The sequence below is a fragment of the Amycolatopsis rubida genome (genome assembly GCF_900115345.1).
In the GTDB taxonomy this organism is placed as follows: Bacteria; Actinomycetota; Actinomycetes; order Mycobacteriales; family Pseudonocardiaceae; genus Amycolatopsis; species Amycolatopsis rubida.
Genome location: NZ_FOWC01000001.1, coordinates 1,695,694 through 1,751,543, shown reverse-complemented (window position 1 = coordinate 1,751,543; position 55,850 = coordinate 1,695,694). Strand labels below are relative to the sequence as shown.

The 55,850-nt window shown below is 69.7% G+C and carries 58 protein-coding genes, 1 pseudogene and 1 riboswitch (2 of these 60 only partly in view); of the genes and pseudogenes, 32 read left to right on the top strand and 27 right to left on the bottom strand.

Annotated features, from left to right (window positions below):
• Positions 1-339: the final stretch of an ABC transporter substrate-binding protein gene (locus BM362_RS08630; protein WP_093572650.1), read on the top strand. Its footprint begins 681 nt before the window's first position; the window shows 339 of its 1,020 coding nt (coding positions 682-1,020); its start codon lies beyond the left edge, outside the window; it ends in the stop codon at positions 337-339.
• A 42-nt stretch (positions 340-381) separates the two neighbouring features.
• Here the strand turns inward: BM362_RS08630 and BM362_RS08625 are convergent, their stop codons facing one another.
• Positions 382-999, bottom strand: a complete 618-nt coding sequence (locus BM362_RS08625) for an LppU/SCO3897 family protein (protein ID WP_093572649.1) — start codon at positions 997-999, stop codon at positions 382-384.
• Between the two features lie 78 nt (positions 1,000-1,077).
• Here BM362_RS08625 and BM362_RS08620 point away from each other — a divergent pair, with 78 nt between their 5' ends.
• Positions 1,078-2,724: a DNA repair helicase XPB gene (locus BM362_RS08620; protein ID WP_093572648.1), complete on the top strand. Its 1,647-nt coding sequence runs from the start codon at positions 1,078-1,080 to the stop codon at positions 2,722-2,724.
• 1 nt (position 2,725) lies between these two features.
• Here BM362_RS08620 and BM362_RS50230 read toward each other — a convergent pair.
• Both BM362_RS50230 and BM362_RS48755 read right to left on the bottom strand, forming a co-directional pair.
• A pseudogene (locus BM362_RS50230) lies at positions 2,726-3,196 on the bottom strand (response regulator transcription factor).
• Positions 3,197-3,291: 95 nt separating this feature from the next.
• A complete protein-coding gene (locus BM362_RS48755; protein WP_244287067.1) occupies positions 3,292-3,489 on the bottom strand; it encodes a sensor histidine kinase in 198 nt (65 codons plus the stop codon).
• A 1,311-nt stretch (positions 3,490-4,800) separates the two neighbouring features.
• Between BM362_RS48755 and BM362_RS50225 the strand changes: the two genes are divergently transcribed.
• From BM362_RS50225 to BM362_RS08590, 3 genes are all read left to right on the top strand, one after another.
• Positions 4,801-5,109, top strand: coding sequence for a DedA family protein (locus tag BM362_RS50225; RefSeq protein WP_342029788.1), 309 nt, complete (start codon positions 4,801-4,803; stop codon positions 5,107-5,109).
• Positions 5,110-5,191: 82 nt separating this feature from the next.
• A complete protein-coding gene (locus tag BM362_RS08600) occupies positions 5,192-5,953 on the top strand; it encodes a DUF4253 domain-containing protein (RefSeq protein ID WP_037807874.1) in 762 nt (253 codons plus the stop codon).
• 1,146 nt (positions 5,954-7,099) lie between these two features.
• A complete protein-coding gene (locus BM362_RS08590) occupies positions 7,100-7,951 on the top strand; it encodes a DUF72 domain-containing protein (RefSeq protein ID WP_093572647.1) in 852 nt (283 codons plus the stop codon).
• Positions 7,952-8,408: 457 nt separating this feature from the next.
• Here the strand turns inward: BM362_RS08590 and BM362_RS08585 are convergent, their stop codons facing one another.
• Positions 8,409-11,195, bottom strand: coding sequence for an AfsR/SARP family transcriptional regulator (locus tag BM362_RS08585; protein ID WP_167545230.1), 2,787 nt, complete (start codon positions 11,193-11,195; stop codon positions 8,409-8,411).
• Positions 11,196-11,263: 68 nt separating this feature from the next.
• Here BM362_RS08585 and BM362_RS08580 point away from each other — a divergent pair, with 68 nt between their 5' ends.
• Both BM362_RS08580 and BM362_RS08575 read left to right on the top strand, forming a co-directional pair.
• Complete coding sequence (locus BM362_RS08580) at positions 11,264-12,202, top strand: o-succinylbenzoate synthase (RefSeq protein WP_093572645.1); 939 nt, start codon at positions 11,264-11,266, stop codon at positions 12,200-12,202.
• Between the two features lie 85 nt (positions 12,203-12,287).
• Positions 12,288-12,497 carry a PspC domain-containing protein gene (locus BM362_RS08575; protein WP_037807882.1) on the top strand — a complete coding sequence of 70 codons (210 nt, stop codon included), beginning with the start codon at positions 12,288-12,290 and terminating at the stop codon, positions 12,495-12,497.
• Positions 12,498-12,564: 67 nt separating this feature from the next.
• Here BM362_RS08575 and groL read toward each other — a convergent pair whose 3' ends face one another.
• From groL to BM362_RS08555, 4 genes are all read right to left on the bottom strand, one after another.
• Positions 12,565-14,193, bottom strand: a complete 1,629-nt coding sequence (gene groL, locus BM362_RS08570) for a chaperonin GroEL (protein WP_009083991.1) — start codon at positions 14,191-14,193, stop codon at positions 12,565-12,567.
• A gap of 266 nt (positions 14,194-14,459) precedes the next feature.
• A complete protein-coding gene (locus BM362_RS08565; RefSeq protein WP_093572643.1) occupies positions 14,460-16,244 on the bottom strand; it encodes a serine/threonine-protein kinase in 1,785 nt (594 codons plus the stop codon).
• A gap of 71 nt (positions 16,245-16,315) precedes the next feature.
• Positions 16,316-16,519, bottom strand: a complete 204-nt coding sequence (locus BM362_RS08560; protein WP_009083993.1) for a cold-shock protein — start codon at positions 16,517-16,519, stop codon at positions 16,316-16,318.
• 105 nt (positions 16,520-16,624) lie between these two features.
• Positions 16,625-17,236 (bottom strand): AIM24 family protein, encoded by a 612-nt coding sequence (locus BM362_RS08555; protein ID WP_067579708.1) that lies wholly within the window; start codon positions 17,234-17,236, stop codon positions 16,625-16,627.
• Positions 17,237-17,370: 134 nt separating this feature from the next.
• Here BM362_RS08555 and moeA point away from each other — a divergent pair, with 134 nt between their 5' ends.
• Entirely contained in the window at positions 17,371-18,564 is a 1,194-nt protein-coding gene (moeA, locus tag BM362_RS08550) for a molybdopterin molybdotransferase MoeA (RefSeq protein WP_093572791.1), read from the top strand.
• Here the strand turns inward: moeA and BM362_RS08545 are convergent.
• Entirely contained in the window at positions 18,561-19,799 is a 1,239-nt protein-coding gene (locus BM362_RS08545) for an MFS transporter (RefSeq protein WP_093572642.1), read from the bottom strand. The genes moeA and BM362_RS08545 overlap by 4 nt on opposite strands.
• Positions 19,796-20,413, bottom strand: a complete 618-nt coding sequence (locus BM362_RS08540) for an ArsR/SmtB family transcription factor (RefSeq protein ID WP_425285687.1) — start codon at positions 20,411-20,413, stop codon at positions 19,796-19,798. Before BM362_RS08540 ends, BM362_RS08545 begins: the two co-directional genes overlap by 4 nt.
• On the opposite strand from BM362_RS08540, the gene BM362_RS08535 reads away from it, so the two are divergent.
• The 3 genes from BM362_RS08535 (at position 20,403) to pssA (ending at position 22,819) form a co-directional block, all read left to right on the top strand.
• Complete coding sequence (locus tag BM362_RS08535) at positions 20,403-20,693, top strand: GlsB/YeaQ/YmgE family stress response membrane protein (RefSeq protein WP_037807900.1); 291 nt, start codon at positions 20,403-20,405, stop codon at positions 20,691-20,693. The genes BM362_RS08540 and BM362_RS08535 overlap by 11 nt on opposite strands.
• Positions 20,694-21,134: 441 nt before the next feature.
• Positions 21,135-21,848, top strand: coding sequence for a phosphatidylserine decarboxylase (locus BM362_RS08525; protein ID WP_093572640.1), 714 nt, complete (start codon positions 21,135-21,137; stop codon positions 21,846-21,848).
• A gap of 2 nt (positions 21,849-21,850) precedes the next feature.
• On the top strand, positions 21,851-22,819 hold the full coding sequence (pssA, locus tag BM362_RS08520) for a CDP-diacylglycerol--serine O-phosphatidyltransferase (RefSeq protein ID WP_067579721.1): 969 nt from the start codon (positions 21,851-21,853) through the stop codon (positions 22,817-22,819).
• Positions 22,820-22,821: 2 nt separating this feature from the next.
• Here the strand turns inward: pssA and BM362_RS08515 are convergent, their stop codons facing one another.
• Positions 22,822-23,463: a TetR/AcrR family transcriptional regulator gene (locus BM362_RS08515; protein WP_093572639.1), complete on the bottom strand. Its 642-nt coding sequence runs from the start codon at positions 23,461-23,463 to the stop codon at positions 22,822-22,824.
• Positions 23,464-23,549: 86 nt separating this feature from the next.
• Between BM362_RS08515 and BM362_RS08510 the strand changes: the two genes are divergently transcribed.
• Positions 23,550-24,161, top strand: coding sequence for a nitroreductase family protein (locus BM362_RS08510; protein ID WP_093572638.1), 612 nt, complete (start codon positions 23,550-23,552; stop codon positions 24,159-24,161).
• 1 nt (position 24,162) lies between these two features.
• On the opposite strand, the gene BM362_RS08505 is transcribed toward BM362_RS08510, so the two are convergent.
• A complete protein-coding gene (locus BM362_RS08505) occupies positions 24,163-24,789 on the bottom strand; it encodes a winged helix-turn-helix transcriptional regulator (protein ID WP_093572637.1) in 627 nt (208 codons plus the stop codon).
• A gap of 66 nt (positions 24,790-24,855) precedes the next feature.
• Here BM362_RS08505 and BM362_RS08500 point away from each other — a divergent pair, with 66 nt between their 5' ends.
• Genes BM362_RS08500 through BM362_RS08495 form a run of 3 tightly spaced genes read left to right on the top strand, consistent with a single transcriptional unit; the run spans position 24,856 to position 28,064 of the window.
• Positions 24,856-25,551 (top strand): alpha/beta fold hydrolase, encoded by a 696-nt coding sequence (locus tag BM362_RS08500; protein WP_244287066.1) that lies wholly within the window; start codon positions 24,856-24,858, stop codon positions 25,549-25,551.
• Positions 25,509-25,721, top strand: a complete 213-nt coding sequence (locus tag BM362_RS48750; RefSeq protein ID WP_244287065.1) for an alpha/beta fold hydrolase — start codon at positions 25,509-25,511, stop codon at positions 25,719-25,721. The genes BM362_RS08500 and BM362_RS48750 overlap by 43 nt, the downstream gene beginning before the upstream one ends.
• A 54-nt stretch (positions 25,722-25,775) precedes the next feature.
• Entirely contained in the window at positions 25,776-28,064 is a 2,289-nt protein-coding gene (locus BM362_RS08495; RefSeq protein ID WP_093572636.1) for an AAA family ATPase, read from the top strand.
• 144 nt (positions 28,065-28,208) lie between these two features.
• On the opposite strand, the gene BM362_RS08490 is transcribed toward BM362_RS08495, so the two are convergent.
• Positions 28,209-28,868 (bottom strand): LytR C-terminal domain-containing protein, encoded by a 660-nt coding sequence (locus BM362_RS08490; RefSeq protein WP_093572635.1) that lies wholly within the window; start codon positions 28,866-28,868, stop codon positions 28,209-28,211.
• A complete protein-coding gene (locus BM362_RS08485; protein WP_067579729.1) occupies positions 28,865-29,173 on the bottom strand; it encodes a DUF3263 domain-containing protein in 309 nt (102 codons plus the stop codon). Before BM362_RS08485 ends, BM362_RS08490 begins: the two co-directional genes overlap by 4 nt.
• 139 nt (positions 29,174-29,312) lie before the next feature.
• Here BM362_RS08485 and BM362_RS08480 point away from each other — a divergent pair, with 139 nt between their 5' ends.
• The 4 genes from BM362_RS08480 (at position 29,313) to BM362_RS08465 (ending at position 32,877) form a co-directional block, all read left to right on the top strand.
• Positions 29,313-29,879: a peptide deformylase gene (locus BM362_RS08480; protein WP_067579731.1), complete on the top strand. Its 567-nt coding sequence runs from the start codon at positions 29,313-29,315 to the stop codon at positions 29,877-29,879.
• Positions 29,880-30,192: 313 nt separating this feature from the next.
• Positions 30,193-31,836, top strand: a complete 1,644-nt coding sequence (thiC, locus tag BM362_RS08475; RefSeq protein WP_167545228.1) for a phosphomethylpyrimidine synthase ThiC — start codon at positions 30,193-30,195, stop codon at positions 31,834-31,836.
• Positions 31,833-32,657 carry a bifunctional hydroxymethylpyrimidine kinase/phosphomethylpyrimidine kinase gene (gene thiD, locus BM362_RS08470; RefSeq protein WP_093572634.1) on the top strand — a complete coding sequence of 275 codons (825 nt, stop codon included), beginning with the start codon at positions 31,833-31,835 and terminating at the stop codon, positions 32,655-32,657. Before thiC ends, thiD (BM362_RS08470) begins: the two co-directional genes overlap by 4 nt.
• 16 nt (positions 32,658-32,673) lie before the next feature.
• On the top strand, positions 32,674-32,877 hold the full coding sequence (locus BM362_RS08465) for a hypothetical protein (RefSeq protein ID WP_067579737.1): 204 nt from the start codon (positions 32,674-32,676) through the stop codon (positions 32,875-32,877).
• Here the strand turns inward: BM362_RS08465 and BM362_RS08460 are convergent.
• The gene (locus tag BM362_RS08460) at positions 32,874-33,881 is read right to left on the bottom strand and encodes a phosphatidylinositol-specific phospholipase C domain-containing protein (protein ID WP_093572633.1); all 1,008 of its coding nucleotides are present in this window, start codon (positions 33,879-33,881) and stop codon (positions 32,874-32,876) included. The genes BM362_RS08465 and BM362_RS08460 overlap by 4 nt on opposite strands.
• A 112-nt stretch (positions 33,882-33,993) precedes the next feature.
• Between BM362_RS08460 and thiD (BM362_RS08455) the strand changes: the two genes are divergently transcribed.
• Positions 33,994-34,827: a bifunctional hydroxymethylpyrimidine kinase/phosphomethylpyrimidine kinase gene (gene thiD / locus BM362_RS08455; protein WP_067579742.1), complete on the top strand. Its 834-nt coding sequence runs from the start codon at positions 33,994-33,996 to the stop codon at positions 34,825-34,827.
• On the opposite strand, the gene BM362_RS08450 is transcribed toward thiD (BM362_RS08455), so the two are convergent.
• A complete protein-coding gene (locus tag BM362_RS08450) occupies positions 34,824-35,255 on the bottom strand; it encodes a MarR family winged helix-turn-helix transcriptional regulator (RefSeq protein ID WP_093572789.1) in 432 nt (143 codons plus the stop codon). The genes thiD (BM362_RS08455) and BM362_RS08450 overlap by 4 nt on opposite strands.
• A 143-nt stretch (positions 35,256-35,398) precedes the next feature.
• Positions 35,399-36,022 carry a TetR/AcrR family transcriptional regulator gene (locus tag BM362_RS08445; protein WP_067579745.1) on the bottom strand — a complete coding sequence of 208 codons (624 nt, stop codon included), beginning with the start codon at positions 36,020-36,022 and terminating at the stop codon, positions 35,399-35,401.
• 57 nt (positions 36,023-36,079) lie between these two features.
• Between BM362_RS08445 and BM362_RS08440 the strand changes: the two genes are divergently transcribed.
• On the top strand, positions 36,080-37,060 hold the full coding sequence (locus tag BM362_RS08440; RefSeq protein ID WP_208865115.1) for an NAD(P)-dependent alcohol dehydrogenase: 981 nt from the start codon (positions 36,080-36,082) through the stop codon (positions 37,058-37,060).
• On the opposite strand, the gene thiG is transcribed toward BM362_RS08440, so the two are convergent.
• From thiG to thiO, 3 genes are all read right to left on the bottom strand, one after another.
• Positions 37,057-37,809: a thiazole synthase gene (gene thiG, locus BM362_RS08435; RefSeq protein ID WP_067579749.1), complete on the bottom strand. Its 753-nt coding sequence runs from the start codon at positions 37,807-37,809 to the stop codon at positions 37,057-37,059. The two genes, BM362_RS08440 and thiG, sit on opposite strands and share 4 nt — an antisense overlap.
• Positions 37,810-37,811: 2 nt before the next feature.
• Positions 37,812-38,012, bottom strand: a complete 201-nt coding sequence (thiS, locus tag BM362_RS08430) for a sulfur carrier protein ThiS (protein WP_037361904.1) — start codon at positions 38,010-38,012, stop codon at positions 37,812-37,814.
• Positions 38,012-39,097: a glycine oxidase ThiO gene (gene thiO, locus BM362_RS08425; protein WP_093572630.1), complete on the bottom strand. Its 1,086-nt coding sequence runs from the start codon at positions 39,095-39,097 to the stop codon at positions 38,012-38,014. The genes thiS and thiO overlap by 1 nt, the downstream gene beginning before the upstream one ends.
• A riboswitch (TPP riboswitch) is annotated at positions 39,094-39,200 on the bottom strand. Its footprint overlaps the gene before it by 4 nt.
• Positions 39,201-39,230: 30 nt before the next feature.
• On the opposite strand from thiO, the gene thiE reads away from it, so the two are divergent.
• The gene (gene thiE, locus BM362_RS08420; protein ID WP_093572629.1) at positions 39,231-39,896 is read left to right on the top strand and encodes a thiamine phosphate synthase; all 666 of its coding nucleotides are present in this window, start codon (positions 39,231-39,233) and stop codon (positions 39,894-39,896) included.
• Between the two features lie 64 nt (positions 39,897-39,960).
• Here the strand turns inward: thiE and BM362_RS08415 are convergent, their stop codons facing one another.
• Complete coding sequence (locus tag BM362_RS08415; RefSeq protein ID WP_093572628.1) at positions 39,961-40,743, bottom strand: hypothetical protein; 783 nt, start codon at positions 40,741-40,743, stop codon at positions 39,961-39,963.
• Positions 40,744-40,897: 154 nt separating this feature from the next.
• On the opposite strand from BM362_RS08415, the gene BM362_RS08410 reads away from it, so the two are divergent.
• On the top strand, positions 40,898-41,842 hold the full coding sequence (locus tag BM362_RS08410; protein WP_093572627.1) for a threonine ammonia-lyase: 945 nt from the start codon (positions 40,898-40,900) through the stop codon (positions 41,840-41,842).
• Positions 41,843-42,239: 397 nt separating this feature from the next.
• Here the strand turns inward: BM362_RS08410 and BM362_RS08405 are convergent, their stop codons facing one another.
• Positions 42,240-42,926 carry an SDR family NAD(P)-dependent oxidoreductase gene (locus BM362_RS08405; protein ID WP_093572626.1) on the bottom strand — a complete coding sequence of 229 codons (687 nt, stop codon included), beginning with the start codon at positions 42,924-42,926 and terminating at the stop codon, positions 42,240-42,242.
• Positions 42,927-43,014: 88 nt separating this feature from the next.
• Between BM362_RS08405 and BM362_RS08400 the strand changes: the two genes are divergently transcribed.
• Entirely contained in the window at positions 43,015-43,446 is a 432-nt protein-coding gene (locus tag BM362_RS08400) for a MarR family winged helix-turn-helix transcriptional regulator (RefSeq protein ID WP_067580196.1), read from the top strand.
• On the opposite strand, the gene BM362_RS08395 is transcribed toward BM362_RS08400, so the two are convergent.
• The 3 genes from BM362_RS08395 to BM362_RS08385 are packed head-to-tail and all read right to left on the bottom strand — an operon-like array spanning position 43,414 to position 46,453.
• Positions 43,414-44,181: an NAD(P)-binding domain-containing protein gene (locus BM362_RS08395; protein ID WP_093572625.1), complete on the bottom strand. Its 768-nt coding sequence runs from the start codon at positions 44,179-44,181 to the stop codon at positions 43,414-43,416. The genes BM362_RS08400 and BM362_RS08395 overlap by 33 nt on opposite strands.
• An 18-nt stretch (positions 44,182-44,199) precedes the next feature.
• Entirely contained in the window at positions 44,200-45,699 is a 1,500-nt protein-coding gene (locus tag BM362_RS08390) for an MFS transporter (protein WP_093572624.1), read from the bottom strand.
• 4 nt (positions 45,700-45,703) lie between these two features.
• Entirely contained in the window at positions 45,704-46,453 is a 750-nt protein-coding gene (locus BM362_RS08385) for a GntR family transcriptional regulator (protein ID WP_009084055.1), read from the bottom strand.
• A 155-nt stretch (positions 46,454-46,608) separates the two neighbouring features.
• Between BM362_RS08385 and BM362_RS08380 the strand changes: the two genes are divergently transcribed.
• Both BM362_RS08380 and BM362_RS08375 read left to right on the top strand, forming a co-directional pair.
• Positions 46,609-47,652, top strand: a complete 1,044-nt coding sequence (locus BM362_RS08380; protein ID WP_167545227.1) for an SIS domain-containing protein — start codon at positions 46,609-46,611, stop codon at positions 47,650-47,652.
• Positions 47,649-48,611 carry an N-acetylglucosamine kinase gene (locus BM362_RS08375; RefSeq protein WP_067579767.1) on the top strand — a complete coding sequence of 321 codons (963 nt, stop codon included), beginning with the start codon at positions 47,649-47,651 and terminating at the stop codon, positions 48,609-48,611. Before BM362_RS08380 ends, BM362_RS08375 begins: the two co-directional genes overlap by 4 nt.
• 90 nt (positions 48,612-48,701) lie before the next feature.
• Here the strand turns inward: BM362_RS08375 and BM362_RS08370 are convergent, their stop codons facing one another.
• Positions 48,702-49,385 (bottom strand): DUF3159 domain-containing protein, encoded by a 684-nt coding sequence (locus tag BM362_RS08370; protein ID WP_067579769.1) that lies wholly within the window; start codon positions 49,383-49,385, stop codon positions 48,702-48,704.
• Between the two features lie 276 nt (positions 49,386-49,661).
• Between BM362_RS08370 and BM362_RS08365 the strand changes: the two genes are divergently transcribed.
• The 6 genes from BM362_RS08365 to BM362_RS08340 all read left to right on the top strand — a co-directional run bounded on the left by BM362_RS08365 (position 49,662) and on the right by BM362_RS08340 (position 54,133).
• Entirely contained in the window at positions 49,662-50,486 is an 825-nt protein-coding gene (locus tag BM362_RS08365; protein ID WP_093572622.1) for an SGNH/GDSL hydrolase family protein, read from the top strand.
• A gap of 149 nt (positions 50,487-50,635) precedes the next feature.
• A complete protein-coding gene (locus BM362_RS08360; protein ID WP_244287082.1) occupies positions 50,636-51,337 on the top strand; it encodes an OmpA family protein in 702 nt (233 codons plus the stop codon).
• Between the two features lie 6 nt (positions 51,338-51,343).
• Positions 51,344-51,796 carry a LapA family protein gene (locus BM362_RS08355; protein WP_093572620.1) on the top strand — a complete coding sequence of 151 codons (453 nt, stop codon included), beginning with the start codon at positions 51,344-51,346 and terminating at the stop codon, positions 51,794-51,796.
• A 71-nt stretch (positions 51,797-51,867) separates the two neighbouring features.
• Positions 51,868-52,344, top strand: a complete 477-nt coding sequence (locus tag BM362_RS08350; protein WP_037807980.1) for a DUF6932 family protein — start codon at positions 51,868-51,870, stop codon at positions 52,342-52,344.
• Positions 52,341-53,225, top strand: coding sequence for a hypothetical protein (locus BM362_RS08345; protein WP_067580198.1), 885 nt, complete (start codon positions 52,341-52,343; stop codon positions 53,223-53,225). The genes BM362_RS08350 and BM362_RS08345 overlap by 4 nt, the downstream gene beginning before the upstream one ends.
• A gap of 236 nt (positions 53,226-53,461) precedes the next feature.
• Entirely contained in the window at positions 53,462-54,133 is a 672-nt protein-coding gene (locus tag BM362_RS08340) for a hypothetical protein (RefSeq protein ID WP_093572619.1), read from the top strand.
• 417 nt (positions 54,134-54,550) lie between these two features.
• Here BM362_RS08340 and BM362_RS08335 read toward each other — a convergent pair whose 3' ends face one another.
• Positions 54,551-55,850, bottom strand: the 3' portion of a protein-coding gene (locus BM362_RS08335) for an AfsR/SARP family transcriptional regulator (protein ID WP_093572788.1). 1,454 nt of this gene lie beyond the right edge of the window; the window shows 1,300 of its 2,754 coding nt (coding positions 1,455-2,754); the start codon falls outside the window, past its right edge; it ends in the stop codon at positions 54,551-54,553.

Below are 55,850 nucleotides of genomic sequence, written 5' to 3'. Positions count from 1 at the left end.
CAGGTCCTCGCCGACGGATCGACCGGCGCGACCCTCGACTTCCCGGCCTCGGGCTACGCCGCGACCGGCCAGTTCGCCGCCGCCAACCCGCGCACGCTGGCGGCGTTCCGGGGCGTCCTCACCCAGGCCCAGCTAGCCGCGTCCGACTCGGCGAAGGTGCGCGACGCGCTGCCGTCCTTCTCGGATATCGACCAGACCACGGCCGCGCTGATCTCGCTCGGCAGTTACCCGACCACGTTGTCGGCGACCCGGCTGCAGCGCGTGGCCGATCTGATGCACAGTTCTGGGCAGCTGGCCAACCGGCTGGACGTGGCGGCGATGCTTCCGAATGCCTGGTGAGTGGCAATCACGGTGAGAACCGCGATTGCCATTCACGAGCCCCTAAATGCTCGCCCCCGTCGGCTGCAAGCAAACCGTCCGCACCGGCGGCCCCACGTAAACCAGCGACAAATCCTTCTCCCCGCAGCTAGCCGCCGACCGCTCCCCGTCGTGCACGACCGCCCGCGCCTCCGCCTTGGGGTCGTCGCAGGCGACCTTGCCGACCTTCGACTCGTCCGAAACGTCGCGCACGCACTCGCCGGACGCGACGTTCAACGCGAGGCACAGCGTCTGGGTCGGCCTGGTGGTGCTGCGCGCCGACAAGTACAGCTCGAACGGCACATAGTCCTCGCCGCGGCAGGATGACCGGCCCTTGGCGACGGTGTCGACGCGGTAGGTGGCGGCCTGGTCGGAGCAGTCCGCTCCGGTGTAGGTCTGCGTCTTCGAGCCCAGCGACGTGAGGTAGAGGCAACTGCCCGCGACCGGCGGTCCCGCCGAGCGCACGACCGCGGCGAACCCGAACGCGCCGAACGCGCCGAGCCCGAGCGCCACGACGACGAGAGCGGCGAAGAGCCCCTTCTGCTTGCCCGACACCCGCTTCGGACCGCCCTGGACCGGCTGCCGCGGGAGCGGCTGGTACGGGTTCGCGGCCGCCGGCACGCCGAACGGTGGTGTGGTCACTGGGTCCCCTCCCGAGGCTTCGTCCCGCCATCTTGGCATCCCCGGGCCGCGGGCCGGGAGGGAACGTATAAAGGAGAGGTGACTGATGGCCCCCTGATCGTCCAGTCCGACAAAACCGTGCTGCTCGAGGTCGACAATCCGCGTGCCGACGACGCGCGGATCGCGATCGCGCCGTTCGCCGAACTGGAACGAGCGCCCGAACACGTGCACACCTACCGGATCACGCCGCTCGCGTTGTGGAACGCGCGCGCCGCCGGGCACGACGCGGAACAGGTGGTGGACGCGCTCACCACGTATTCGCGGTTCCCGGTGCCGCAGCCGCTGCTGATCGACGTAGTCGACGTGATGGGCCGGTTCGGGCGGCTGCAGATCGCCAACCACCCGGCGCACGGCCTGGTCATGGCCACGACCGACCGCGCGGTGCTGGAAGAGGTCTCGCGCAACAAGAAGATCAGCCCGATGCTGGGCTCGCGGATCGACGAGGACACGGTGATCGTGCACCCGTCCGAGCGCGGGCGGCTCAAACAGGCGCTGCTGAAGGTCGGCTGGCCCGCCGAGGACCTCGCCGGGTACGTGGACGGCGAGGCGCATCCGATCGATCTCGCCGAGGACGACTGGCGCCTGCGCGACTACCAGCGGAAGGCGGCGGAAGCGTTCTGGGCGGGCGGTTCCGGCGTCGTCGTGCTGCCGTGCGGCGCGGGCAAGACGCTGGTCGGCGCGGCCGCGATGGCGCGCGCCAAGGCGACCACGCTGATCCTGGTCACCAACACCGTCGCCGGGCGGCAGTGGAAGCGCGAACTGGTCGCGCGCACGTCGCTCACCGAGGACGAGATCGGCGAGTACTCCGGGGAGAAGAAGGAGATCCGGCCGGTCACCATCGCGACGTACCAGGTGGTCACGCGCAAGACCAAGGGCGAGTACCGGCACCTGGAGCTGTTCGATTCGCGCGACTGGGGCCTGGTCGTCTACGACGAGGTGCACCTGCTGCCCGCGCCGGTGTTCCGGATGACCGCGGACCTGCAGTCGCGGCGACGGCTCGGCCTGACCGCCACGCTGGTGCGCGAGGACGGCCGAGAGGGCGACGTCTTCTCGCTGATCGGCCCGAAGCGGTACGACGTGCCGTGGCGCGACATCGAGGCGCAAGGCTGGATCGCGCCCGCGGAATGCACCGAGGTGCGGGTGACGCTGACCGAGTCCGAACGCCTCCAGTACGCCACCGCGGACTCCGACGAGCGGTACAAGCTCGCGGCGACGGCGATGACGAAGATCCCGGTGATCCGGTCCATTGTGGACAAGCATGCCGGCGAGCCGACCCTGGTGATCGGCGCGTACCTCGACCAGCTGGAAATGCTGGGCGCGGAACTGGAGGCCCCGGTCATCCAGGGTGCGACGAAGAACAAGGAGCGGGAGGAGCTGTTCGACAAGTTCCGTCGCGGCGAACTGCGCACGCTCGTGGTGTCGAAGGTCGCGAACTTCTCGATCGACCTGCCGGAAGCGTCGGTGGCGATCCAGGTTTCGGGCACGTTCGGTTCGCGGCAGGAGGAAGCACAACGCCTCGGCCGGCTACTGCGTCCGAAGGGCGACGGACGACAGGCGCACTTCTACTCGATCGTCTCGCGGGACACAGTGGATACGGAGTATGCCGCGCACCGGCAGCGTTTCCTGGCCGAACAGGGCTACGCGTACCACATTGTCGACGCGGAGGACCTGCGTCGGCCGCTGTGAATCACGAACCGAGGCAACGGAGAACGGCCAGCACGCGGCGGCTGTAGCCCTTCGCTTGCCTTGTCGAAGATCGCGTGCTTCTCTATGGCGCTCTGCGAGACAAATAGCAGCGTGGCGATGCTCGCGTTCGTGCGCCCTTTTCTTCAGCACGTCGCGCTCGCGCGGGTTCGGCCGGTCCAGCGCGTCGAGAAAGTCGCCGACCCGAGCCGCCGTCACCGCCGATCAGCTTGGCCGCGTAGCGTTTCCCGACGTACTGGGACAGCACGAGCACCCCGGTGTCCGGCCAGCTTGACGCGCAACCCTCCGCTGGTGCGGGTCGGCGGCATCAGAACGTCGGTGACGACCACGTCGGGCTGGTGTTCTGCGGTCGCTTCTTTCCATCGCCGACCGCGGCGACCACGTCGTGGCCTTCCTCCGCCCGCAGCCGCACGAGACCTTCCCTGAGCAATGTCTCGTCCTCGGCCAGGATCACTCGCCCGGCAACGTCACCCGCACTGTGGTCGGTCCGTTTTCGAGGCTCTGTACGGAGAATTCGCCGTCCATCGCCGCTGCTCGCCCCGACGTAGGTCAAGTCGTGACTTTGTTGGCGTTGGCATGCTTGGCCGCATTGGTGACCGACTCGGACGCCACGAAGTAGACCGCCGTAGCCAACTCCGGCGAGGGCTCGTCGATTGCGCAACTGAGGTCGACCGGGATCGCGGCGCGCTCGGATAGAGACTCCAGCGCGGCCTCAAGACCGCTTTTCGGGTAAACGCGCCAGCTCACCCCTCGCAACTCGCGCAACGCTTCCTGCGATTCTTCGTGCGCGGACCAGCTCGGCCAAGCAACGCTCCCGGCGCGAGAAGCCTTTGCCGCACCCCGTCATGCAAATCCCGCTCGATCCGACGATCGAGCGCGGCTACGCCGATCAGGCCCCGTCCACAAAGGAATACCGCGATCGCGCCGAGAACAAGCACCGGGAGCCCGCCCCGGTGACTAGTTGGACGAAGCAAAGCACCCCGCCGCAACACCCGCGCCGATGCACACCCACACTCCCGGCACGAAAAGCCCGGCCAGGCAGCGCGGGACGAGGTATTGCAGGGCGCGGCCGTCGCAATCGTCGCCGTTGCAGGCGTCGAAGAATCGCTGCAGCCGGGCGCATTCCACTTCGGCGAGCCTTCGCGCGCTGCGGAATACCCGTTGCCGCTTGGATGGCGAGGAGAGGTGCGGCGAGTAGCAGGTACGGCACTTCGATGAGCGCCGTCAGCGCGCCTAGGCCGACGCCCGCTGTTCGGCACAGCACTCGCGGTCTGTTCACCTCGACCAGCCCACCAGGCACGACTCCCTGCGGCTTTCCGCATTCCGCCGGTCCTCAGCTTCCAGCTCCCGCTTATCCGGCCACATCCGCCACCTCGACCAGCCCACCAGGCACGACTCCCTGCGGCTTTCCGCATTCCGCCGGTCCTCAGCTTCCGGCTCCTGCTTATCCGGCCACATTCGCCACGTCGACCAGCCCACCGGGCACGACGCGCTGCGGTCTCCCGCATTTCACCGAGCGAGCACACCTCGGCTTTCACCCCCGTGACGCGACACCGCCGATCCGGCCGGGCGCGACGCGCTGCGGTCTCCTCCACGCCAACCCCGCTGCGGCTTCCCGCATTTCTCCGGCTGACCGACCGCAATGTGTTGCTTCCTAGCTTCGACGACGTTGCCTTCGTCGCGAAAGGACCCCTCGCGAACCTCTTGCTCGCCGCCCGTCGAACCTCTCCCCAGACCGGCCGCGCGGACCGTCGGACTGATGGACTCGCTAGGCGGCATCGGCACTGCGCTCGTCGTCGCTGTTCCCGCCGATCCCGAGCGAACCCGCCCTCCCGCTAGCCGGTTTCTCCGCGAGCCGCGGCACCTTCAGCCTGGCTGGCACCTGCTTCTGGACGACCCTCGGCTCACTCCCCAGCACCGTGATCGTCTACTGGCTAGGCGCCCTGCTCGGCCGCGACCGATGCCGCGCACTGCTCAGCCGTCTGCCGCCGATGGACGCCGTCGACCTCGACCGCACCGAGGCGTGGTTCACCCGGTACGGCGGCGCTTCTCGGCTGGATGGTGCCGGTCTCCCGGAGCCTGATCTCGCTGCCCGCAGGCGTCGAACGGATGCCGTTCGGCCGGTTCCTCCTGCTGACGACGGCGGGCAGCTTGCTGTGGAACACCGCGTTCGTCATGGCCAGTTACCTGCTCGGCGAGAGCTGGTCGCTGGTGGACCGGTACGCGTCGGCGTTCCAGTACCTCGCACTCGCCGCGATGGCGATCACCATCGGCCTGTTCGTCGCGGCCCGGGTGCGCCGCGTCCCCCGCCGCTGCCTCTTTTTGCCACTTGACCTGGGATTTCCCGATGTTCACTCGAACGGATGAGCGAGCGGTGCCCTGGAAATTGTCGGTGGTTCGAACTACTGTTCGATATGCAGGCACCGAACACCAGTTCGAGGGGAAGCTCATGACGATCGCACCGTTCCGCCCCGGCGTCGGGGCACCGCCGGTCCAGACCTTGCCGCCAGGGCGCTGGCACGGGCGGATCTGGGTGTCGGAGGAACCGCTCACGCGGCCGCAGCGGTACCTGAGCTGTGTCGCGGAGTTCGAGCGGTCAGGACTGTGGCCAGTGCTGATCCCGCCCGACCAGCGCTTCACCGCCCGCGGCGAAGACTGGCTGGACGACCGCGGCCGCCTCGCTCCGGCAGGCCACCGCGTCGCCAACGCCGACCCCGCCGAGGTCCTGGCCCGCTGGTGGGACGGCTCTTGCTGCGACGGAGCCTGCCTGCGCCCGTTCGGCACCCGCTTCCCCGGGCTGGCGAAACGCTCGCACCGCCGCTCGGACCCACTGGCCGAAGCAGGCAACACCGGCTCGATCCTCGCCGCCCGCACCCCGCACCGACTGGGTTTGGTCCAAGCCGACCGTCCGGCCGACGTCCCTGCCCTCATCGGCTGGACAGGAATGATCAAGTCGACCGACCAGGTCGCGGAACTCTCGGCAGTCCTGCGCAGCTGGGAAGACCGCTTCGGCGCGACCCTGGTGACGCTGGGCTTCGACTCGCTGGAACTGTCGGTTTCCGCCCCACCCCGCACCCACGCCAGGGCGTTGACGGTCGCGGCCGAGCACCGGGCCTTCAGCCTCCCCACGTACCTCACGCAGCCGGGGAACTTGCGGGAGTACGCGACGTCCCTGGTGCAGTCACGCCGGTGGAGGTTCTCGTGGGCTTGAGGAAGTGAGGGATGCGTGGGCGGCCGGATAGTCCCGACGCACGAGGCTGGCCCGCGGCGAACGGGCCGGCGGGCCTGACCGGTGCGGGGATGCGCGGGCAGCGGGCGAGTTCAGCACGTCCGATGGGGCAGGAAGGCGGCAAGGCTGGCCCACCGGACGAGCTGACTGCCTCTCGCCGGATTCCGGACACCTCGCGCTGCTCGGGCACCACCACCTGCATCCGTGCCACCACCTCCGCGGTGCCAGTGCCCGCCTCGGTGCCAGTGCCAGTGTCAGCGTCCGTGTCAGTGCCAACGTCGGCGTCGGAGTCGGCGTCGGTACCAGCGCCAGCGCCAGCGTCGGCCTCGGCGTCAGCGTCTGTGCCAGCGCCCGCGCCAGCGTCGGCATCGGCGTCCGCGCCAGCATCGGCGTCGGCGTCCGCGCCAGCGCCAGCATCGGCGTCCGCGCCAGCGCCAGCGCCAGCGCCAGCGCCAGCGCCAGCGCCAGCGCCAGCGCCAGCATCGGCGTCGGCTCGGCGTCGGCTGTCCGCGTCCGCGTCAGCATCGGCGTCAGCGCCCGCCTCGGCACCGCCCTCGCCATTGGTGCCAGTGCCCGCGTCAGCACACCGCCCGCTCTGGTGCCACCGTCCCCTCTGTGCGGCTGTCGGTGTTGGTGCCACCGGCCCTCTGTGCGACCGTCGGCGTTGGTGCCGCCTACATCAGCCGCGCACATCCCGGCACCGCTGCCCTTCCTCGGCGCCGTCGGCGTTGGTGTCACCAGCCACTCCACCACCCCCGGCCGCTCCGGCACCGCAGCCCGCATCGGTGCTCCCGGGCTACCCCGGCGCAGCCGGGTCTCCGGTGGCACCGGTGCCACCGGTGGCACCGGTGCCGTCGTCGGCATTGGTGCCGCCATCCGCGTCGGTCTCACGGCCAACCTCGGTGCCGCCGTTCGCCGCCTCACCCCAGTCCGTGTCCCCGCTTTTCCCCTTCCCCTCACCCCCTCCGCACCCCGGCCCGACGAGCAGGCAACGGAGTCCGCGCCATGAGACCGACGTCCCTTCGTCCAGGACAAATGTCCCAACATTTAGCCCGGCTGTCCCAAAAACAGCCGCGCGGACGCGTTTACCGCAACCGTCCCGGCGGGAATCCTCGGCGGCGAAAGGCGGTGAGCGAGATCAGCCAGATCCGAGTGGGCACGTCCGGCTGGCGATACCCGCCGTGGCGCGGCGCGTTCTATCCCTCTGGCCTGCCGCAACGGCGCGAACTCGAGTATCTCTCCCGCCGGATGAACGCTGTCGAGATCAACGGGTCCTTCTACTCGCTGCAACGCCCGGAGCGATACCTCGGCTGGCACGCCGAAACCCCGGCCGGATTCCTGTTCGCGGTCAAGGGCGGCCGGTTCATCACGCACCTCAAACAGCTGCGCGACGTCGAAACCGCGCTCGCCAACTTCTACGCGTCCGGTGTCCTCGCGCTCGCTGACAAACTGGGCCCGTTCCTCTGGCAACTCCCGCCGCGGCTGGCCTTCGACCCTGATCGGGTCTCGACGTTCCTGGGCCAGCTCCCCCGCACCACCGGCGAGGCAGCCACGCTCGGGAAGAAGCACGACGACAAACTCAAGTCCCCGCCGTTCCTGAACCCGGGACCCGACCGGCCAGTGCGGCACGCGCTCGAAGTGCGCCATCCGAGCTTCACCACGACCGAAGCGCTGGACCTGCTCAAGAAACACCGGGTGGCGCTGGTGACCTCCGACGCCGCCGCGCCGTGGCCGTATCGGGAGGACCAGACCACTGACTTCAGTTACGTCCGGTTGCACGGTTCGGAGGAGCTCTACACCAGCGATTACTCCGATTCAGCCCTGCGCGCCTTGGCCGCGAAGATCACCGAATGGCACGACGGCGGCCGCCGCGACGTGCACGTCTACTTCGACAACGACAGCAAAGTCGCGGCCCCGCACAACGCCGTCACGCTCACCCGGCTGCTCGGCCTTCCCACCGAAACCGGCCCGGCACAGTGAGCGGACAGTGAGCGCACTTCGGTTGGGTGGTGGTACGGGCCGCCGGTGGTCTACGTGCTGCCGCTGGGGGTCGGCACGCGGACCACCGCGCCCGGCTGCCCTCCGGCGACCAGCAGGAAGCACTCCGCCAAACGGTCGGATGGTCCTGCGCCAGCCGGTGACGCTCGCACCCATCGGCACCACGATGCTCCAGCCAGAGCACGCACAGCCAGCGATCTTGGGCTGTGGCGACAGCCCCACGTCACATCAGCCAAGGACGCCTGCGCCTGATCCGCGTCGAAGTGGTCCAACCAATCTCGCACCGCAGCGGGTACGGACGGATCTCATCCCACTGCAAGCCAGCTGACTGCGCTCGTACCCGATCCGCATCCGAGCAGTCCAGCCGCGTCAGCAAACCGAGCCGTGCCGCTGCGGTCCAACGTCGCAACGGTGCGCCGTCGCGGCGAAGCGGCACCGACTACCCCCGCACCAAACCAGCCAACTGCGCCCGCACCCGATCCGCGTCCGGGTGATCCAACCGGGTCAACAACCGGACCGCGCGCAGCCAGCAGTCGCGGGCCGCGGCGGTGCGGCCGTAGCGCAGGTGTGCGATGCCCAGTTCCGACAGCACATCCGCGGCCTCGTACTCCTCGTCCATCGCGAAGAACATGTCGACCGCCTCGGACAGGCACTCGATTCCTTCCACGTGCCGGCCCAAGCCGAGCAGCGCGCGGGCTCTCGCGGCCAGCGAGAAGCGGCCCTGCGGCAAGTCGTCCGGCGGGACCAGAGCCAGTGCCTCGTCCGCGAGCGACAGGGCCTGCGGGTAGTCGCCCATCATCGCGCACAGGTCGCCCAGAGCACGCAGAACGTTCGCCTCCACCGAGGTGAATCCCAGCTCCCGCGTGATTTCCAGCGACCGCAGGCCATGCCGGTAAGCCTCCGGGAAGTCCTCGATGCCCTGGGCAGTCATCGCCAGGTTGTAGCGCGCCCGCGCTTCCCCCGGCAGCGAGCCCAGTTCCAGCTGCACGGCCAGCGCTTGCTCCAGGTATTCGCGCGCCAGCACGTAATTCCGGGCTACTCCTTCGATCACGCCGAGTCCATTGAGGATCGCCGCTTCGCCGTGCCGCTCGCCGGAATTGCGCGCCGCTCGCAAACCGATCTCGAAGACGTACCGCCATTCGCCGACCCGGGCGCGACCGGCGAAGTAGGTGAACAGCGACCACGCCAAGCGCCAGCATTGCGCGTATCGCCCGATCCGGAACGACCATTGGATCACCGAGAGCAGGTTTCCGTGTTCTTCGATGAACCACGCCAGCGCACGGTGGTAGTCCGCGAACTCTAGCTCGCCAGCAGGCGGGATCGGGCCGATTTCGTCCATCAGCTGGTGCGGACGCATCGCCAAACCCGCGTTCCTCGCCGACGCGATGCACCAGTCGAGCAGGCGCGCGCTGGCCGCGGTGCGCTCGGCGGCGTCGTCCTCCTGCTCCGACAGCTCAGTCGCGTAGGCGCGAATCAGGTCGTGGAACTGGTACCGGCCCGGTTTCGGCTGGGTGAGCAAGTGCGTCGAAACGAGGGTGTCGAGAGCGCCGCGAGTCTCCTTTTCGGACCTTCCGTTGAGCGCTACTGCCATGCCCAGCGAAAAATCCGGGCCGACCGACAGCGCCAGCAACCGCAGCAGGCGCGCCGCCGCCGGACACAAAACCCGGTAGGAATAGGAGAAAACTGTGCGGATATTGGTTTCGTCGCCGTCGCCGAGATCGAAGGTGCTCAACCGGCCTGCGTCCGAGGGCAGTGCCGCCACGAACTCCTCCAGCGGCAGCCGCGGGAACTGGGCGGCGCGTACGGCAAGAATCCGGATCGCCAGCGGGAGTCCGCCGCAATACCGCACAAACCTGCCAGCCGCGATCGGATCCTCGTGCACTCGTTCGACGCCGATGGCCGACGCCAGCAGTTCCACCGCCTCTTCACTGTCCAATTCGGACAGCGCGATCCGCCGGGCGCCATGTGTCGCGACCAGTCCGCGCAGCTGCCAGCGGCTCGTCACCACGACCAGACATCCAGGACCAGGCAGCAAGTAGCGCACTTGTTCGGTGCTGTTCGCGTTGTCCAGCACGATCAATAGCCGCCGACCGGTGGTGTAAGTACGCCAGGTCGCCGCGCGTTCGTCCAAACCGGACGGGATTCGGTCGGCAGGCACGCCCAGCGCGAGGAGCATTGTCTCCAGTGCGGCGATCGGCGACACCGGCGCACCTGGGCCGTAACCACGGAGATCCAGAAACACCTGCCCGCCGGTGAAACGATCGGCGATCTGGTGTGCGAAGTGGACGGACAAGGTGGTTTTCCCCTGCCCGCCCATGCCTTCCACCGAGGCGATCGGCGTGGAGGTGCCGTCGTCGAGAGCCTCCGGCAGCAAGGCCCGCAACGCTTTCAGATCCGCGGTCCGACCGGCGAAAGCACCTAGGTCAGCCGGAAGCTGGTGCGGTATATGGGGTTCCAGCGGGGTGCGGAATCGCGTGCCTTCGTCGCCGCCCAGTACGAGCCGGTGCGCGCGCTGCAGTCCGGCGCCGGGGTCAAGGCCCAGCTCCTCGGCGAGCAATCCGCTGATCCGCCGGTGCACGTCCAGCGCCTCGGCCTGCCGCCCAGAGCGGAGCAGCGCGTACATCAGCTGCTCATGCGGCCGTTCCCGCAGCGGATGTTCGCGCGTCAGCCGTTCCAGTTCGGGCACGACGGTGTCGTATTCGCCGACCGTCAGCAGCGTCTCGGCCCACAGCTCGCGGACCCGCGTGCGCTCCTCGGCCAGCTGCCCGACCTCGTCCCGGTGCAGCGAGTCCGACTCCACGTTCTGCAACGCCGAACCTCGCCACTGTCCGAGCGCGTCCTCGAAATAGCCCGCCGCCCGCCGGTGTTCGCCTCGTTCCGCCGCGCTGCGGCCCCGCGCCGCGAACTGGCGGAACCGACCCAGGTCCACCGCGTTCTCGTCGACTTCCAACAGATAGCCGCCGCGTTCGGTGCGGATCGCCGCACCGTCGCCGAGCGCCCGGCGCAGCCGCAGCACATACGTCTGCAGCGCGCCCTTCGACCGGCGCTGGTCGTCGCCCCACAGCCAGTGGCTGAGCACGTCGACCGAAACGAGCCGGTTGGCCCGCAGCAGCAGCCCGGCGAGCACGATCAGCGGGCGGCTGCCGCCCAGCGGCACCACCTGGTCCCCGGCCAGCACCTCGGCCGGGCCGAGCACCCGGAAGTCGAGGCCGTCCACACGTTCCATTGTGGCGTTGAGACGGCCCCCACGGCACCTCGGTTCCCGTCGCCGCGGCGATGGCATGATCGGCAGTCATGCAGGTTTACGCGCTCCCGCTGCACACCCGGTTCCGAGACATCACCGTCCGTGAAGGACTGTTGCTCCGCGGTGCCGCCGGCTGGGGCGAGTTCTGCCCGTTCGCGGATTATTCGGACACCGAGAGCGTGCCGTGGCTCGCCGCCGCGCTCGAAGCGAGCGAAGAAGGCTGGCCCGAGCCGGTCCGCGACCGTATTGAGGTGAACACGACAGTCCCCATCGTGTCGCCCGAACGCGCACACGAACTGGTCCGCGCGTCCGGCTGCCGCACGGCGAAGGTCAAGGTCGCCGACAAACGCGCGACGCTGGCCGAGGACTGCGCGCGCATAGAAGCGGTCCGCGACGCCCTGGGTCCCTCCGGTGCGATCCGGGTCGACGCCAACACGGCGTGGGACGTCGACACCGCCGTGCAGGCGCTGGGTGAGCTGGACCGCGCGGCCGGTGGACTGGAGTACGCGGAGCAACCGTGTCCCACAATCGACGGCCTGGCTGCCGTTCGCCGTCGGGTGTCGGTGCGGATCGCGGCCGACGAATCGATCCGCCGCGTGGAAGATCCGCTGAAGGTCGCCGTCGCCGGAGCCGCCGACATCGCCGTGCTCAAGGTCGCCCCGCTCGGCGGAGTGCGGCGTGCGCTGGAGGTCGCGGAGGCGTGCGGGCTACCGTGCGTGGTCTCGTCAGCCGTGGAGACGAGCGTCGGGCTGGCTGCCGGGCTCGCGCTCGCCGGAGCGTTGCCGGAGCTGGACTTCGCCTGCGGGCTCGGCACGATGTCGTTGCTGCGCGGGGATGTCTGCACCGAAACGCTGTCCCCCGCGGACGGTTACCTGCCGGTGCCGCGCCACGCTCCGGAGCCCGACGCCTATGCCGAGTTCGCCGCGTCGCCCGAGGTATCCCAAGCGTGGCTGGACCGGTTCGGACGGGTCCGGAAGATCATCGGGTAAGGGACACTTCAGGGTCGCGGCCCCGGGGCTTTATCCGGGGCGATCCCGGATGTGCGGCACGTCCCGGTCGCGGAGTATTGCTGGCATGACGGACAACGTGCAGGCCGCACCGGCCAAGAAGATCTTCCGCAGCCGCTCCGACCGCATGCTCACCGGCGTGTGCGGCGGATGGGCCAACTACCTCAACGTCGACCCCTCGATGGTGCGCATCGCCGCGGTCGCCGGGGCCGTGCTCTCGGCCGGGGTGATCCTCCCGGTCTATGCCGCCGCTGCCGTCCTGACTCCCGAAGACTGAGCCGGGAACGGGCGAAGCCCGGCCCACCGCGAGGGTGAACCGGGCTTCGCCGGAAAAGCAGCCGAACTCAGAAGTCCATGCCACCCATGCCGCCGGACGGGTCGGCCGGAGCGGCAGCAGCCTTCTCCGGCTTGTCCGCGACGACAGCCTCGGTGGTCAGGAACAGCGCCGCGATGGAAGCGGCGTTCTGCAGCGCGGAGCGGGTGACCTTCGTCGGGTCCGGCACGCCGGCCGCGAGCAGGTCCTCGTACTCGCCGGTGGCGGCGTTCAGGCCGTGGCCCTGCGGGAGGGACTTGACCTTCTCCGCCACGACGCCGCCTTCGAGACCGGCGTTGATCGCGATCTGCTTGAGCGGAGCCTCGACGGCGACCTTGACGATGTTCGCGCCAGTGGCCTCGTCACCGGTCAGCTTCAGGCCCGCGAAAGCGGCCTCGGCAGCCTGGATCAGGGCCACGCCGCCGCCGGCGACGATGCCCTCTTCCACGGCGGCCTTGGCGTTGCGCACCGCGTCCTCGATGCGGTGCTTGCGCTCCTTCAGCTCGACCTCGGTCGCGGCGCCGGCCTTGATGACGGCCACGCCGCCGGCCAGCTTCGCGAGCCGCTCCTGCAGCTTCTCGCGGTCGTAGTCCGAGTCGGAGTTCTCGATCTCCGCGCGGATCTGGTTGACGCGACCCTGAATCTGGTCGGCGTCGCCAGCACCCTCGACGATGGTGGTCTCGTCCCGGGTGATGACGGCCTTGCGGGCGCGGCCCAGCAGCGACAGGTCCGCGTTCTCCAGCTTGAGGCCGACGTCCTCGGAGATGACCTGGCCGCCGGTCAGGATCGCGATGTCCTGCAGGATCGCCTTGCGGCGGTCGCCGAAGCCCGGGGCCTTGACGGCGACGGACTTGAAGGTGCCGCGGATCTTGTTGACGACCAGGGTCGCCAGGGCTTCGCCCTCGACGTCCTCGGCGATGATCAGCAGCGGCTTGCCGGACTGGATGACCTTCTCCAGCAGCGGCAGGACGTCCTTGACGTTGGAGATCTTGGAACCGAAGAGCAGGACGTAGGGGTCCTCCAGCTCGGCTTCCTGGCGCTCCGGGTCGGTCACGAAGTAACCGGACACGTAGCCCTTGTCGAAGCGCATGCCCTCGGTGAGCTCCAGCTCGAGCCCGAAGGTGTTGCTCTCCTCGACGGTGACGACGCCTTCCTTGCCGACCTTGTCCAGCGCCTCGGCGATCAGCTCGCCGATGGTGCGGTCAGCGGCCGAGATCGAGGCGGTAGCAGCGATCTGCTCCTTGGTCTCGATCTGGACGGCGGCCTTGTGCAGCTGCTCGGTGATGGCCTCGACGGCCGCCTCGATGCCCCGCTTGAGCGAGATCGGGTCGGCGCCGGCCGCGACGTTGCGCAGGCCCTCGCGCACGAGCGCCTGGGCGAGCACGGTGGCGGTGGTGGTGCCGTCACCCGCGACGTCGTCGGTCTTCTTGGCAACTTCCTTGACGAGCTCGGCCCCGATCTTCTCCCACGGGTCCTCGAGCTCGATCTCCTTGGCGATGGAGACACCGTCGTTGGTGATCGTCGGCGCGCCCCACTTCTTTTCGAGCACGACGTTCCGGCCCCGCGGGCCGAGGGTCACCTTGACGGCTTCGGCGAGGGTGTTCAAGCCGCGCTCAAGACCGCGGCGGGCGTCCTCGTCGAACGCGATCAGTTTGGCCATTGCGGTGTGGTCCTCCGGTATTGGGCGCCACCGCCGCGCTGTCTCCAGCGGCGGCAGCAGGACACGTCCTCGGCCAGGCTCGGTGCCCGCGACGGACGACTGACCGGTGGGTCAGCCTCACCGTCCCGACCTTCAGGCAGGCGGTCGGTGACCGCTCGCCTAGCACTCGACGGCGTCGAGTGCCAATGCCGTGTTTAGCACTCTCCGGGGTCGAGTGCAAGGAGCGCAGGTCAGCGTCGGTGCACTTCCGCGGCAGGTCGGCCGGGTCAGCGGCTCGGCTGGATGTGGATCGACGACGGCGGCGGGCGCAGCGACGACGGGCCGGCCGGCTTCGAGCCGCCGGGACCGACCGGGATATTGGGAGCCGAGGACGCCGGAGCGGTCCCGCCGTTGCCGTTGTCGTCCCCGCTGAAAAGGAAGATCGCGCCGACGACGAGTCCGGCCACGACGAGTACGCCCAGCGCGATCCACAGCCACTTCAGGCCGCCGCTCTTGGGTTGTTTTTCGAACGCGCCCGCATTGCCTGCCGGGGACGGCGGCCGCAGCCGCATCGGGTCGCCGAAGGCCTGGTTCGGATGGCCCTGCTGGTGAGGCTGGGCGGGGTAGCCGGGCTGGTTGGGGTAACCGCCGTAGCCGGGCGGGGGGCCTTGCTGTGCTTGCTGGCCCGGGTAGCCGTAGCCGGGCGGGGGGCCTGCCGGGGCCTGGCCGGGATAGCCCTGCTGGCCGGGCTGACCGAATTGCGGCTGGCCGGGCTGGCCGGGTTGGCCGGGCTGGCCGGGCTGGCCGGGTTGGCCGGGTTGTGCTGGATAACCGGGCGGCTGCTGGTTGCCGTAACCGGCGGGACCGCTGTAACCGCCCTGGGCGGGGTATCCCGCTTGGCCGGGTTGCTGCGGAGTACCCCAGGCACCGGGGACGCCCGCGCCCGGCGTGCCGGTACCGGGAGCGCCCTGCCCCGCGGCACCGGGACCGCCCGGCGACGCGCCCGGCCCGGCAGGGCCGCTCGGTCCGGCAGGGCCGCTGGCACCGGGTCCGCCAGTACCACCGGCACCCGGGCCACCAGGACCGCCAGCTCCAGGTCCACCAGGTCCGGCTGGACCACCGGCAGGGCCGCCCGGTCCGCCAGGTCCCGGTCCGCCAGGTCCTTGCTGCATGCCCGCCTCCGGAAGTCCGTTCGGCCGGGCGGGGCCCGGCGGGGTGTCCGAGGTCGCGAGCGGCCCGAGCGCGACCCTGGCCGCGGCGATCATCGCGACGCAGTTCGGGTAGCGGTCGCTGGGGTTTTTCGCCATGCCCTTGCGGATCACGTCGTCCACGGCGGCCGGGAGCGCGACCACGCCCGCCACCGACGGCGGTTCTCCGCCGAGGTGACCCTTGATGACGGTGGGGACGTCGCCGCGGAACGGCGGGTTGCCGGTCAGGCAGGCGAACAGGACGCAGGTGAGGGCGTACTGGTCGGTGCGGCCGTCGAGCGGTTCGCCGCGCAGGTGTTCCGGGGCGGCGTAGGTGGGCGAGCCGAGGAAGTCGCCGCCGCGGGTGCGGTGGCCGGTGGCTCCGCGGCGGGTGAGGCCGAAGTCGGCGACGTAGACGTGCTCGCGGGAGGTCTCGCGGCTGGTGACGAGGACGTTGGCCGGTTTGACGTCGAGGTGCACCAGGCCGTGGTTGTGCAGCGTGTCGAGGGCGTCGGCGACCTGGTCGAGCAGGCTGAGCGCGCGGGCCGGGCTGATCGGGCCCGCGGACATGAGGCCGGCGAGGTCGCCGCCGTCGACCATCCGCATGGCGATGTAGAGCATGCCGTCGAGTTCGCCGAAGTCGTACAGCGGGACGACGTTGGCGTGGTCGATCGCGGAGGTGTTGCGGGCCTCGTCGACGAACCGTTCGCGGAACTCGGCGTCCGCGCCGAGGTGGTCGCCGATGACCTTCAGCGCCACCTTGCGGCCGAGCCGCGTGTCCGTGGCCTGGTAGGTCACGGACATGCCGCCCTTGCCGAGCACCGAGTCGATGCGGTAGTGGCCCAGCTGGCGACCGGTGAGGTCCCCCGACACATCGCCTGTCACGCAGCGCAGCTTAACGCGCCGGTATCCGCTGCCACTGCCGGTTCGCCCAACCGGTCAGCGGACCTGCCTCGCTAGACCTTGCGGACGTCCGCGGCCTGGCTTCGGCCGTCGCGGCCGGACTGGACTTCGAACTCCACGCGGTCGCCCTCGTCGAGGGTGCGGAATCCGTCGGCTTGGATGGCCGAATAGTGGACGAAGACGTCCGGACCTTCGGGGGATTCGATGAACCCGTAGCCCTTTTCCGAGTTGAACCACTTGACGGTGCCGACTGCCACGGCGCCCTCCCTCGGGACAAGAATCCGCTGTCCATCAGCGTGCGAAGTGGAGTTCACGCTACCGGAATCGGCGCTCCCGGCAATGGGGTAATCGGCAGATTCCCCTTACGCCTGCGACACTCGCCGGTTGCGCGATTGGACGAGCACGGTTCCCGGTCCGGCGAAATCGAGGACGAGTCCTTCGCCGGTTCGCAGCGATTGCGGACCGCTTGGATCGAGTGCGCGCAACCGGCATTGCACGGTGTCGGGATAGGCGAGGAGATAGTCCGGGCGCACGGTGACGATCTCGCCGCGGCCGAGGTCGAACGAGTCCACCGGGCCGGGCGCGGTGAGCAGGAGCGGGCCGCGGCCGCTGTAGTGCTCAAGAAACCCGGAATCGGCGCCGAACAACTGCTGCAGCGGGGCCCAGTTCTGGTCGACGCGGACCGTGCTCGGCCGGGCGAGGACGCCCTCGCGGTGCACCGACCAGCCGGTGGATCCGGTCAGTTCGAGCGGGTAGACGTCGCCAGGGCCGAGCGGGGCCAGGTCGACCCAGCCGCCGTCGGCCGGCGCGGTGAACACCGAGCGGCCGCCCTTGCGGCCGCGGTTCTGGCTCGTCTCGGCCACGTTGAAGCTGCTGGCCAGCAACGATTCCGCGGCGGCCTGCACGGCTTCGCCGGGGGCGAGCAGCACGCGGGCGACGCCGAACCCCGGCGTGTGCCTGGTGTGGACGCGCATGTCAGCGGGGCGTCGCGAGCGCGGCGCGCCCGGGCTGGTTGCGGACCCGAAACTGCATCAGAATTCTCCCCGTACTCCCCGGCTTGTGCCGGGAGAGTGTTGCACGACGGGCAGCAAGAGGGAGGATGGTCCGCGTGATCTCCGTCGACGTCTACCGCGAGACCGTGACCGAACTGCTCGGCCACGCGCCCGTTCGTACTGTTCCAGTCGCCGAAGCGGCCGGGCTCGTCCTGGCCCGCGACGTGCGCGCCGGGGTGGCGCTGCCGCCGTTCGACAACTCCGCGATGGACGGGTACGCCGTGCGCGCCGCGGACGTCGCCGAGGTGCCGGTGACGCTCCCCGTCGCCGACGACATCCCGGCGGGCCGGGTCGACGTCGAACCGCTCGAACCGGGTACCGCTCAGCGGATCATGACCGGCGCGCCGCTGCCGCCGGGCGCGGACGCGATCGTGATGGTCGAGGACACCGACCGCGGCACCTCGGAAGTCCGGATCTCCCGCGCGGCCTCTGTCGGCAACCACATCCGCCGGAGTGGCGAGGATGTCACCGAGGGGACCATGGCGCTGCACGCGGGCACGGTGCTGAGCCATGCGCACCTCGGCCTCGCCGCGGCGGTCGGCTTGGCGGAGTTGGCGGTGTACCGGCCGCTGTCGGTGCTGGTGGTGTCGACCGGAACGGAGCTGGTGGAAGCCCCGAACCCGTTGCAGCACGGGCAAATCTACGAGTCGAACAGCGTGATGCTGGCGGCGGCGCTGCGGGAGCTCGGCTGCCGGGTCGAGGTCGTGCGCAGCGTGGTCGACGACGTGGCGGAATTCCGCGAGATCATCGAACCACGGCTGGAGTCGGCGGACCTGCTGATCACGTCGGGCGGGGTGTCGGCGGGCGCGTACGAAGTGGTGAAGGACGCGCTGACCGGGCAAGGCGTGGAATTCCGGAAAGTCGCGATGCAACCGGGCGGGCCGCAGGGATGCGGCCGGTGGAACGGCGTGCCGGTGGTGACGCTGCCGGGGAATCCGGTGAGTGTGCTGGTGTCGTTCGAAGCGTTCCTGCGCCCGGCGGTGCTGTCGGCGATGGGCCATTCGGACGTGGACCGCCGGCGGGTGCGGGCCCGGTTGACCGAGGACATGACTTCCCCGGCTGGGCGGCGGCAGTTCCGGCGGGGGTTCTTCACGCCGGTGCTCGGCGAGGTGACCGGGGTGGTCGGGCCGCGCGGCGGGCCGGGGTCGCATTTGCTGGCGGCGTTTACGCAGGCGAATTGCTTGATCGTGCTGCCGGAGGAGGTTTCGGCGGCTTCGGAGGGGGATGAGGTCGAGGTGCTGCTGCTTTAGTTCTGCGTCAGCGGGTTGTCCACAGCAAGCACGACTTGGGGAAAGTCCCGCTCCCGTCGCAACGGCCCCATCAGCAGCACCCCCAGCGACGCCAGCTGAACGCCCACCATCGCGAACATCGCCACCCGCACCCCGGCCGCTTGCCCGAGTGCTCCGCCCACCAGGGCGCCCAGCGGGATCGTGCCGTAGTTGACCATCGACGAGCTCGCGCTGATCCGGCCGTAGAGATGACGCGGGCAGTACCGCTGCCGAAAGGTCGCGCCCAGCACGTTCGACCCCACCACGCCCGCCGCGATGCCCGCTCCGGCGAGGACGAACAGTGTCAAACCCCACCCAGGCCGGGCCAGCGGGCCGAGCAGCATCGCGGGTGCCACCAGCGCCTCGCACCACAGGAAACCCCAAGCCGTGCCGGTCCGTCGGGCGACCCGGCTCACCAGCGTCGCGCCCAGCACCCCGCCTACCTCGGCCAGCGCGAGCACAAGTCCGACGACACCCGGGCCCTGGCCCAGATCGTCGACCAGGAAGACCACTGCCACCGCGTAAAAGCCGTTCAGGGCCAGGTTCGCGACCCCGCCGGAGAGGACCAAGACTCGCAGGTAAGGGTCCCGCGCCACGATTCGCATTCCTTCGGCGATTTCGGTGCGCAAACGTGTTCGCGGGCGCGGAGGCGGCTCGTCGGCGCGCAGGAAACCCAGGCACAGTGCGGAAAAACCGAAGCTCAACGCATCCACGACTACACCGCTGACCGGCCCGAACGCCGAAGCCAGCAGTCCGGCCAGACCCGGTCCGCCCACTTGTGCCGCCGATTCCGCGCCTTGGAGCCGGACGTTGGCCCCCAACAAGTCAGCATCGTCCACAACAGACGGAAGGAAAGCCCGATAGGCAAGGGAAAAGAACACCTTGGCGAAGCCGCCGAGCAAAGCCGCGGCCAACAGCATCGCAAAAGAAAGAAAACCCAAAGCCCACGAAAAAGGCACCGCGAGGAAGGCTGCCATCTGGATGACGTCGCAGACCAGCATCACCCGCCGCTTAGGCCACCGGTCGACCCAGGCACCAGCAGGCAAACCCACCGCGAGCCAGGGAATCCAAGCCGCCGCAGTCAGCGAAGCAACCTCGAACGTTGAGGCATGCAGCACCAGCAAAGCCACCAACGGAACCGACGCACTGGCGACCGCGCCGCCGACCGTGCTGACCGTCTGTCCAGTCCACAAGAGACGGAACGCGGTGCCCCTCACGGCTGCGCTCTGAAACCGCGCCCAAACACGAAGACCGGCTCCCGTTCCGTCGCAGGATCCGCTGCCGCCTTAGCACCGAATTCCGCAAACAGCGCGGAGACCCGATCGTTCAGCTCTGCCAGCTCCGCAGGCGTCAACCGCATCCACGCATCGGAAGAGAACCACGCGTCGCGCCATTCCTGCGGAGCCGTCTCCATTTCCGAAAGCCAGCCCCGCGACAACGTCATCTGCCGATCGAGGCTCACCGTCTCCGCGACCTCCGCCACCGGATCTCCGGCAAAGTCCGAAGTGGCCCACGACAACGTGCCCGAAGGACGCCGCCACCACCGTTCCCGCCGGTCCCGTGCCAGCTCCGGCGCTTCGACCACCAAGCCTGCCCCGGAAAGCACCTTGAGGTGGTGGCTCACGTTGCCCACCGCCTGCCCGGTTTTCTCCGCCAGCACCGACGCGGTGGCCGGGCCGTCGAGTTTCAGCATGTCCAGCAGGCGGCGGCGCAGCGGATGCGACATCGCGGCCAGCACCTGGGAATCACGGACCTCCATGATGCACAAGAGTAGTTGTACAAGAACTCTTGTACAATAGCCCGCAGGTATCCTCGCGGGCATGGGCATCATCCTGTGGATCGTCTTCGGCGCGCTGGTCGGCTGGATCGCGAACCTCGTGGTCGGCGGCCGGGAACGGCAGCGGCAGGGCTGCCTGGTCAGCGTGCTGGTCGGCGTGGTCGGAGCGGCCCTCGGCGGCTTCATCTACCGGCTCGCGACCGGTGAGCAGCAACACTTCGAGTTCGATTTCCCGAGCTTCGGCGTCGCCATCCTCGGCGCGATCGTGCTGCTGCTCGTGCTGCGGCTGGTCAGCGCCGCGACCGCGAGCCGGCGCGATCGTGACCGTTGGTAACAGTTTCCCGACGATCTGTCAGAACACCTGGGCCGCGGGCTAAACTGATCCGTTCCGCGCCCGGGTGCGTGCATCGTCGGGGGACGCATGCACCCGGGTCGCGTCTCGCACGAGCCGAACAGCGTGCACCGGGTCGACGAGCTGGGGAACGGGCACCGAAAGGACATCCCGGCGCCAGTCGCGCAACAGCCGCGCGAGCAGATCGGGTACCGCCATCGTCAGCCTCGCCAGGTCGGCCCGGGCACCGGTCCCGAGCGGCGTCAACTACCCGGTGTTATCGGATTGTTCGACGCGTCGTTACCGCTTTGTGGTCGCGCCCACCTGCGGCGGGGCAACCCTTACGACCAGGGGCCGCCGGGTCCGCCGCAGGCGGGCGGTAGCGTGGGGAAGCCCAAATCGGACCCTTACACCGACCGAGACGAACAGCGGGGAACTCGACCCATGAGCGGCCAGCCCACCGGTAACCCCCTCGCGCACGCTGTCCAGCTGGCCCGCGAGACGTTCCCGCCGATGCACCCGGCAGGACGGCCGTTCCTCCTTGGCGGCCTCGCCGCGACATTCGTGCTGCGCCGGTTCTCCAAGCGCCTCGGCGTGGTCGGCGCGCTCGCCACCGCGGGCATGACGGCGTTCTTCCGCGAGCCCAAGCGCGTGCCCCCAGTCCGGGACAACGTCGCGATCTCGGCCGCCGACGGCACCGTCTCGCTCATCGAGGAAGCGGTCCCGCCCGCCGAGCTCGGCCTTCCCGCCGAACCGCGGATGCGGGTGAGCGTGTTCCTTTCGGTCTACGACGTGCACGTCCAGCGCACGCCGGCGGCGGGCGTGATCTCGAAGGTGGCGTACAAGCCGGGCAAGTTCCTTTCCGCGGACCTCGACAAGGCGAGCGAGGTCAACGAGCGCAATTCGCTGGTGCTGCACACTGCCGACGGTCACGAGCTCGTCGTCGTGCAGATCGCCGGGCTGGTCGCGCGCCGCATCCGGTGCGACGTCCGCGAGGGCGAGAAGGTGTCCGCTGGCGAGACCTACGGCATCATCCGCTTCGGCTCGCGCGTCGACACTTACCTGCCGCCGGGCAGCCGGGTCGTGGTGGCCAAGGGCCAGCGGACCGTCGGCGGCGAAACCGTGCTCGCCGAACTTCCCGCGCAGGGAGAAAGCTGACCATGGTCCGCGTGACCACCCCGGGCGTCCGGCTGCTGCCGAACGCGATCACCGTGCTCGCGCTCTGCGCCGGACTCTCTTCGGTGCAGTTCGCCCTCACCGGCAACTACGCCATGGCGATCGGCTCGATCGGCATCGCCGCCGTCCTCGACAGCCTCGACGGCCGCATCGCCCGGCTGCTCGACGCGACGTCCAAAATGGGAGCCGAGCTCGACTCGCTGTCCGACGGCATCTCGTTCGGCGTCGCGCCCGCGCTGGTGCTCTACGTCTGGCAGGCGCACGGCGACCGCATCGGCTGGGTCGCGTCGCTGATCTTCGCGGTCTGCATGATCCTGCGGCTCGCCCGCTTCAACACGCTGCTCGACGACACCGACCAGCCCCCCTACGCCGCCGAGTTCTTCGTCGGCGTGCCCGCGCCGGCCGGCGGGCTGGTCGCGTTGCTGCCGCTGATCGCCACGTTGCAGTGGGGCGAGGGCTGGTGGTCCGAGCAGTACGTGGTCCTCGTCTGGACGATCGCCGTCGCCGCGCTGCTGATCAGCCGCATCCCGACGCTGTCGCTGAAGACGGTCAAGGCCCCGGCGAAGGCGATCGCGCCGCTGCTGGTGGGCGTCGGCCTGCTGGCCGCCGCGATCATCGTGTTCCCGCTGGCGGCGCTGGCGGTCGCGCTGGTGCTGTACCTGCTGCACATCCCGTACTCGGTTTACCGGCACCGCTGGCTCGCCGCGCACCCGGAGGCCTGGGAAGTTCCGCCGCGCGAACGCCGCGCGATCCGCCGGGCTCGCAGCCACCGACGACTGCGGTTGCGTCCCGCCTCGGGCCGAGTCGCCGGTGCGGCGATGCGCGCGGTGCGGCGGACGAACTCGGACCTGGTGCGAAGCCGGAATCTGCGCGAACGGGACCACAGCTCGGCCACGTCCGGGCCTACTCAGCGGCGACGGAGCTGGCGCCGGATCGGCATTCGGCGCCGGTAGCTTCAGCTCTTCCGCGTTCCCAGCGCGGACACCAGCAAGTCCAGCTGCGTCTCGAAATCCTGCCGGCAATCCGCGTCGGTCAGCACCGGCAACAGGCGGTGCAGACTCGGTGTTGTGCTGGGCGTCGCCATGCGGCGGAACCAATCGTCGACCGGCTCAGCACGGTCGAGCGGAGCCCCGGCGAGACCGGTTTCTTCGGTGAGCGCGGCACCGAACGCGAGGCCGGTCAGAGACCGGTACGCGCGCACGGTTTCGACGTCGTCCAGTCCGGCGTCCAGCAGGGCGCCGAGCATGCTGTCGATCACCTTCAACGCCCCCGGCGAACGCGGGTTCGCCTGCTGCGCGACCAGGGTCCGCAGCACCGCCGGATGCTGCCGGAACTGCGCGTAAAGCCCCTCGACCAGGCCGCGGATCCGGGCGTCCCACGGCGCGACCGGCTCGGGAACCGGGACCGCCTCGAACATCCGGGCCACGAGACCGTCCAGCAGATCGCCCTTGTTCCGCACGTGGTTGTAGAGCGACATCGCCTCCACGCCCAGCTCCGCGGCGAGCTTGCGCATCGACAGAGCGGCCATGCCGTGCTGGTCGACGAAAGCGAGCGCCGCGTCGAGCACCTTCGCGCGCGTCAAGGTTTCCCGGACCATCGCGCCAGCTTACGGCGTAAGTCCTCGACAGCTGTGTACTTACACCGTACGCTTACGCTGTAAGCACACAGCCTGGGAGGCCCACCGTGGATGCCGTCACCTTGCTCACCACAACCCGCTCCGTCCGGCGAAAGCTCGACTTCGAACGGCCGGTTCCGAAGGCCGTGCTCGAGGACTGCCTGCGGATCGCGCAGCAAGCCCCGGCCGCTGGTTCCCTGCTCACCGCCCAGCGCTGGGTCGTCGTGCTCGATCCGGCGATACGCAAGGAAATCGCGGCAGTCACACGGGAGGCCGCAGAGGAAGCGTGGCGGAAGTACGCGCATCTCGTCGGCAACCGGATGGCGGCCTCGGCTCGGCACCTGGTGGAGCACCTCGACCAGGTACCCGCGCTGGTGCTGCCGTGCATGCCGGGACCGGTGCCGACGGGCGCGGCCGAGCTTTCCGCGTACTACGGCTCGATCTACCCGGCGATCTGGAGCTTCCAGCTAGCCCTGCGCACGCACGGGCTGGCCAGTTCGCTGTGCAGCTACCACCTCGGGGGACGAGAGGCGGATGTCGCGCGGATCCTCGGACTGCCGGAGGATGTCGCACAGATCGGCCTGCTCGCGGTGGCCTATTCGGCTCAGCAGGAGTTCTCCCCCGCCGCCCGCCCGGAGGTGGCCGACATCCTTTCTTTCGACGGCTGGGCGAAGCAGTAGCTCAAGCGCCAAACACAGCCCGAACCACCGACTCGGCACCGTCGATTTCGATCATCCCGAGGGTCCGGGCGTCGTTGAGCGTGAGAGCACCCGCAGCAAGCCCGAGGACGCAAGCCGGATCCGCGCGGACGGTGGCGTCGGCATCGCGGCCGTCATTCGGGCCGATCTCGAAGCCGGACCGTGTCGCGCGGAGCTGGAAGGGCGGGCCGCCGACGGCAAGGCAGACGGTCGCCGCGACTCGGACCTTGACCCGGGCGTCGAGCAGCGCGGGAAGGGCGAGCGCGAGCCATTCGGGACGGAAGGAATCGCCCTCCTGGCCGCGGACCATCACTGGCGCGGACCAGCGGATCAGGCTCTCGATCGGCTCGCGCAGCTGAGCGCCCCACGACGTGAGTGCGTACTCGACCGCACTGCCCTTGCCCGCCAGCCGCCGTTCGAGCACGCCCGCCGCTTCAAGATCGCGAAGCCGGTCGGCGAGCAGGTTGGTCGCGATGCCGGGGAGTCCGTCGATCAGGTCCCGGTAGCGCGCGGGGCCGATCAGGAGCTGGCGGACGACGAGCAGATTCCACCGGTCGCCGACGATTTCGAGGGACCGGGCGAGCCCGCAGTACTGGCCGTAGCTGCGCATCTTGTCCTCTGCTTGACAATCTCAAGTACGCTTGTCTTCCTCAAGCATAGCGGCAAGGGGGCAGACATGGCTGAGTGCGCACTGCCCGCCTGGGCCGACGACGACCTGTTCCCGTTCACGAGCCGCTTCGTCGACATCGACGAGCACACCGTGCATTACGTCGACGAGGGATCCGGTCCGACCCTCCTGCTCCTGCACGGCAATCCGACCTGGTCATTCCTCTGGCGCGACGTGATCCGCGCACTGTGCGACGACTTCCGGTGCGTCGCTCCCGACTACCCGGGCTTCGGGCTGTCGACGGCAAAGCCCGGTTACCGTTACCTGCCCGAGGAGCACGCCGACGTGGTCACCGGGTTCGTGGACGCGCTCGGACTCAGCGAGGTCACCCTGGTCGGGCAAGACTGGGGCGGTCCGATCGGCCTCGCCGCCGCGCAGCGCCGCGCGGGCGTCTTCGAGCGGCTGGTTCTCGTCAACGCCTGGGCCTGCTCGGTCAACGGCGACCCGTACTTCGAGGCGTTCGGCCGCATCGCCGTCGGCCCTCCGATCCGCTTCCTGGCCCGGCAGCTCAACCTTGTCGTCAAGGCGTTCCTCCCGATGGGTCACCGAAAACGGAAACTGAGACAGCCCACTACCGCCGCGCGATGGACACGCCCGAGCGACGCCAGGCGTCCGGCGTGCTCCCCGGCCGGATTCTCGCCAGCCGGTCCTTCTTCGCCGAGGTGGAGGCGGGCCTTCCCGACCTCGCCGAACTGCCGGTCCTGATCGTGTCGGGCAACGCGCACATCGGCTTCCGGCCCCGGGAACGCGAACGGCTGGAGGCGTCCTTCCCGAACCACAAGACCGTGGCTCTCGACGACGTAGGGCTTTACGTGGAGTCCGACGCGCCCGAGGCATTCGTCGCCGCGATCCGCGACTGGTCCGCGACGCAGTAACTGCGATCCGCTCGTTCGCGCATAACCGCCCATCGGTTCATTAGGGTGAGCAACGTGAGCGACCCGCAGATCACCCTGACCGTCCGGCACACGCCGTCCGCGCTTGACGCGCGGCGGGGGGTTGTCCGGCTGCACCCGGAAGTGCTCGACGCGCTCGGCCTGCGGGCCTGGGACGCCGTGCACCTCACCGGAGCGCGGCGCAGTGCCGCCTTGGCCGCGCCTGCCGCGGAGGAGGCGACGCCGGGGGTCGTGTTGACCGATGACGTCACCATGTCGAACCTCGGCGTCGCGGAGGGCGGCGAGGTCGTGGTCTCGCCGGCAGAGGTGACCGCTGCCCGGACAGTCACCGTGTCCGGGTCTCGGCTGGCGTCGGTTTCGGTGTCGCCGCAGACATTGCGGCTCGCGCTCACCGGAAAGGTTCTGACCCGTGGGGACGCGGTTTCCCTGTTGCCGCAAGACCTCGCGCCGGTGCCGGGCTCGGACGTCGCCGCTGTGCGCGGGCAGTTGTCCCGGGTGATCGGGGCGACTTGGACTAACGAACTGCTGACCGTCACGGCGACGGAACCGGCTGGCGTGGTCGTGGTTGGACCGTCCACTGTGGTCAGCTGGCGGGACGGCGCCCGCACTGGCACCCCGACCAGCGAACCGCCGGCGCGCTCCGCGACCGCGCTCGTCCGCACCACTGCCGTCACCGCCGCCGAGGATTACCTCGAAGCGGAGATAGTCGAAGAGGTCGTCACCGAGGCCCGTGCGGAAGAGCTGGACGAGCCGGTGCCGGTCGCCGATCTGGTCGGCGCCGGGGGCGCGGCACGGAAGCTGGCCGAGTGGTTCGATCTGGCGTTCCACCGGCCGGAGCTGCTGGCGAAGCTGGGCACTTCCGCGCATCTGGGCGTGCTGCTGTCGGGACCGGAAGGCGTCGGCAAGGCGACGCTGGTGCGGTCGGTCGCCGCCGCGGAGAAGGTGCGCGTGGTGTCGGTGACCGCGCCGAATATCGCGGTGCTGGAACCGAACGCGGCACACCGTTCACTGCGTGCGGCCATCGATCGCGCCGCGGACGGCGACGGTCCCGGCGTGCTGCTGATCAACGACATCGACGCACTGCTCCCGGCCACCCAGCCGCCGCCAGTAGCCACGGTGGTCCTGGAAGAACTGCGCGCCGCGCTGCGCCGGGACGGGCTGGCTGTGGTGGCTACGACCGCGCGGGCCGAGTCGGTGGATCCGCGGCTGCGCGGGGCCGACCTGCTCGACCGAGAGCTGGGCTTGCCGCTTCCGGAGGCCAAAACCCGCGTCGAGCTGCTGCGGATCCTGCTCCGCGACGTACCGGTCGAATCCGGTGCCGACCTGGGCGTGCTCGCCGAACGAACACCCGGTTTCGCCGCCGCCGACCTGCTCGCCCTGCGCCGGGACGCGGCATTGCGGGCCGCGCTGCGGCAGCGGGACGTGGACGAACCCAAGATCTCCCAGCAGGACCTGCTCGACGCGCTGGCCACCGTCCGGCCGATCTCGCTGTCCACTTCGGACAACCTCGCCACCGGCGGCCTGACGCTCGACGACGTCGGCAACATGACGTCGGTCAAGGAAGCGCTCACCGAAACCGTGCTGTGGCCGCTGCGCTATCCGGACTCGTTCGCCCGGCTCGGCGTCGAACCGCCGCGCGGCGTGCTGCTCTACGGCCCGCCCGGCGGCGGCAAGACCTTCCTGGTCCGGGCGCTCGCCGGCACCGGCGCGCTCAACGTGTTCGCGATCAAGGGCGCGGAACTGCTGGACAAGTGGGTCGGCGAATCGGAACGCGCGGTCCGCGACCTTTTCCGCCGGGCCGCCGACGCCGCCCCCTCGCTGATCTTCCTCGACGAGATCGACGCGCTCGCCCCGCGCCGCGGCCAGTCGTCCGACTCCGGCGTGGCCGACCGCGTGGTCGCCGCGCTGCTCACCGAACTGGACGGCGTCGAGCCGATGCGCGAGGTCGTCGTACTGGGCGCGACCAACCGGCCCGAACTGGTCGACCCGGCCCTGCTGCGTCCCGGACGGCTGGAGCGGCGGATCTACGTCCCGCCGCCGGACGCCGAATCCCGCGCCGCGATCCTCGCCGCGACGGCCAAGCACACCCCGCTGGCGTCCGATGTGGACCTCGCGGCCACCGCGGAGGCGCTGGAGGGCTACTCGGCCGCCGACTGCGCCGCGCTGATCCGGGAGGCGGCGCTGACCGCGATGCGCGAGTCGCTGGAGGCACGCGAGGTGACCGCGGCGCATCTGGGCAAGGCACGCGAGGCGGTGCGGCCTTCGCTGGACGCCGCGCAGCTGGCGACGCTGGAGGCTTACGCGCAGGCGCAGCAGGAGCGTTGAGGTCGTGCGTGTTGATCGCGGTTAGAACCGTGATCAACACGCACGAGATCTCGCTACCGCCGCGGTGCCCACCCGCCGGACAACGCCCGCCGCGCCCCGCACACGACAAAGCCCGCGCCGTAGCGCGGGCTGTCGCGAACCGGGTCAGCTGCCCTGGTGACCGCCGGGCTGGTAGTCCTTCGTGATGATCACTATCACGCCAGGGCTCGAGTTCTGGATCCCGTCGAACCGGGGCTGGGCCTGGAAGCCGAACTCCTTGGCCAGCTGCTTCGCGGCGGCCTCCTCGTCGGTGCCCGGCCGGAAGTAGGCCGTGGTCGCCGGGATGGTGCCCTGCGCGTAGTTGCCGACCTCGGCGACGTTCCAACCCGAACCGCGGAAATCGGCGGCGGCCTGTTCGGCGAGGTGCTTGACCAGCGAGTTGTTGTAGACCCGCAGGGTGACCCACTTGTTCGAGGCCTGCTGGTCCGGGCCCGCCTGGCCCGGCTGTCCTGGCTGCTGGCCCGGCTGGCCGCCGGGCTGCCCTGGCTGGCTCGACGCCGGGGCCGAGGAAGCGGCGGACGACGAGGGCGGCGCCGACGAAGCGGGCGACGACGGCGCGGAGCTGGGTGCCGAGGAGGAGGACGACGGCGCGGAAGACGAGCTGCCGGGCGCGGTGGGCTCGCCGGACGTGCTCGGCCCGGCGTTCTGGTCTCCGCCCGTGTTGAGCACGGTGACCCCGCCGATGACGGCGGCGACGACCGCGACCCCGATCAGCGCGACGCCCGCGGCCTTCAACGGCCGGGACAGTCCTGAGAAGACGCTCATGACAGCTCGATCCCCAACCGCCGGGCCCCGCGTTTGCGCTGACGGGCGGCGCGCGTTTTGCGCAGCCGCTTGACCAGCATCGGATCGGCCGCGACCGCCTCCGGCTTGGCCAGCAGCGTGTTCAGCAACTGGTAGTAACGGGTGGAGGACAGTCCGAAGCGCTCCCGGATGGCGTTCTCCTTCGCCCCGGCGTGGCGCCACCACTGCCGCTCGAACGCGAGAATGTCCAGTTCGCGTTCGGTCAGGCCACCGACATTCTCCGGCGGCGACGGCTGGTCTCCAGCCATCGACTCCGCGGCGTCCATGCGGTCCTCGCAATCGGTGTCGGCAGTCCTTCCGCGGGCGTCATTGAACCACGGAACCCATGCTCGACATGGGCATCCGACCCGGCGCGTCACGGTCCGATCCAGGTGTAGCAGAAGGGTCCGACTAAACTCGGCGTCCGTGACCGTCCACCCCATCTGCATCGCCGGCGAACCCGTGCTGCACCAGCCCACGCGCGAGATCACCGAGTTCGACGACAAACTCGCCACTCTCGTCGAGGACATGTTCGAGACCATGTACGCGGCCGAGGGCGTGGGCCTCGCGGCCAACCAGATCGGGCTCGACCTGCGGGTGTTCGTATACGACTGCCCGGACGACGAGGGCGTCGAGCACAAGGGCGTGGTGGTCAACCCGAAGCTGGAGACCTCCGCGATCCCGGAGACCATGCCGGACCCGGACGACGACTGGGAGGGCTGCCTGTCCGCCCCCGGCGAGTCGTACCCGACCGGGCGCGCCACGTGGGCGAAGGTGACCGGCTTCGACGTCGAGGGGAATCCGATCGAGGTCGAGGGCACCGGCTACTTCGCGCGGTGCCTTCAGCATGAGACCGATCACCTCGACGGGTTCATTTACCTCGACCGGCTCGTCGGCCGCCACGCGCGCGCGGCGAAGAAGATGCTGAAGAAGAACAAGTGGGGCGTGCCCGGCCTGACCTGGCTGCCGCCGAAGGAACCGGCAGACGCCTGACCCGCTTGACCACAACCCCGAGATCGCGCTGGTTTCTGGACTGAGCGAGGGAAGAAATCAGCTCCCCGGCGGTCTCGGGCACCCCCGCGGAGCCGGGGCAATCAAACACGGCGCCGCACTGGGCAATCAAACACAACCCTTGTGCCCGACCAAGGCGCCATGGCATCGTCGGACGGGCAACCTCAACCGAATGCAACGCGGGAGCTCGCGCCTTGGCGGGCTGAGAGGGTGGCTGGTGTCCATCTCGCGGACACCCGGCGTCACCGACCGCATGAACCTGACCGGGTAATGCCGGCGTAGGGAGTGAACGTCGTTGACGACGCTGGAAAACCAGGGTGCCATCGCCCCGTCCGTCACCACCGGGCCGATCACCGGCTCGCACAAGGTCTATCACCGCACCGAATCCGGACTGCGGGTTCCGGCGCGGCGGATCGACCTGTCGAACGGGGAGCATTTCGACGTGTACGACACGTCCGGGCCCTACACCGATCCGGACGCGAACATCGATGTCCACAATGGACTGCACCCGCTCCGCTCCGGCTGGGCTGACGGGCGGGAGCCGGGCACCCAGCTGGGCTGGGCCAAAGCCGGGGTGGTCACCCGGGAAATGGAGTTCATCGCCGCGCGCGAACGCTGCACGCCGGAGTTCGTGCGGGACGAGGTCGCCCGCGGTCGTGCGGTGATTCCGGTCAACCGCAAGCATCCGGAGACCGAGCCGATGATCATCGGCAAGAACTTCCTGGTGAAGATCAACGCCAACATGGGAAACTCGGCCGTCTGGTCCTCTGTGGAGGAAGAGGTCGACAAGATGGTGTGGGCCACCCGCTGGGGTGCGGACACCATCATGGACCTCTCCACCGGCAAGCGGATTCACGAGACGCGCGAGTGGATCATCCGCAACTCGCCGGTACCGGTCGGCACCGTGCCGATCTACCAGGCGCTGGAAAAGGTCAACGGGGAGCCGGAAAAGCTCACCTGGGAGATCTACCGCGACACCATCGTCGAGCAGTGCGAGCAGGGCGTCGACTACGTGACGGTGCACGCGGGCGTGCTGCTGCGCTACATCCCGCTCACCGCGCGCCGGGTCACTGGCATCGTCAGCCGCGGCGGGTCGATCATGGCCGCCTGGTGCCTCGCGCACCACCAGGAATCCTTCCTGTACACGCATTTCTCCGAGCTGTGCGAGATCCTGCGCGAGTACGACGTCACGTTCTCCCTCGGCGACGGCCTCCGTCCCGGCTCGATCGCGGACGCCAACGACCGCGCCCAGTTCGCCGAACTGGAAACCCTCGGCGAGCTGACGCACATCGCGCGCGAGCACGACGTGCAGGTGATGATCGAAGGCCCCGGCCACGTGCCGATGCACAAGATCAAGGAAAACGTGGAGCTGGAGGAAAAGCTCACCGGCGAGGCCCCGTTCTACACGCTCGGCCCGCTCGCCACGGACATCGCCCCGGCGTACGACCACATCACCTCGGCGATCGGTGCGGCGCAGATCGGCTGGTACGGCACGGCGATGCTGTGCTACGTCACGCCGAAGGAGCATCTCGGCCTGCCCAACCGCGACGACGTGAAGACCGGCGTGATCACCTACAAGATCGCCGCACACGCCGCCGACCTCGCCAAGGGCCACCAGTACGCGCAGGACTGGGACGACGAATTGTCCAAGGCCCGCTTCGAATTCCGGTGGAACGACCAGTTCAACCTGTCGCTCGACCCGGACACCGCGCGGTCCTTCCACGACGAGACGCTCCCCGCGGAGCCGGCGAAGACCGCGCACTTCTGCTCGATGTGCGGGCCGAAGTTCTGCTCGATGCGGATCACCCAGGACGTGCGCAAGTACGCCGAGGAGCACGGTCTGTCCTCTGTGGAGGCGATCGAGGCGGGCATGGCCGAGAAGTCCGCGGAGTTTTCCGAGCAAGGCAACAAGGTCTACCTGCCCGTGGTCAACCAGTGACTGTCACCCCGCGTACCGCCCTCACCATCGCCGGCTCCGATTCCGGCGGTGGTGCGGGCGTGCAGGCGGACCTGCGCACGTTCTTCGCCAATGGAGTGCACGGACTGGTCGCACTCACCGCCGTTACCGTGCAGAATTCGCTTGGCGTGCAAGGGTTCTCCGAGATCCCGGTCGACGTCGTCACCGCGCAGATCAAAGCGGTCGCCGAGGACATGGGAGTCGACGCGGCGAAGACCGGCATGCTCGCCACCGCGGAAATCATTCAGTCGGTGGCGAAAACGCTGGATGAAGTCCACATTGGACGCACAATGGACACGCCGTTCGTGGTCGACCCGGTGGCCGCGTCGATGACCGGCCACGCGCTGCTGCGCGAAGAAGCACTGGAAGCGATCCGGACGGAACTGTTCCCGCGCGCCACGCTCATCACGCCGAATCTCGACGAGGTCCGGCTGCTGACCGGCGTCAGCGTTACCGACGCGGCGAGTCAGCGCACGGCCGCGGAAGCGTTGCTGGAGTTCGGTTCCCAGTGGGTTCTGGTCAAGGGCGGACACCTCTGCGACACCGCCGACTGCGTCGACCTGCTCACCGACGGTTCGGCGATAATCGAGCTGAGCGGACCGCGCATCGACACGGAAAACACCCACGGCGGCGGCGACACCATGGCGTCCGCGATCACCTCGTCGCTCGCGAAGGGCGCGGACGTGCCCACCGCGGTCGCGGAGGCGAAGCGGTTCATCGAACGCTGCGTTATGGAGGCGTATCCGCTCGGTGCCGGCGTCGGCCCGGTTTCCCCGTTCTGGCGGCTCGCGAATCCGCGGTGAATGCGACACTGGCCGGATGAGCGAAACACCGGAAGCGTTGTGGGCGAGGCTGCCGCTTGAGGTCCAGCACGCGGTCGACGGCCTGGTCACCGAGCACCGCACCGCTTCGGCGGTCAAAACGATCCGCAAATCGGGCGTCACGCCCCGGCCGGGGATCGCCGAAGCGCAAGCGGTGTACCAATACCGGATGTCGGTGCTGAAACCGCCGCCGCGCTTTTAGCCGCGTGCGTCCACGGTCGGCAACACGGTCGTGAGGCCGGTCCAGTCGGACGTCACCACGGACGCGTGCTGCTTGGCCAATTCGGCGACGCGCTGTGTCGCCTGGTCGACGGTCGGGTTGTGGTCGTCGATGGCCGGCGCGACGTTCTGGGCGTCCGTCAGCACCACGTAGTAGTGGTTTTCGTCGTACCAGGACATTCCGGCCTTCGCGAGCCATTCGCTCGCGTCTCCGTCGAAAACGACAAACCACGGTTTCTGCTCCGCGGCGTATTTGTCGCGCGGATCGCCGCCCGCGGCACCGTGCACAGTCGGGAAGATCTGCACCGAGTTCAGCTTCCCGGCTGCCTTCTGGTCCAGCAGATAACGGGCGTACTCGACATCCGTGTGCAGCGTGTCGGTCGGGTTTCCCTCTTCGACGGTGCCGGGGATGATCTCGGTGAGCACCTTGCCCCGCAACGCGTCCAGCGCCGGCCAATTGTCCGCTTTGGACGCTTCATCCAGCGTGGCGTGACTGCCGAGAAGATCCGCGGGCGTGAACACCGCATCGCCGAGGTGATCGCGGAACGCGGCGTCCAGCTGGGCCGGGCCGAGGCCGGTATTCGCCGAGAAGCCGGTCTTCATTTCGATCTTCAGCGTGAGCGGCCCGCGGCCAGGATGGGCGCCAAGCCAGATCCGGACGTCGTCCAGGCACGATTCGAGGTCCTTGTTGGTCCCGCCGGAGTAAAGGTCGGCGCCCGTGTGCGCGTCGACGCAGTTGTTGCCGTTGCCCAACGGGTTGGAGTGGCTGACCTTCCACTCGTGGGTGAACAAGTCCGGCCAGACGTCGAGTTCGAGCAAGGACGAGCCGTTGTCCAGCGCCTGCGCCAGGTACGGGTACGCGGCCGGATCATAGGTGTTGTGCACGCCGACCGTGGTCACGTGCGAGAGCTTGGGACTGTCCGCGCTGGCGACCCCCGGTACCGCCAACGTGGACAAGAGCAGGAGACCGGCCGCGGCGAGCTTCACTGATGTCTCCTTCGTCACGGGGACCAGTACGAACGCTTACTGTGCCATCGTGGTGGACTGTGCATGAAGCACAGTTGCCTCAATGGACCAGACCAGAAGTCGGAACGCGCACATGACTGAGAACCCGAGCCCGCCCTCCGCGCTCACCATCGCCGGATCGGATTCCGGCGGAGCCGCCGGACTGCAGGCGGACCTGCGGACCTTCCTCACCTGCGGAGTACACGGCCTGGTCGCGGTCACCGCGGTCACCGTCCAGAACACGCTCGGCGTGCACGACCGCGCCGACCTCCCGCCGCACATCGTCGCCGGGCAGATCGAGGCGGTCGCGGCGGACATGGGTGTCGGCGCGGCGAAAACCGGCATGCTCGCGTCCGCGGAGATCATCCACGCGGTCGCGGCGGCCTGTGACAAGGCCGGGATCGGACGCGACGGCGCGATCCCGTTCGTGGTCGACCCGGTGGCCGCGGCGATGACCGGCCAGTCGCTGTTCGACGACAACGGCCTTGCCGCACTGCGCGACGATCTCCTGCCGCGCGCCACCGTGCTCACGCCGAACCTGGACGAGGTGCGGCTGCTCACCGGCATGACCGTGACCGACCGCGAAGGCATGCACGCCGCGGCCGTCGTACTGCACCAACTCGGCCCGAAGTACGTGCTCGTGAAGAGCGGGCACCTGCAGTCCGACCCGGAATGCGTCGACCTGCTCTTCGACGGTTCGACCTTCGTGGAGCTGCCCGGCCCGCGCTGGCGAACGCCGCACACGCACGGGGCTGGCGACACCATGGCATCCGCGCTCACCGCCGGGCTGGCCAAAGGCATGCCAGTGGTCGAAGCGGCGCGCTACGGCAAGTGGTTCGTCTCCCAGGCCGTCGAACACTCCTACCCGATGGGCGCGAAAGTCGGCCCCGTATCGGCGTTCTGGCGACTCGCCCCGGAAGAGCGCTAGCCCTCGTCGGAGATCAGGGCTTCCAGCGCCGGCAGCGCGGCGATGATCGACTCGCGGGCCTCGGGCGTGAGCCGGTCGAGACGGCGGTTGAGTTCCTGCACGCGGGTGGACCGCACGCCGGAGACGAGGCGTTCGCCTTCCTCGGTGGCGCGGGCGAGCCAGGCGCGCCGGTCGACCGGGTCGGATTCGCGCGTGACGTAACCGGCCTCCACCAGGGTGGCCACGATCCGCGACATCGTGGCCGCCGCGACGCCTTCCTTCGCCGCGAGGTCGCCGAGGCGCATCTCGCCGAAGTGGACGAGCGTGGCCAGCGCGGAGATCGAGCCGTGCCCAGGTCCGGGCACGCCCGCCTGCCGAAGCGACCGCGAAAGCCGCCCCACCGCTAGGTACAACCGGCCCGATACGTCCTGGACCGAGGAAAGAGTCACGATCGGCTCCTTCTGACGCTGGTGCCCGCCGCTGGGTGCGCCGGAAAGGGTGCCGTCAACCATACGGCGTACCCGTGCTCAATCCGTGTCAAGCGCGGGCGAAATCACCACAACCCGTCTATTTGCGCAGCTTGGCCGCCCGATTAGAGCACCGACACGTCGAGCGGAAGCTCCGCGGGCGGCGGCAGCGGCGCGGCGGCCTCCGTACGGAACGACTGCAGCAGGTAGCCGGCGAGCCGACGCGACGCCGCGGGTGCCGCGGCTCCCGCGCCCGATCGCAGCCCGGCGTTCGCCAGCAAGATCAACGACAGGTCGGAAACCGCGAAGTCGGCCCGCAGCGCGCCCGCTTCCCGCGCCCGGCGGATCAACTCGGTGAACGCCTGCACCGCCTGGTCCCGCAGCTGTCCGAAGGCGGCTTGATCCGGCAGCGCGGTCACGATCGCGGCGGAGAAACCGTGGTTGCGCGCCTGCATCGAGCACATTTCCTCGATCACCCGGCAGAACCCGCGCCACGGATCGGGATCGGCGAGCGCCTCGTCGAGCATGCCCGCGCATTCGGCCATCGGCTCCGCGAAGGCTTCCGCGACCAGGTCGGCCTTGGTCGGGAAATGGCGATACACGGTGGCGACGCCGAGGCCGGCGCGGCGCGCCAGCTCGCTCATCGACACGCCCAGGCCTTCGGCCTCGAACGTGCGCTCGGCGACCTCCAGCAGGTGCGCGCGATTGTGGGCGGCGTCGGTGCGCAACCGAGTCGATCTTTCCGGCACTCTCTCACTTTAGGTGAATCGGAAGACCCTTTCCACTTTCCGTGCTAGAAGTGGAACATGCCTTCCACTTCGATGCGAGCGATCGTCTACGACCGTTACGGACCACCGGAAGTCCTGCGCGAGACCGCTGTTCCGACGCCAGTGCCCGGTCCCGGCGAAGTCCTCGTCCGGGTGCGCGCGCTGACAGTCAACGGCGGCGAACTCGCCATGCGGTCCGGGAAGCTGCTTCCATTCAGCGGCAAGCGTTTTCCCAAGCGGATCGGCGTCGACCTGGTCGGCGAGGTCGTCGAACCCGGGACAAGCCGGTTCGCCGCAGGCGATCTCGTCTGGGGCGGCGGGCGGCGGATGGGCACCGCCGCCGAGTACTACGCGCTGGCCGCCGACCGGCTGGACCACGTGCCCGCCGGGCTCGATCCCGCGCAGGCCGCGACGCTGCTGGCGGGCATCACCGCGATCACCGCGCTGCGCGACAAAGCCCATCTCAAGCCGGGCGAACGCCTGCTGGTCCGCGGCGCGACCGGCGGGGTCGGCTTTGTGGCCACCCAGCTCGGCAAGGCGATGGGCGCGCACGTGACCGGCCTGACCAGCGCCAAGAACCTAGAACTGGCAAGAGAACTCGGCGCGGAGGTCGCTCTTGACTACCGGGATCCGGGCGACCTCGGGAAGTTCGACGTCATCCTCGACACGGTCGGCCGGGACCTCGACCCGTTCCGGCGGCTGCTGACCCCGCGCGGACGAATGGTCGCGATCGCGTTCGACCTCGACCATCCCGTCCGCGCACTCGGCTATGTCGTGGCGAACTCCCTGCGCCCCGCCCGCTGGGTGCGCGGGTTCAGCGGAAACCCCAAGGCGGATCTGCTCGCCGACCTGAGCCGGTGGGTCACCGCCGGGCTGGTGCGACCGCTGGTGGACCGGGTGTTTCCGTTCGCGGAGATCGCGGAGGCGCATCGGGCGCTTGAGGGAGGCGGGGTGCGCGGCAAGGTGGTCGTGAGTGTTCATCCCGGTGAGAACCAGGATGAACACTCACGAGGCCGCTAGCGAGGCGGACTGGACGCCTGCGCCCAAAACCGCTGCGGCACCCTCCCCGCGCCCCGTGCCAAGTACCCCGCCTCGACCGCGCTCCGCATCGCCAGCGCCATCCGTTCCGGATCCGCCGCCCGGGTCACCGCGGTCGACAGCAGCACCGCCGAGCAGCCGAGTTCCATCGCCAGCGTGGCGTCCGACGCCGTACCGATCCCCGCGTCCAGCACGATCGGCACCGACGCGCGCGAGACGATCAGCTCGATGTTGTGCGGGTTCCGGATCCCCAGCCCGGTACCGATCGGGGCACCGAGCGGCATCACCGCCGCACAGCCCGCTTCCTCAAGGCGGAGGGCGAGCACCGGGTCGTCGTTGGTGTAGGCGAATACCGTGAAGCCGTCCGCCACCAGGCGTTCGGCTGCTTCGAGAGTTTCCAGCGGATCGGGCAGCAGGGTGCGGTCGTCGGCGTGCACCTCAAGTTTGACCAGGTTCGTTTCCAGCGCCTCGCGGGCCAGCTGAGCGGTGAGCACGGCCTCGGCCGCCGTCCGGCAGCCCGCGGTGTTGGGCAGCAGCTCGATGTCCAAACGCCGCAACAACTCCAGTACCCCGGAGCCGCCCTCGGCGTCAGCGCGGCGCATCGCCACGGTGGTGAGCTGAGTGCCCGCCGCCACCAGCGCTCGTTCCAGCACTTCGAGATTCGCCGCGCCACCGGTGCCGATGATCAATCGCGACGACAGCTTGTGTTCGCCGATGATCAGGTCGTCCATGCTCAACCTCCTTGAACCGCGGTCAGCACTTCGAGCTGCGCGCCCTTGGGCACGACCGCTTCTTCCCATTCGCCACGCCGCACGACCTCGCCGTTGACCGCGACGGCCACGCCCCGGCGTTCCGCTCCCAGCGCGTCGAGGACCGCGGAAACGGTGCTGTCGTCGGGGAATTCCCGCCATTCGCCGTTGACCTTGATCTCCATCAGACTCGCTCCTTCTCGACCAGACGGGAGGGCGTTGCCGCGGCGACCTCCGGCGGCGGGGCTTCGCCGGCCAGCCACGCGACCACAGCGTCCGCAGTCGCGGGTGCCATCAGCAAACCGTTGCGGTGATGCCCTGTCGCCGCGTACACGCCTTCGCTCACTTCGCCGATGTACGGCAGAGCGTCGCGGCTCGCAGCACGCAGTCCGGCGGCGACTTCCACCAGCGCGTACTCCGTGATGCCGGGCAGAATACGTTCCGCGCCTTCCAGCAGCTCACGTACGCCGCGCGCGGTGACAGCCTGATCGAAACCGGCTTCGTACTGCGTCGCGCCAAGGACCAGTTCGCCGTCTTCTCGCGGTACCAGATAGATCGGCCGTCCCTCGACCATCGCGCGCACTGTGTACGGCGGAGGCGGCAGACAGCCACGACGCGGACGCAGCCGCAGAATCTCGCCCTTCAGCGGGCGTACAGCATGCTCCAGCAACGGATGCAGCTGACCGGTCCACGCCCCCGCGGCGAGAACCACCGGACCGGACACTTCGGAAAGACTCTGGAGCCGCTCGCGCCGGAACTCGACCCCACGCTTCGCAGCCGCGTCGCTCAGCGCCATGAGCAGTTTCCGGTTGTCCACGGCTAAATCACCCGGCACGTGCAGGCCGCTGCGCACCGCACCGACGCCCGGCGCGAGCCGCTTCGCCTCGCGACCGGTGAGCGTCTCGACGTCGCGACCGAGCGAACGCAGGTACCCGGCGAGAATGTCGAGGTGCCCGGCATCGGCGCTGTCGAACCCGACGACGATCGTGCCGTGCTCGGCCAGCCCGGGATCGGTGCCTTCGCCGGCGAGGTCGCGCGCGAAGCCAGGCCAGCGTCGCAGCGACTCTTCCCCCAGGCTGAGCACGGCTTCCTCACCCGGCCACGCCTCGGTGACCGGCGCGAGCATCCCGCCGGCCAGCCAGGACGCCCCGCCGTGCACGGGATCCGGGTCGACAACGGTGACACGCCATCCGCGAGCGGCCGCGCGCCAGGCAACGGACAGCCCGATGACGCCGCCGCCGACGACAGTGACGGTTGTGGTGGTGTTCACAGTGGAATCACGCTCCCTGCGCCGGCATGACCCGGATCAGGTTCCACGGTCGGAGCGGCAGCTCCCTCTCAGCCCGTTGCCTCGGGCTCCCGTGCGGACTCCCACACCGTAGCGCGCGGGTAACGTCACCGCCATGCCTGCCTTGACCGGAGACCAAATTCGCACCCGGCTAGCCCGCGCCCGGCTGTACCTGTGCACCGACGCCCGCGCCGCGCGAGGCGACCTCGCCGAGTTCGCCGACGCCGCGCTGGCCGGCGGCGTGGACATCGTGCAACTACGGGACAAGACCGGCGGCGCGCCGCTGGAGGCCAAGCAGGAAATCGCGGCGCTGGAGGTCCTGGCGGAGGCCTGCGTCCGGCACGGAGCGCTGCTCTCGGTAAACGACCGGGCGGATGTGGCGTTGGCCGTGGGCGCTGATGTCCTGCACCTGGGCCAGGACGACATCCCGGTCTCGCTCGCGCGGCGAGTTCTGGGCGACGACGTAGTGATCGGCCGATCCACCCATTCGGAGGAGCAAGCCGCAGCAGCCGCCGCCGAGGACGGCGTGAACTACTTCTGCACCGGCCCCTGCTGGCCCACCCCCACCAAGCCCGGCAGGTTCGCGCCCGGCCTGGATCTGGTCCGCTCGACCGCGGCGAGCAGCACCGAACGCCCCTGGTTCGCCATCGGCGGCATCGACGAAACCCGCCTGCCCGAGGTACTGGACGCAGGCGCGACCCGCATCGTCGTCGTCCGAGCGATCACCGAGGCCGAGGACCCCAAAGCCGCCGCGCAGACCCTGCGAGCCCACCTCCGGTAACAGCCCACCCAGCCATCGAGGGCGCCCGGCCCCTGTCTCGAACCGTCAGCGCACTCGGGCTTCACTACTCATTCGCGTTGGACGGAACCGCGGGCGCAGTAGGCGTCTGACTCGCACTAGGCTCCCGCGAACCAGTCGACGGCTTCGACGACGAAGACGGCGGCTGAGTCTGCTGAGTCGCCTGCGAAGACGGCGGAGCACTAGGCTCCGTAGTCGGCGAAGACGTCGGATCGTTCGATCGAGACTCCCCAGTCGGCGGCACCTGCGGCTGGCTGCTCGGCGTGTTGTCCGGATGATCGTCCTGGTGCTGGCTCGTATCCGGCTGCCGGGGAATCAACCCGGTGGAGACATTCCCCTTAGTCGTCCAGTCAAGCCCCAGCAGAACAACCAGCGCCACGACAAACGCGACCGCACTCGACGCGATGATCAACGGCCACCGCATCTTCCGAAGCTTCTCGCCCAGCCCCTCGGCCTTCTCCGGCTCAGTTGGACGCAACCGAACCGTAGGCATGTTCGCCAAGTCAGCAGCAGCCACCTGCATCGTCGCCGCATCCCCGGAAGCGGACTCCCGCACCGCCTCCACCGGCACCATTCCACCCCGGCTGCGCCGAGCGGCCGTCTCCATCGCCTTCCGCGCAGCGTCGCGAGTGCGCTGCAAGGACCGCAGGTACAACTCGCCGCCGACAGTGCTGACCACACTGGCCACCCCGGCGCCGATGACTGTTCCCGCGACCCCCAGCGTCGAACCCAGCAACGCGGCGGTGACCGCCGCGAGCGCCGCGGCGAGCACCGAGGACATGCGGAGTCTCTTCTTGTCCTCCGCGGTTTCCTTCTGCTCCTCGCTCATGATTCCGATCTGATCGTTTCCCAGCCGTCTTCCCTGCTTCTTCAACGGTTAAGTCGCCTGAGGTGCTCCCTTCGTTGCCCCGGCGTGAGGGACGCCACGTTGACTGTCCACAATGGATAGACTAAAGCTCACACTTTCCTGACATACTCATCCCATGCACCTCGTGACGATCTCCGACATCGAAACCGCGGCCGGACGGCTGAAGGGCACCGCGGTGCACACCCCGTTGCTGCGCCAGCTCTGGGTTCCCGGCGAATTCTGGGTGAAACCCGAGAGCCTGCAACCGATCGGCGCGTTCAAGATCCGCGGCGCGTACAACGCGATCGCCGCACTCACCGACGCCGAACGGGAACGCGGCGTGGTCGCGTATTCGAGCGGCAACCACGCGCAAGCGGTCGCTTACGCCGCGCGCGAATTCGGGATCACCGCGGTGATCGTGGTGCCGGACGTCACTCCGCGGCTGAAGGTCGAAGCCACCCTCCGCTGGGGCGCGGAAGTCCGCGAAGTGCCGATCGCGGAACGGGAATCGGCGGCGCTCTCCCTCGCCGAGGAACGCGGCCTCACGCTGATCCCGCCGTTCGACCACCCGGACATCATCGCCGGGCAGGGCACCGTCGGACTGGAGATCGCCCAGGACCTCCCCGACGTCGAGACCGTGCTGGTCCCGGTCAGCGGCGGCGGGTTCGCCTCCGGGGTCGGCGTCGCGATCAAGGCGAGGTGCCCGAACGCGAAGGTATACGGCGTCGAACCGGAACTGGCCGCCGACACCGCCGCCAGCCTCGCCGCGGGCGAAATCGTGGACTGGCCCATCACCGACCGCGCCCGCACCATCGCCGACGGCCTGCGCGCGCAACCGTCCGAGCTCACGTTCGCACACCTGCGGCAGGTCCTGGACGGCGTGATCACCGTGACCGAGGACGAAATCCGCGACACCGTCCGCGCGCTCGCCCGGCAGGGCCGCCTGGTGACGGAACCCAGCGGGGCCACCGCACCGGCCGCCTACCTGCACCACGCCGACGAACTCCCCGGCGGACGCACCGTCGCGGTCGTTTCCGGCGGCAACATCGATCCGGCGACGCTGGCCGAACTGCTCGCCTGACCGAGCGCCCCGATGCCCAGGTCAAGCACCGCCGCGCGGAACGCCTCCGCGGAGGGCGGCGACGGGCAAGGCGGAGCACCCAATGCGGCGTTCGGTGCGTCCCACGCACCCAATGAGGTTTTCCCGGTGGCGCGGTGAGCGGCGGTTTCGCGGCAGCAGTGCTGGTCGGGGCCGCTGCGGCGTACCGCCGACGAGACGCGCCGGGCGGCTTTTCTCCCGCTGAGGTCCCCGGAGCCGTGCGCGAAGCTGCCGCTGCCCCTGGTCGAGCTGGCGCGAACGTCTGCGAGACCACGCGACCCGGCCGGACGCCGCGCATCGCCACAGCTACCGAAAAACCCGAATGCGACATTCGGTGCATCCCACGCACCCAAAGCGACGCTGGGGCGCTTGAGGCCGGTCACCAGTTAACAGTCTGCCCCTGCCGGTCCAGGTAGTGCAGCCCGCCCTTGCCCGTCCAAGCCTCGATCGTGTCGGCGACTCCGGGGATGCTCTCGTCGATGGTCAGCCGCGCACCGGGCCCGCCCAGGTCCGTCTTCACCCAGCCTGGCGCCATGAGCAGGAGGGTGCGCGGGTCGGCGGCGTGCCGTGCGGCAAAGCTGCGCATGAGCTGGTTCAGCGCGGATTTGCTCGCCCGGTAGACCTCGAAGCCGCCGTTCGTGTTGTCGGTGACGCTGCCCTGGCCGGACGACATCACACCGATGGTGCCCGTCGCCGGGACCAGGTCTTGCAGGGTTTCGACGACACGCATCGGACTCAGCGCGTTAGTCACCATGACCTGGGCGAAGTCTTCGGTGGACACGTCGGCGAAGGTCGCCGAGGGGTCGGTCGTGTAGTTGGTTCCGGCGTTGACGAACAGCAGGTCGAACGCCGACCCGGCCAGCCGCTCGCGCAGCGCCGCGACCTGCTCGGGCACCGCGATGTCGACGGTCTCCACCACCAGGTCGCGCCCGGTCAGCTCGTGCAGCGCCGACGGCGTGCGCTCGGTCGCGGCGACCTGCCAGCCCCGGCTGAGGAACTCGGCGGCGAGTGCGTAGCCCAGCCCTCGCGACGCCCCGATGATCAACGCGCTCTTGCCTGCGGTCATGACTGCTCCCTTAGCTATCAATTGATAGCTAAGCTACGTCGCCGAGGAGATACCTGTCAAACGATAGGCATTGGGCTACGCTGGCCGGGTGAAAGACGAACGGCTCTTCGAGCTGGCCGACCTGATCCTCGCGGTGGCCCGGCACATCAATGCCGCCAAGGAAGCCAACGCCGAGTCGGGAACGCCGCTGGAAGGCGCGGTGATGCGGTTCGTCGACCGGCACCCCGGAACGACGGTCAACGCCGCGGCCGAGGCCACCCAGATGATCTCCAGCAACGTCAGCCGAGCCGTCCGGGGCCTGGAGCACAAGGGCCTGCTGCGCCGCGAAGCCGATCCCGACGACGCCCGCCGAGTGCGGCTCTACCCCACCGAAAAGGCGGCGGAAAACCTGCAACGGCTGCGCGCCACCTGGTCCAGCCTGCTCGACGGAACCTCACCGGCAGAGACCAGCGCCTTGATCGCCGCCCTGCGAAGCATCGAGACCCGGCTAGTCGCCCGATCCCGGGACGGCACCCCGTAGGCGAGCCAGCACCGCGTCCAACCCCTGCCGCACCGTCTCCGGCATCCCCTCAGCCCGCAGATGAGTCAGCAACTGCTCGTTGATCCCGCCCGGAGTCAGGTGCCGGGAGGTCAGCTCCGCCAGCGGCCCGCCCTCGGCCAGCGACTTCCCGACCTGCGCGAACACGTGCGTCACGTACGCCGAAGCCACCTCGGCCTCAACCCCCTGCGCGACCATCCACCCGACGATGGTCGCCAGATAGTCCAGGTGCGCGGCGAACGTCGACGTGGCCGCGCTGAACGCTTCCAAGCTCGGCTCGTCGCGAGGGACCACCACCCGGCCGACGCGCTCGAACAGCTCCCGCGCGACGGAGTCCTCCGGGTACATCGCGGTCAGGCTCTGCCGCCGCGCCGCCTGCGGCAACGGAATCGACCGCACCACCCGCGAAGCCGGCGCGACCCACTCCCGCAGCTGGTCCACTCGCACCCCGGCCACCGCGCTGAGCACCACGTGCTCCGGCCGGAACGTCAGCTCGTCCACCACTTCGCGCAGCACCGGCGGGCGCACCGCCAGCACCACGGTGCCCGCCTGATCCAGCACTTCCTGGTTGCTCGAACACACCCGCACGTCCGGATACCGCGCGGCCAGTCCCGCGCTGATCTCCCGCGAGCGCGGCGACAACACCACCGGCAGACTCCCGTCGAGCCCGGTCACGATGGCAGCGGTCAGCTCCCCGGCACCGACAAACCCCAGCACACTTCCCCCACCGAAAGATCAGCGATGCCCACCCGGATGGACGTGCGTGGGCGGCCCTTCCACCCCGCAATGCAAACAGTCCCCGGGATGCGGCGAATCGTCCGCTTCCCCGCCGCCGAGCACCCCGTTGTGAATTCCCAACGCGATCAGCCCGCCGACAATCGCCAGCACCGCGCAGATCACCAACGCCGTCTGCCACCCGGCCGTCAGCGCGGTCGGATCGCGATAAGCCGAACCAGTCAAACCCGCCGCGGCGGGCAGCACCGCCACCGCCAGAAGTCCACCCGATCGGGCGATCGCGTTGTTGACCCCGGACGCGACCCCGGCGTACCGGTCCGGCGCGGCGGCCAGCACCGTCGCGGTCACCGGAGCGACCACAGTGGCCAGTCCCAGCCCGAACACCACCACCGCGGGCAGCACCGACCCGAGGTACGACGACCCCGGCCCGACCCGCGTCAGCAGCAGCATCCCGACGCCGACCACGATCGGTCCGACCACCAGCTGCGGCCGCGGCCCGATCCGCTGCGCGAGCGCCCCGGACCGGCCGGACAACAACAGCATGAGCACCGTGATCGGCAGTCCGGCCAGCCCGGCCAGCGTCGGCGAATAACCCAGCGACACCTGAAGCTGCAGAACCAGCAACATCATCACGCCGCCGAGCGCCGCGTACACCACGAAGGTCAGCGCGTTCGAGAGCGTGAATGTCCGGTCGCGGAACAGCGAAGGCGGCACCAGCGGTTCGGCAGCCCGGTGCTGGAGCCAAAGAAACAAGCCGAGCCCGGCGACACCGACCGCCAACGCGACCAGCACGACCGGATCGCCGATCCCGCGCACCGGAGCCTCGACCAGCGCACCGGTCACCCCGGCCAGGCCGAGCGCGCCGACCGCGGCGGCGACGTAGTCCGGATGCCCGGTCGCCGCGGTATCGCGCGACTCGGGCACGAACCGCCGCGCCATCAGCACGACGATCACCGCGAGCGGCAGATTGATCAGGAACGCCAGCCGCCACGACCACGCCTGCACCAGCAGCCCGCCGAGCAGCGGCCCGACCGCCGCGGCGATCCCGCCGAGCCCGGACCACGAGCCGATCGCCCTTGCCCGGTCCTCGTGCGAGAACGACGACTGCAAGATCGCCAGCGAACCCGGCGTCAGCAACGCCCCGCCGATTCCCTGCAGCACGCGGAACAGCACGAGCAGTTCGGTCGACGTCGCCGCCGCGCACAGCCCGGACGCGAGCCCGAACCACACGACGCCGATCAGGTACACCCGCCGTCTGCCGTAGCGGTCGCCGAGCGACCCGGCCACCAGGATCAGCGCCGCCAGCGCCAGCAGGTAGCCGTCGAGAATCCACTGCAGACCGGCGACCGACGCGCCCAGCTCCTCGCCGATCCGGGGCAGCGCGACGTTCACGATCGTGCCGTCGAGCATCGCCATCCCCGAACCGAGGATGGTCGTCCAGAGCACGCCGCGAGCAGCGGGCGTGCCCCAGCGGATGCCGGTGTCCCCCGCGGTGGTCACGCGGTCAGGGCAGCAGCGTGGTGACGAACTTGTACCGGTCGCCGCGGTAGACCGCGCGGGCGAACTCGACCGGCTTGCCGTCGGTGGCGAACGAATGCCGGGTCAGCATCATCACCGGCATGCCGACGTCGGCGCCGAGGATCTCCGCTTCCTGCGGACCGGCCAGCGACGTCTCGATCGTCTCCTCCGCGCGCTCCAGCTCGACGCCGTAATGCTCGCGCAGCACCGCGTACAGCGAACCGCCCGCGGTGATGTGCTTGCGCAGCCCGCGGAAGCGGCCGAGCGGCAGGTGCGTGGTCTCGAGCGCCATCGGCTGGCCGTCGGCGAGCCGGAGCCGGCGCAGCCGGAGGATCTTCGCGCCGTTGCGCAGCTGCAGCAGCTTGGTCATCTCGCCCTCGACCGGAAGCTCTTCGAGTTCCAGCAACTGGGACGACGGCTTCAGGCCCTGCTTGCGCATGTCCTCGGTATAGGAGGACAGCTGCAACCGCTGTGCGAGCTTCGGCTCGGCGGCGAAGGTGCCCTTGCCCTGGACGCGGTGCAGCCTGCCCTCGGCAGTGAGATCCGCCAGCGCCTGGCGCACGGTGGTGCGCGAAACGGTGAATTCTCCCGCCAGCGCCCGCTCGGTCGGGATCGGCGATCCCGGCGGCAGTGCGTCAAGCAGGTCCAGCAGATGCTGCTTCAGCGCCCAGTACTTGGGTTCGCGCTGCCCTCGCGCAGCAGTCCCCGCCTCGCTCGCGGGGGGTGTCTCCAGCATGCCCGGCTCCCTCAGTCTTCCCACATTAAACGCGCCACTGCCCCGTGAGGAAACGTACCCTTCTCCCGACCCGCTCCGCCCGGCTAGCATTGGTCTAGACCTGACCGGACGCCGCTCAGCACACCGGGACACCCGTCCCGGCGGAGAGGAAAGTGATGACCCAACTACGTCCCGGCGAGCACATGGCCGCGGAAATCTCGGCGCAGCCCAGCGTTCTCGCCGGACTGGTCGAGCGGCGGTCCGGCATCGCAGCAGTCGCGGAAAAGATCTCACAGAACCCGCCGCGGTTCGCCCTGCTCGCCGCTCGCGGTTCGAGCGACCACGGCGCGCTGTACGCGAAATACCTGATCGAGGTACTCCTCGGCCTGCCGGCCGGGCTCGTGTCGCCGTCCACCGCGACGCTCTACGGCGCCCGCCCGGACCTGCGCGACGTGCTCTTCATCACCGTCAGCCAGAGCGGCGGATCGCCCGACTTGATCGAGGCCACCGAGGCCGCCCGCCGTCAGGGCGCGCTGACCGTGTCGGTCACCAACACCCCGGACTCGCCGCTGCGCGCGGCTTCGGAGCTGGGCGTGGACATCGGCGCCGGGGTCGAGAAGGCGGTCGCGGCGACCAAGACGTACTCGGCCACGCTGATGGCGCTGTACCTCTTCATCGACGCGATCCGCGGCGGCAAGGGAGAGGACGCCGCGAAGATCGGCGAACTGGCCCAGCAGACGCTCGACGGTTCCGTCGAGGGCGTGCGGCGTGCGGTTGACCGTTATCGCTTTGTCGACCGCGTACTCACCACCGGCCGCGGCTACTCCTACGCCAGCGCGCTCGAAGCGTCGCTGAAGCTGGCCGAGACGAGCTACCTCGCGGCCCGCGCGTACAGCGGCGCGGACCTGCTGCACGGCCCGGTCGCGGCGGTCGACGGCGAGACCGCCGTGCTCGCTGCCACCAGCCTCGGCCGCGGCGGCGAAGCCATGCGCGAGGTCCTCGAAGCGGTCGGCGAGCGCGGCGCGGACGTGCTCGCGGTCGGCTCGGCGGCGAACGACGTGCCCGCCGCGCTGCGCATCCCGGTCGCCCCGACTGTCGAGGAATTGGCTCCGGTGCTGGAAATCCTGCCGATCCAGCGGATCGCGCTCGGGCTGTCGCTCGCGCGCGGCGGCAACCCGGACAACCCGCGCGGGCTGCTGAAGGTGACCAAGACCCGGTGAGCCTCGTCGTAGGCGTGGACGCCGGCGGCACGTCGACGCGAGCGATCGCGGTCGACGCCGCCGGCGTCGTGCACGGCACCGGAGCCGCGGAAGGCGCGAACCCGAACTCGCATCCGCCCGCGTTGGCGGCGGCCCGGATCGCCGGGGCCATCGAGTCCGCAGTGGACGGACACACCGACGTGCTCGGCGTCGTGGTCGGCATGGCGGGCGAGAGCAAGCTGTCCGACCCGGCGGTCGCCGCGGAGTTCACCGCGGCGTGGGAGCGGATCGGTCTCGGTGGCCTGGTCCGGGTAACCGGCGACGCCGAAGTGGCCTACGCGTCCGCGACGGCCGAACCGGACGGCACCGTGCTCGTCGCGGGCACCGGCTCGATCGCCGGGCGTATCCGCGGCCGCCGGATGGTCGCGACCGCGGGCGGGCACGGCTGGCTGCTCGGCGACGAGGGCTCGGGCTTCTGGCTCGGCCGCGAAGCCGTGCGCGCCACGCTCGCCGCGCTCGAAGGCGACGGCCCGCTCGACGGACTGGCCGAGGCGGTCCTCGGCGAAGCGTTCGGACCGTCCGCAGTGGACCTGTCCGATCGCTTCAAGGTCAGGTGGGCGCTGGTGACTCATGCCAACGCGGAACCCCCGGTCCGGCTGGCCCGGTACGCGCCGTTGGTGAGTGCCGCCGCTGCGGCCGGAGAGCCCGGCGCGGAGGAGATCGTCGCGCGGGGTGCCCGGCATCTCGTGCGCGTGGCTCACGCCACGCGCGAACCGGGAGAAAAAACTCCGATCGTGCTCGTGGGCAGCGTACTGGCCGAAACCGGCCCGGTCGGGGCTCGCGTGCGCGCCGAATTCGCCGGTCTTAACGTTCTGACCAGCTCCGATGGGGTGCTCGGCGCGGCATGGCTCGCGGCGGTGGAAGCGTGGGGCGAGGACACCCCGCGACCATCCCGACGGGTGAATGCCACCAAAACTTGAGCGGAAGAGTCGAAACCGTCGACTCAACCCCTCCGGTCCGGGTACCGTAGGAACCGGCCCCCGGACCCTCCCCCCTCGCCGGGGGCCGCCTTAACTTCCGGGCCCGGTTTCGGACCCGCCCGCACCCGGGTCTTTCGCCAGGCGAAGGCCCGGGTGTTCTGCTGGAAGGCTCCGGTAGAGGACCCAGCCGCTCACCGCCACGGTCGCGGCCACCAGCGGCCAGGAGAGCACCGTGCGCGCCACTCCGAGTGCCACTACCTGTCCGGTCCACCACAACAGGCCGTAAACGACCACTCGCAGCAAGTACTGCAGCACCCACACGCCGCTCGCCCACGAATACGCGCGCAGCAGAGCCGGGTCGCGCCGCCAACGGGTCTTCTGCCCCAGGAGCAGTCCCACGATCACGCCGAGCAGCGGCCAGCGGACCGCGATGCTCGCCGCGAACAGCAGCGCGCTCGCCGCGTTCGAGAACAACTGCAGCAGGAAGAAGTCCTCGGCGCGGCCGGTGTGCATCGCGATCAGCGCGGCGATCACCACCGCGGCGAGGCTCACCACCACCGCGCGCGCCTTGTCGCCGCGAACCAGCCGGTACGCGCCGAGCAGCACGGCGACGCCGATCGCGACCCCCGCTCCCCAGGCGATCGACTGGCCGGAAACGAGCCAGCCGACGACGAACGCGGCGGGCGGGATGCTGGCGTCGATCGCGCCGCGCCGCCCGCCGAGGATCTGCGTGAGCGACTCCCGTGCCGGCCCTTTCGCAGTCTCGTCTGTCACATCTTCCAGCCTGCCGCAAGTCGCGGCGGAGCCCCAGGTCGGGAGACCTACCCCACATGGCGCCCGGTACGCGCGCCGTCGTGAGGTTCGTCCCGGTGAAATTGCCGTAATAGGGAGGCGGAAACCCCCGACAAAGTAAGAGACTGTGACATCCCGCTGAACCCGTCGTGTCCGGCGGGAAGGATATGGGGACGTCCGAATGTTAGTTGGGGTGTACAACTAGATCCGGGACTTCACGGGGAACAGGCGCGCACCAGCGGGAAAGGGGAACCCAGCGTGTACGGGATCAACAGCTACGTAGCCATCGGGGACAGCTTCACCGAGGGCCTCAACGACCATCGGGGCGACGGGACGTTCCGGGGCTGGGCCGACCGGCTCGCCGAGATGCTGGCGGGCGACGAGCCCGGCTTCCAGTACGCGAACCTGTCGCTGCGCGGCAAGATGCTCGACGAGATCATGGACGAGCAGCTCCCGCTCGCTCTGGAACTGAAGCCCGACCTGGTCACGCTGTGCGCGGGCGGCAACGACGTGATCGTGCCGGGGGCGGACGTCGACGCCATCGCGGAGCGCTTCGAGGCAGGGGTGGCGAAGCTGCGCGCGGCCGGGATCCCGGTGGTGATCTTCAACGGGCCGGACACCAAGACGCTGTCGGTGATGAGCGTGTTGCGCGGCAAGGTCGCGATCTACAACACCCATCTGTGGGCGATCGCGGCCCGGCACGGCGCGAAGATGGTCGACCTGTGGACGATGGAGCCGCTGCACGACCGGCGCGCCTGGAGCGACGACCGGCTGCACTTCACGCCGGACGCGCACCGCCGGATCGCGCTGCTCACCGCCGAGGTGCTCGGCGTCCCGGTCACCGAGGACTGGCGCGAGCCGTACCCGGCGAGCACCGAGCCCGCCACCTGGATCACGTCGCGGCGGTCGGACCTCGCGTGGACCAAGGTGCACCTGCTGCCGTGGATCCGCCGTCAGCTGCGCGGCGAGTCCATGGGCGACGGGCTGTCGCCGAAGCGCCCCGAACTGGCTCCGCTCGTTCCGCTCGTGCCGGACGACCCGGCGAGCATCAGCATCGACGTGCGGGGCAACGCGACCGCCTGAACGCTGGTGAGCGGCGATCCCGGTGAGAACCGGGATCGGCACGCACGAGGGTCCACCCGAACGGCGGCCGACACCAGGTCGCCATCCGGACGGCCCCGGCATAGGGTCCTGTTATGTCCGGTGCACGAGGGTGGCTTCGCTTGATCCCCGTGGCAGTGGTGGTCACGGCCCTGCTCGCGGGCCTCGTGACTTGGCTGCAGGGCAGCGGAATCCAGGACGACCTCGCCGCGCGATCACGCTCCGCGCTCGACGCGGCGGGCCTGTCCGGCGGCGAGGTGAAGTTCTCCGGACGGCAGGCGACCCTCGAAGGGTTCCCGGCCGAGGAAGCCGGCCGCGCGCTGGGCATCGTGCAGGGGGTCGACGGGGTCGAGTCCGCACAAGCCTCCGGCGGCGCCGGGCCGGCGCCGTCCGCGCCGTCGCCCGAACCGTCGACGACTCCGCCGTCCAATCCGCCGCCTTCGAGCCCGCCGCCGAGTTCGTCCGCGCCGCCGACCGACCGCGACGGAATCCAGGCCGAGCTGGACCGCAAGCTCGCGGCCGCGCCGATCACCTTCGAGCCGGACACCGCGAAGCTCACCGACCAGGGCGAGCAGGCCGCGCGCGATCTCGCACCGCTGCTGCGCGACGCCCCGGACAACTTCCGCTACCGCCTTGTCGGCCGGGTCGCCGACGGTCCGGGCGGGCGCAGCGCGGCGCTGAAGCTTTCCCGCAACCGGGCGCTGACTGTGATCCGGTTGCTGATCCGCGAGGACGTGCCGCCCGACCGCTTGCTCGCGGTGGCCAGCGCGAGCGGCGCGGGCAACGGGGGCGACAGCGACCGGCGGGTCGAGATCACAGTGGAACAGAGGTGATGGCGGATGCTCTGGCTCTTCGGGCAGATCTGGCTGTGGCTGCTCGTCTCGTTCCTGCTCGGGGCGGCAGTCATGTGGCTGTTCACACGGGCCGCCCGGCCGAAGGCCGAAGCCGAGGCCGAGCCGTACCGGCCCGCGGCGGCGCCGGCGGAGGAACCGGCCGAGGAGACCCGGCACATCCCGCAGGCGAACCCGTACGAGGACTACGAGGACTACGAGGAACCGGCGTACCCGCACTACGAGGACCAGCCGGAGCGCGTCTACAACGACTACCCGGACGTCGACCCGGACGAGCCGTACCACGGGCAGCACGCGACGCACGATTCCGCCGGGCATCCGCTGCCCGATCCCGAGCCGCGGCTGTCGGGCGAACTGAGCTGGCCCGAGGACGACCAGCGGAGTCCGCACTGGCCGCACGGCGACGAACCCGCGCCCCGGCGACCTGGACGCAGTGGCTGACACCCACCTGGTAGATTCGGCTACGCACGGTAAGCGGGCGCCGAGGGCCCCGGACGACGTCAGGAGGTCCGATGGCGCTTCCGCACTGGACGCCACAGAACCTGCTGCCGCCGGGCCGCCACCACGCCGACCTCGCCGACGTCTACGAGCGGCTGGTCTACGACGCGCCGCACCAGAACGAGCGCGAGATCCTCTTCAGCGCGCTCAACAGCTACCTCGGGGTCGCCCAGCGGGTGATCACGTCCGGGCGGGCCTGGCTCGGCGGCGCGTTCGTCACCCGCACGGCGCATCCTCCGCGCGGGCTCGACGTGGTGCTGCTGCCGGACGAATGGGGCGCGCTGAAGCGGCTTGACGACAGCGGCCGCACCGCGCTGTACGGCCTGCTGACCCTGCGCGGCATCATCGTCGGCCAGCCCGCGATGTACCTCGACCAGATCCAGCCGGTCGGCGGCATGCTCGACGGCTTCCTGTGCCGTCCCGGCGACGAGGACGTGTGGGAAGCGGTGTGGGCCGACGGCGGCAGAGGCATTCCGGAGATGGTGTGGTGAGGAACGAGTTCCGGCGGATCGCCGACGAGATCCCCGGCGGCACGTGGCTGGACGACCTCGCGCGTGCCTCGGCGATGGCGGCGAACGCGAAGTTCGAGCGCACCTGCCGCGCGCCCCTGCTGCACGTGTCGGTGATCGGCGAAACGCACATCGACGCGTACACCTTTTCCGACATCAGCCGCGCGCTGCAGGACGCGACGGCGAAAATCGGGCACATCATCCGCAATCCGTCGAACGAGGTCACCTTCGTCCAGCAGGCGGACCGGGACAAGGCCCCGCTGATCCAAAAGGGACAGGCGGGCAACGCGATCTTCTTCGGTTTCCCGGAACCGGCGGTCGACGACGCGCTGATCCACGACGGCATCGAAACGCTGTCCGAGCGAGCGGTGAAGGAACTCTGCGATTTCCTGCCCGCCAACGGTTCCGACGACGGTGCCCTCGACGCGGTGCTGCTGCAGCGCGACACGGTGCGCAACGCGGTCAGCGACGTCGTCAACGCGGTCAGCAAGCACGCTGGCATCGGGATGGCGCTCACGCCCACCGCGGGCGAGCAGGTGACCCGGAGCATGACCACCGAACAGGCGCGGGTGCTGCAGGGCAGCCTGCGCGAGTCCCGCGAAGCGGTCGGCTACGAGACGGTGACCGGGCGCCTCGACGGCGTGCGCACCCGGCGGCGGATTTTCTACCTGGAGCGGGAATCGGGTGGAACCATTCAGGGTGCGGTCGCCCCGGATCTGCTCGACCAGATCAAGGAAAACCTCGATCGCCCGGTGACCGCGCGGTTGCGCGTGGTGCGCACGACGACCATCGACGGACGGCGCGGCAGGCCGGTGCACGAACTTCTCGAAATCACTCCGGAAGTCAGTCTTTTCGATCAGTGAATGGCGCGCGGAGTGCCACGTCGCCAGACCCGACCGCCGGGTAAGCGCGCGGTCGCTCTTCGGAATCATTCTGCCTTTTTCGGGCAGTAAACGGTGCCGCTTCGCGCAATCCGGCGGGAAATGACCCCGACCGCCTGGACGCGGTAAATGGATGACATTGTCAGTAGATAACGATTATTCCAACTTCGCGGGCATCTGCGTTAGCGTCTTCGCCAACACAGGCGGAAGAGGCACGCATGACGACCGAGCAGCCGTATCCGGCCGCACCCGCACGACACAGCAGGACCGCTACTCGTCCTGGTCCGCACCGTCCGCCCCGGCAGGAGCCGCCCCGGAGACAGGCCAACTGGCCCGGCGGGCTCGCGGTCACGCTCGGACTGGCCGCAGCCGGCGTCGCCTTCCTCCCGGATTGGGGCTTCCTCGCCTGGCCGCTCGCCGGCATCGGCCTCGCCGGGGGAATTGCGGGAATCGTACTTTCCTCCCGGGGAACAATGCGCGGACTGGGCGTCGCACTCACCGGAACCACGCTTTCCGCACTGGCCGCCGTGCTCTGCGGCGCGATGCTGCTGTACCCGTCGATGTTCGGCACCGCACGGGCGGGCGAACTGCACATCCCGCCGCAGCCGGGCGAGAAGCATTCGGTCGACTTCGTGGTGACCTCGGCGAACGGCGCGACGGTCCGCTTCGGCACGCTGAACGACCAGCGCACCGCGACCACCCCGCCGAGCACCGACGACTGGCACGGACACGCCTCCTACGACGGCGGCAGGCCGGTCCTTTCGCTCACCGCGGACACCGCCAACGCGGGCGTGACCAACCAGATCAGCTGCCAGATCCTCGTCGACGGCAAGAAGGTCGCCGAAAGCAGCGGCAGTTCGATCGCGCTCTGCACTTCGAATGTCGAATAGAGCCTGGCGGCCGGCCGGCCTACCCCCATCTCGGCCGGCCAACCGCCACCGAACCGCTCCAGGCGGCTCTTCCAGGTCCGCGCGGTACTTGCCGCGGTCCCGTCGCCGGCTTCACAGCCTGCCCCTCCCCTAGGGCTCCGCCAGCGTCGCGGCCGACCCTACGCGCGCTGACCGCCCGATGGCTAAGAATCCGCTAAGCGGACGCGATTATTACCACGTCGACCTGCGAAAACACAGCTGAACGTTGTACAAGAGCCGGGCCGGGCGACTGTCCGCTCACTCCGGGCCGACGGGTTCTTGCCCGCTCGGCGTCCGTTCCGGGGGTTGCCGCCGCCACGCCAACGCAGGGCGAAATATCCGATTGATGCTCGGGTGAGCTTGTCTTCAGGTCCGGAGGCGAGAACGGGCCGCCGACCGCTACCGATCCCCCACCTCGGCCGCTTCCTTCCGCAAGTCCTCGACCTGCCGAGGGTTCATCCGCTCATACAGCGCCACCGCCCACCGGTACTGCTCCCGCGCTGGCTCCATCCGTTCCTGGCCGCGCAGGATCCGCGCCAAGGTCACCCGCAAGATGCCCTCCTGCAGGTCGAACTGCCGCGCAACAGCCAGCGTCACGGCCTCCCTCGCGTACCGTTCGGCGGCTTCCAGGTCGCCGATACCCAAATGCAGTTCCGCGAGGTTGTTCAGCGAAACCACGGCGTAGCTGTCATCGCCGAGTTCGCGGTCTATCTCCAGCGACGCCAGCTGATGTGTGATCGCCTCGGCCGGACGACCCGCGCGCTTCTCCGTCTCCGCGCAGTTGTTGAGCGCTTGGCCGCGCAGTTCGAGATCACCGGTGCGTTCGGTCTCCGCGACCGCTTCCAGCAGCCGTTCGATCGCCTCCGAATAGCGGCCGAGCAGGGTCAGCACGCTTCCGAGGTGGATTTTCGCGACGATGAGCGAGCGACCGTCGAGCTGGGCGGCCAGTCCGAGCGCGCGTTCGGCGTCGGCGATGCTGGCCTGGGAAAGCTCGAAGGTGAGCGCGATGGCGCAGCGGGAGATCAGCATCCAGCACTGCCCAAGCGGTTCGTCCGCGGCTTCGGCGGCGGCGAGGCCCAGCTCGACCAGCCGGATCCATTCCTCGTACAGCGGGCAGACGACCCGGTAGGTGTGCGCGACGCGGGCGAGCCGCCAGACATCGGCGTAGCGGCCGTCGGCGTGGGCGGCGTCGAGTACGGCCAGCAGGTTCGGCCATTCGGCGGCGAACCAGTCCTGGGCTTGGGCGAAGGTTTCCAGCGGCGGCAGCGCGTCCGGCGGCACGAGGCCGGCGAGGTCGAGCGGGTCGACGATGCGCAGCATCTTCCGCCGCGCGGTGTCCGAGGCGGCTTGGTGGTAGCGGACCGCCCGGTCGAGCACCGCCGCGCGTTCGGCTGGGTCCAGTTCGGTTTCCGCCAGCTCCCGCAGGTACAGCCGGACCAGGTCGTGCGGGGCGAAAGCGTCGCGCGAAGTCTCGGCGATCAGGTTGTGCGCGGCCAGCGTGCGGAGTTCGCGGCGGGCCTGCTCCACCGGGATCTCCGCGATGGCCGCCGTCAGGTGCGGACCGGTGTGCCGGGCGGGCACCGCGCCCAGCCGCAGCAGCGTCCGGGCCAGTCCGTCCGGCAGGCCGCGGAACGAGACGTCGAATGCGGCCCGGACGCCGTCGTCGGCTCCGGTGACGTCCAGTCCGGCCAGGCGGGTA

Excerpts from the sequence above, each read along its gene's own strand:
- BM362_RS50225 (WP_342029788.1), top strand. The coding sequence starts at position 4,801 with ATGGTGCCGGTCTCCCGGAGCCTGATCTCGCTGCCCGCAGGCGTCGAA.
- BM362_RS08600 (WP_037807874.1), top strand. The coding sequence starts at position 5,192 with ATGACGATCGCACCGTTCCGCCCCGGCGTCGGGGCACCGCCGGTCCAG.
- BM362_RS08585 (WP_167545230.1), bottom strand. The coding sequence starts at position 11,195 with ATGGAACGTGTGGACGGCCTCGACTTCCGGGTGCTCGGCCCGGCCGAG.
- BM362_RS08580 (WP_093572645.1), top strand. The coding sequence starts at position 11,264 with ATGCAGGTTTACGCGCTCCCGCTGCACACCCGGTTCCGAGACATCACC.
- BM362_RS08575 (WP_037807882.1), top strand. The coding sequence starts at position 12,288 with ATGACGGACAACGTGCAGGCCGCACCGGCCAAGAAGATCTTCCGCAGC.
- groL (WP_009083991.1), bottom strand. The coding sequence starts at position 14,193 with ATGGCCAAACTGATCGCGTTCGACGAGGACGCCCGCCGCGGTCTTGAG.
- BM362_RS08555 (WP_067579708.1), bottom strand. The coding sequence starts at position 17,236 with ATGCGCGTCCACACCAGGCACACGCCGGGGTTCGGCGTCGCCCGCGTG.
- BM362_RS08535 (WP_037807900.1), top strand. The coding sequence starts at position 20,403 with ATGGGCATCATCCTGTGGATCGTCTTCGGCGCGCTGGTCGGCTGGATC.
- BM362_RS08540 (WP_425285687.1), bottom strand. The coding sequence starts at position 20,413 with ATGATGCCCATGCCCGCGAGGATACCTGCGGGCTATTGTACAAGAGTT.
- BM362_RS08525 (WP_093572640.1), top strand. The coding sequence starts at position 21,135 with ATGAGCGGCCAGCCCACCGGTAACCCCCTCGCGCACGCTGTCCAGCTG.
- pssA (WP_067579721.1), top strand. The coding sequence starts at position 21,851 with ATGGTCCGCGTGACCACCCCGGGCGTCCGGCTGCTGCCGAACGCGATC.
- BM362_RS08515 (WP_093572639.1), bottom strand. The coding sequence starts at position 23,463 with ATGGTCCGGGAAACCTTGACGCGCGCGAAGGTGCTCGACGCGGCGCTC.
- BM362_RS08505 (WP_093572637.1), bottom strand. The coding sequence starts at position 24,789 with ATGCGCAGCTACGGCCAGTACTGCGGGCTCGCCCGGTCCCTCGAAATC.
- BM362_RS08500 (WP_244287066.1), top strand. The coding sequence starts at position 24,856 with ATGGCTGAGTGCGCACTGCCCGCCTGGGCCGACGACGACCTGTTCCCG.
- BM362_RS08490 (WP_093572635.1), bottom strand. The coding sequence starts at position 28,868 with ATGAGCGTCTTCTCAGGACTGTCCCGGCCGTTGAAGGCCGCGGGCGTC.
- BM362_RS08485 (WP_067579729.1), bottom strand. The coding sequence starts at position 29,173 with ATGGACGCCGCGGAGTCGATGGCTGGAGACCAGCCGTCGCCGCCGGAG.
- BM362_RS08465 (WP_067579737.1), top strand. The coding sequence starts at position 32,674 with ATGAGCGAAACACCGGAAGCGTTGTGGGCGAGGCTGCCGCTTGAGGTC.
- thiD (WP_067579742.1), top strand. The coding sequence starts at position 33,994 with ATGACTGAGAACCCGAGCCCGCCCTCCGCGCTCACCATCGCCGGATCG.
- BM362_RS08440 (WP_208865115.1), top strand. The coding sequence starts at position 36,080 with ATGCCTTCCACTTCGATGCGAGCGATCGTCTACGACCGTTACGGACCA.
- thiG (WP_067579749.1), bottom strand. The coding sequence starts at position 37,809 with ATGGACGACCTGATCATCGGCGAACACAAGCTGTCGTCGCGATTGATC.
- thiS (WP_037361904.1), bottom strand. The coding sequence starts at position 38,012 with ATGGAGATCAAGGTCAACGGCGAATGGCGGGAATTCCCCGACGACAGC.
- thiE (WP_093572629.1), top strand. The coding sequence starts at position 39,231 with ATGCCTGCCTTGACCGGAGACCAAATTCGCACCCGGCTAGCCCGCGCC.
- BM362_RS08415 (WP_093572628.1), bottom strand. The coding sequence starts at position 40,743 with ATGAGCGAGGAGCAGAAGGAAACCGCGGAGGACAAGAAGAGACTCCGC.
- BM362_RS08410 (WP_093572627.1), top strand. The coding sequence starts at position 40,898 with ATGCACCTCGTGACGATCTCCGACATCGAAACCGCGGCCGGACGGCTG.
- BM362_RS08405 (WP_093572626.1), bottom strand. The coding sequence starts at position 42,926 with ATGACCGCAGGCAAGAGCGCGTTGATCATCGGGGCGTCGCGAGGGCTG.
- BM362_RS08385 (WP_009084055.1), bottom strand. The coding sequence starts at position 46,453 with ATGCTGGAGACACCCCCCGCGAGCGAGGCGGGGACTGCTGCGCGAGGG.
- BM362_RS08380 (WP_167545227.1), top strand. The coding sequence starts at position 46,609 with ATGACCCAACTACGTCCCGGCGAGCACATGGCCGCGGAAATCTCGGCG.
- BM362_RS08355 (WP_093572620.1), top strand. The coding sequence starts at position 51,344 with ATGCTCTGGCTCTTCGGGCAGATCTGGCTGTGGCTGCTCGTCTCGTTC.
- BM362_RS08350 (WP_037807980.1), top strand. The coding sequence starts at position 51,868 with ATGGCGCTTCCGCACTGGACGCCACAGAACCTGCTGCCGCCGGGCCGC.
- BM362_RS08340 (WP_093572619.1), top strand. The coding sequence starts at position 53,462 with ATGACGACCGAGCAGCCGTATCCGGCCGCACCCGCACGACACAGCAGG.